General features: G+C 69.5%; 55 protein-coding genes (2 of these 55 cut by a window edge). 20 read left to right on the top strand and 35 right to left on the bottom strand.

All coding sequences use genetic code 11. The features are described from left to right. Together LAJ19_RS11580 and LAJ19_RS11575 are read right to left on the bottom strand one after the other, a co-directional pair. A protein-coding gene (locus LAJ19_RS11580; protein ID WP_225475900.1) for a DinB family protein crosses the window boundary here: on the bottom strand, positions 1-549 show its 5' portion. Its footprint begins 84 nt before the window's first position; the window shows 549 of its 633 coding nt (coding positions 1-549); its start codon is at positions 547-549; its stop codon lies beyond the left edge, outside the window. A 17-nt stretch (positions 550-566) separates the two neighbouring features. Then, positions 567-1,148: a 5-formyltetrahydrofolate cyclo-ligase gene (locus tag LAJ19_RS11575; RefSeq protein ID WP_225475899.1), complete on the bottom strand. Its 582-nt coding sequence runs from the start codon at positions 1,146-1,148 to the stop codon at positions 567-569. Between the two features lie 83 nt (positions 1,149-1,231). On the opposite strand from LAJ19_RS11575, the gene LAJ19_RS11570 reads away from it, so the two are divergent. The 6 genes from LAJ19_RS11570 to LAJ19_RS11545 are packed head-to-tail and all read left to right on the top strand — an operon-like array spanning position 1,232 to position 6,151. Continuing rightward, on the top strand, positions 1,232-2,176 hold the full coding sequence (locus LAJ19_RS11570) for a carbon-nitrogen hydrolase family protein (RefSeq protein WP_225475898.1): 945 nt from the start codon (positions 1,232-1,234) through the stop codon (positions 2,174-2,176). Next, positions 2,176-2,688, top strand: coding sequence for a GNAT family N-acetyltransferase (locus tag LAJ19_RS11565; RefSeq protein ID WP_225475897.1), 513 nt, complete (start codon positions 2,176-2,178; stop codon positions 2,686-2,688). The genes LAJ19_RS11570 and LAJ19_RS11565 overlap by 1 nt, the downstream gene beginning before the upstream one ends. Further along, the gene (locus tag LAJ19_RS11560; RefSeq protein ID WP_225475896.1) at positions 2,682-3,719 is read left to right on the top strand and encodes a S66 family peptidase; all 1,038 of its coding nucleotides are present in this window, start codon (positions 2,682-2,684) and stop codon (positions 3,717-3,719) included. Before LAJ19_RS11565 ends, LAJ19_RS11560 begins: the two co-directional genes overlap by 7 nt. A 60-nt stretch (positions 3,720-3,779) precedes the next feature. Then, complete coding sequence (locus LAJ19_RS11555) at positions 3,780-4,532, top strand: metallophosphoesterase family protein (protein ID WP_432804211.1); 753 nt, start codon at positions 3,780-3,782, stop codon at positions 4,530-4,532. A gap of 8 nt (positions 4,533-4,540) precedes the next feature. After that, positions 4,541-5,476, top strand: coding sequence for a DNA polymerase III subunit delta' (locus tag LAJ19_RS11550; RefSeq protein WP_225475895.1), 936 nt, complete (start codon positions 4,541-4,543; stop codon positions 5,474-5,476). A 30-nt stretch (positions 5,477-5,506) separates the two neighbouring features. After that, positions 5,507-6,151 (top strand): MBL fold metallo-hydrolase, encoded by a 645-nt coding sequence (locus tag LAJ19_RS11545; RefSeq protein WP_225475894.1) that lies wholly within the window; start codon positions 5,507-5,509, stop codon positions 6,149-6,151. A 54-nt stretch (positions 6,152-6,205) separates the two neighbouring features. Here LAJ19_RS11545 and LAJ19_RS11540 read toward each other — a convergent pair whose 3' ends face one another. Next, complete coding sequence (locus LAJ19_RS11540) at positions 6,206-7,558, bottom strand: S8 family peptidase (protein WP_225475893.1); 1,353 nt, start codon at positions 7,556-7,558, stop codon at positions 6,206-6,208. A 217-nt stretch (positions 7,559-7,775) separates the two neighbouring features. Here LAJ19_RS11540 and LAJ19_RS11535 point away from each other — a divergent pair, with 217 nt between their 5' ends. Further along, positions 7,776-8,447, top strand: coding sequence for a DUF2270 domain-containing protein (locus LAJ19_RS11535; RefSeq protein WP_225475892.1), 672 nt, complete (start codon positions 7,776-7,778; stop codon positions 8,445-8,447). Between the two features lie 34 nt (positions 8,448-8,481). Here the strand turns inward: LAJ19_RS11535 and LAJ19_RS11530 are convergent, their stop codons facing one another. Genes LAJ19_RS11530 through LAJ19_RS11515 form a run of 4 tightly spaced genes read right to left on the bottom strand, consistent with a single transcriptional unit; the run spans position 8,482 to position 11,262 of the window. Further along, positions 8,482-9,222, bottom strand: coding sequence for a CDP-alcohol phosphatidyltransferase family protein (locus tag LAJ19_RS11530; RefSeq protein ID WP_225475891.1), 741 nt, complete (start codon positions 9,220-9,222; stop codon positions 8,482-8,484). 59 nt (positions 9,223-9,281) lie between these two features. Then, positions 9,282-9,647 (bottom strand): hypothetical protein, encoded by a 366-nt coding sequence (locus LAJ19_RS11525; protein ID WP_225475890.1) that lies wholly within the window; start codon positions 9,645-9,647, stop codon positions 9,282-9,284. After that, the gene (locus tag LAJ19_RS11520) at positions 9,644-10,516 is read right to left on the bottom strand and encodes a hypothetical protein (RefSeq protein ID WP_225475889.1); all 873 of its coding nucleotides are present in this window, start codon (positions 10,514-10,516) and stop codon (positions 9,644-9,646) included. Before LAJ19_RS11520 ends, LAJ19_RS11525 begins: the two co-directional genes overlap by 4 nt. Positions 10,517-10,569: 53 nt before the next feature. Then, positions 10,570-11,262 carry a YqhA family protein gene (locus LAJ19_RS11515; protein WP_225475888.1) on the bottom strand — a complete coding sequence of 231 codons (693 nt, stop codon included), beginning with the start codon at positions 11,260-11,262 and terminating at the stop codon, positions 10,570-10,572. Between the two features lie 91 nt (positions 11,263-11,353). On the opposite strand from LAJ19_RS11515, the gene LAJ19_RS11510 reads away from it, so the two are divergent. Continuing rightward, positions 11,354-12,154 (top strand): APH(3') family aminoglycoside O-phosphotransferase, encoded by an 801-nt coding sequence (locus tag LAJ19_RS11510; RefSeq protein ID WP_225475887.1) that lies wholly within the window; start codon positions 11,354-11,356, stop codon positions 12,152-12,154. Between the two features lie 67 nt (positions 12,155-12,221). Here the strand turns inward: LAJ19_RS11510 and LAJ19_RS11505 are convergent, their stop codons facing one another. Beyond that, a complete protein-coding gene (locus LAJ19_RS11505; protein WP_225475886.1) occupies positions 12,222-12,602 on the bottom strand; it encodes a helix-turn-helix domain-containing protein in 381 nt (126 codons plus the stop codon). Between the two features lie 152 nt (positions 12,603-12,754). Here LAJ19_RS11505 and LAJ19_RS11500 point away from each other — a divergent pair, with 152 nt between their 5' ends. Beyond that, positions 12,755-14,977: an MMPL family transporter gene (locus LAJ19_RS11500; protein ID WP_225475885.1), complete on the top strand. Its 2,223-nt coding sequence runs from the start codon at positions 12,755-12,757 to the stop codon at positions 14,975-14,977. A 56-nt stretch (positions 14,978-15,033) separates the two neighbouring features. Here LAJ19_RS11500 and LAJ19_RS11495 read toward each other — a convergent pair whose 3' ends face one another. Next, positions 15,034-15,648 carry a DedA family protein gene (locus LAJ19_RS11495; RefSeq protein WP_225475884.1) on the bottom strand — a complete coding sequence of 205 codons (615 nt, stop codon included), beginning with the start codon at positions 15,646-15,648 and terminating at the stop codon, positions 15,034-15,036. An 84-nt stretch (positions 15,649-15,732) separates the two neighbouring features. Between LAJ19_RS11495 and LAJ19_RS11490 the strand changes: the two genes are divergently transcribed. Continuing rightward, a complete protein-coding gene (locus tag LAJ19_RS11490) occupies positions 15,733-16,380 on the top strand; it encodes an HAD family hydrolase (RefSeq protein ID WP_225475883.1) in 648 nt (215 codons plus the stop codon). A 310-nt stretch (positions 16,381-16,690) separates the two neighbouring features. Here the strand turns inward: LAJ19_RS11490 and LAJ19_RS11485 are convergent, their stop codons facing one another. The 10 genes from LAJ19_RS11485 to LAJ19_RS11440 form a co-directional block, all read right to left on the bottom strand. Continuing rightward, positions 16,691-18,094, bottom strand: coding sequence for an RtcB family protein (locus tag LAJ19_RS11485; protein ID WP_225475882.1), 1,404 nt, complete (start codon positions 18,092-18,094; stop codon positions 16,691-16,693). 227 nt (positions 18,095-18,321) lie between these two features. Further along, positions 18,322-18,930 carry a hypothetical protein gene (locus tag LAJ19_RS11480; RefSeq protein ID WP_225475881.1) on the bottom strand — a complete coding sequence of 203 codons (609 nt, stop codon included), beginning with the start codon at positions 18,928-18,930 and terminating at the stop codon, positions 18,322-18,324. Further along, the gene (locus tag LAJ19_RS11475; protein WP_225475880.1) at positions 18,927-19,802 is read right to left on the bottom strand and encodes a CapA family protein; all 876 of its coding nucleotides are present in this window, start codon (positions 19,800-19,802) and stop codon (positions 18,927-18,929) included. Before LAJ19_RS11475 ends, LAJ19_RS11480 begins: the two co-directional genes overlap by 4 nt. Continuing rightward, positions 19,799-21,808, bottom strand: coding sequence for a DUF3160 domain-containing protein (locus tag LAJ19_RS11470; RefSeq protein WP_225475879.1), 2,010 nt, complete (start codon positions 21,806-21,808; stop codon positions 19,799-19,801). The genes LAJ19_RS11475 and LAJ19_RS11470 overlap by 4 nt, the downstream gene beginning before the upstream one ends. A 56-nt stretch (positions 21,809-21,864) precedes the next feature. Continuing rightward, entirely contained in the window at positions 21,865-23,322 is a 1,458-nt protein-coding gene (locus tag LAJ19_RS11465) for a UDP-N-acetylmuramoyl-L-alanyl-D-glutamate--2,6-diaminopimelate ligase (protein ID WP_225475878.1), read from the bottom strand. A 30-nt stretch (positions 23,323-23,352) separates the two neighbouring features. Further along, positions 23,353-23,955 (bottom strand): hypothetical protein, encoded by a 603-nt coding sequence (locus LAJ19_RS11460; RefSeq protein ID WP_225475877.1) that lies wholly within the window; start codon positions 23,953-23,955, stop codon positions 23,353-23,355. Positions 23,956-24,019: 64 nt separating this feature from the next. Further along, a complete protein-coding gene (locus tag LAJ19_RS11455) occupies positions 24,020-24,643 on the bottom strand; it encodes a deoxynucleoside kinase (protein ID WP_225475876.1) in 624 nt (207 codons plus the stop codon). Further along, positions 24,643-25,254, bottom strand: coding sequence for a deoxynucleoside kinase (locus LAJ19_RS11450; protein ID WP_225523263.1), 612 nt, complete (start codon positions 25,252-25,254; stop codon positions 24,643-24,645). The genes LAJ19_RS11455 and LAJ19_RS11450 overlap by 1 nt, the downstream gene beginning before the upstream one ends. A 230-nt stretch (positions 25,255-25,484) precedes the next feature. After that, positions 25,485-26,585, bottom strand: coding sequence for a S1C family serine protease (locus LAJ19_RS11445; RefSeq protein ID WP_225475875.1), 1,101 nt, complete (start codon positions 26,583-26,585; stop codon positions 25,485-25,487). Then, positions 26,582-26,779 (bottom strand): FmdB family zinc ribbon protein, encoded by a 198-nt coding sequence (locus LAJ19_RS11440; protein ID WP_225475874.1) that lies wholly within the window; start codon positions 26,777-26,779, stop codon positions 26,582-26,584. Before LAJ19_RS11440 ends, LAJ19_RS11445 begins: the two co-directional genes overlap by 4 nt. A gap of 512 nt (positions 26,780-27,291) precedes the next feature. On the opposite strand from LAJ19_RS11440, the gene glmS reads away from it, so the two are divergent. Further along, the gene (glmS, locus tag LAJ19_RS11435; protein WP_225475873.1) at positions 27,292-29,112 is read left to right on the top strand and encodes a glutamine--fructose-6-phosphate transaminase (isomerizing); all 1,821 of its coding nucleotides are present in this window, start codon (positions 27,292-27,294) and stop codon (positions 29,110-29,112) included. A 59-nt stretch (positions 29,113-29,171) separates the two neighbouring features. Here glmS and LAJ19_RS11430 read toward each other — a convergent pair whose 3' ends face one another. The 4 genes from LAJ19_RS11430 to LAJ19_RS11415 all read right to left on the bottom strand — a co-directional run bounded on the left by LAJ19_RS11430 (position 29,172) and on the right by LAJ19_RS11415 (position 35,973). Beyond that, positions 29,172-30,785 (bottom strand): C1 family peptidase, encoded by a 1,614-nt coding sequence (locus LAJ19_RS11430; protein WP_225475872.1) that lies wholly within the window; start codon positions 30,783-30,785, stop codon positions 29,172-29,174. A 267-nt stretch (positions 30,786-31,052) separates the two neighbouring features. Continuing rightward, entirely contained in the window at positions 31,053-31,556 is a 504-nt protein-coding gene (locus tag LAJ19_RS11425) for a hypothetical protein (RefSeq protein ID WP_225475871.1), read from the bottom strand. A 109-nt stretch (positions 31,557-31,665) separates the two neighbouring features. Further along, positions 31,666-32,949, bottom strand: coding sequence for a 2-oxoglutarate dehydrogenase complex dihydrolipoyllysine-residue succinyltransferase (gene odhB / locus LAJ19_RS11420; RefSeq protein WP_225475870.1), 1,284 nt, complete (start codon positions 32,947-32,949; stop codon positions 31,666-31,668). A gap of 177 nt (positions 32,950-33,126) precedes the next feature. Next, a complete protein-coding gene (locus LAJ19_RS11415) occupies positions 33,127-35,973 on the bottom strand; it encodes a 2-oxoglutarate dehydrogenase E1 component (RefSeq protein ID WP_225475869.1) in 2,847 nt (948 codons plus the stop codon). Between the two features lie 132 nt (positions 35,974-36,105). Between LAJ19_RS11415 and LAJ19_RS11410 the strand changes: the two genes are divergently transcribed. Both LAJ19_RS11410 and LAJ19_RS11405 read left to right on the top strand, forming a co-directional pair. Next, complete coding sequence (locus tag LAJ19_RS11410) at positions 36,106-36,996, top strand: SMP-30/gluconolactonase/LRE family protein (RefSeq protein WP_225475868.1); 891 nt, start codon at positions 36,106-36,108, stop codon at positions 36,994-36,996. A 65-nt stretch (positions 36,997-37,061) separates the two neighbouring features. Continuing rightward, on the top strand, positions 37,062-37,307 hold the full coding sequence (locus tag LAJ19_RS11405) for a hypothetical protein (protein ID WP_225475867.1): 246 nt from the start codon (positions 37,062-37,064) through the stop codon (positions 37,305-37,307). A 64-nt stretch (positions 37,308-37,371) separates the two neighbouring features. On the opposite strand, the gene LAJ19_RS11400 is transcribed toward LAJ19_RS11405, so the two are convergent. From LAJ19_RS11400 to LAJ19_RS11385, 4 genes are all read right to left on the bottom strand, one after another. Further along, positions 37,372-37,677 (bottom strand): addiction module toxin RelE, encoded by a 306-nt coding sequence (locus LAJ19_RS11400; RefSeq protein WP_225475866.1) that lies wholly within the window; start codon positions 37,675-37,677, stop codon positions 37,372-37,374. A gap of 145 nt (positions 37,678-37,822) precedes the next feature. After that, positions 37,823-38,014, bottom strand: a complete 192-nt coding sequence (locus LAJ19_RS11395; RefSeq protein ID WP_225475865.1) for a hypothetical protein — start codon at positions 38,012-38,014, stop codon at positions 37,823-37,825. 772 nt (positions 38,015-38,786) lie between these two features. After that, a complete protein-coding gene (locus tag LAJ19_RS11390; protein WP_225475864.1) occupies positions 38,787-38,999 on the bottom strand; it encodes a YwbE family protein in 213 nt (70 codons plus the stop codon). A gap of 123 nt (positions 39,000-39,122) precedes the next feature. Beyond that, complete coding sequence (locus LAJ19_RS11385; protein WP_225475863.1) at positions 39,123-39,899, bottom strand: hypothetical protein; 777 nt, start codon at positions 39,897-39,899, stop codon at positions 39,123-39,125. 255 nt (positions 39,900-40,154) lie between these two features. Between LAJ19_RS11385 and LAJ19_RS11380 the strand changes: the two genes are divergently transcribed. Both LAJ19_RS11380 and LAJ19_RS21680 read left to right on the top strand, forming a co-directional pair. Then, a complete protein-coding gene (locus LAJ19_RS11380; RefSeq protein WP_225475862.1) occupies positions 40,155-40,937 on the top strand; it encodes an SDR family oxidoreductase in 783 nt (260 codons plus the stop codon). A 656-nt stretch (positions 40,938-41,593) separates the two neighbouring features. Next, positions 41,594-41,719 carry a hypothetical protein gene (locus LAJ19_RS21680; protein WP_255639831.1) on the top strand — a complete coding sequence of 42 codons (126 nt, stop codon included), beginning with the start codon at positions 41,594-41,596 and terminating at the stop codon, positions 41,717-41,719. A gap of 156 nt (positions 41,720-41,875) precedes the next feature. On the opposite strand, the gene purF is transcribed toward LAJ19_RS21680, so the two are convergent. The 7 genes from purF to LAJ19_RS11345 all read right to left on the bottom strand — a co-directional run bounded on the left by purF (position 41,876) and on the right by LAJ19_RS11345 (position 49,600). After that, a complete protein-coding gene (purF, locus tag LAJ19_RS11375; protein WP_225475861.1) occupies positions 41,876-43,294 on the bottom strand; it encodes an amidophosphoribosyltransferase in 1,419 nt (472 codons plus the stop codon). Then, on the bottom strand, positions 43,291-45,519 hold the full coding sequence (gene purL, locus LAJ19_RS11370; protein WP_225475860.1) for a phosphoribosylformylglycinamidine synthase subunit PurL: 2,229 nt from the start codon (positions 45,517-45,519) through the stop codon (positions 43,291-43,293). The genes purF and purL overlap by 4 nt, the downstream gene beginning before the upstream one ends. 109 nt (positions 45,520-45,628) lie before the next feature. Further along, positions 45,629-46,105, bottom strand: a complete 477-nt coding sequence (locus LAJ19_RS11365) for a DinB family protein (protein ID WP_225475859.1) — start codon at positions 46,103-46,105, stop codon at positions 45,629-45,631. Next, complete coding sequence (gene purQ, locus LAJ19_RS11360) at positions 46,102-46,773, bottom strand: phosphoribosylformylglycinamidine synthase subunit PurQ (RefSeq protein WP_225475858.1); 672 nt, start codon at positions 46,771-46,773, stop codon at positions 46,102-46,104. The genes LAJ19_RS11365 and purQ overlap by 4 nt, the downstream gene beginning before the upstream one ends. Next, on the bottom strand, positions 46,770-47,021 hold the full coding sequence (purS, locus tag LAJ19_RS11355) for a phosphoribosylformylglycinamidine synthase subunit PurS (protein ID WP_225475857.1): 252 nt from the start codon (positions 47,019-47,021) through the stop codon (positions 46,770-46,772). Before purS ends, purQ begins: the two co-directional genes overlap by 4 nt. A gap of 84 nt (positions 47,022-47,105) precedes the next feature. Then, positions 47,106-47,837 carry a phosphoribosylaminoimidazolesuccinocarboxamide synthase gene (gene purC / locus LAJ19_RS11350; RefSeq protein ID WP_285892298.1) on the bottom strand — a complete coding sequence of 244 codons (732 nt, stop codon included), beginning with the start codon at positions 47,835-47,837 and terminating at the stop codon, positions 47,106-47,108. Positions 47,838-48,187: 350 nt separating this feature from the next. Beyond that, positions 48,188-49,600: a CbiX/SirB N-terminal domain-containing protein gene (locus LAJ19_RS11345; protein ID WP_225475856.1), complete on the bottom strand. Its 1,413-nt coding sequence runs from the start codon at positions 49,598-49,600 to the stop codon at positions 48,188-48,190. A 205-nt stretch (positions 49,601-49,805) separates the two neighbouring features. On the opposite strand from LAJ19_RS11345, the gene LAJ19_RS11340 reads away from it, so the two are divergent. The 3 genes from LAJ19_RS11340 to LAJ19_RS11330 all read left to right on the top strand — a co-directional run bounded on the left by LAJ19_RS11340 (position 49,806) and on the right by LAJ19_RS11330 (position 52,898). Continuing rightward, positions 49,806-50,231, top strand: coding sequence for a hypothetical protein (locus tag LAJ19_RS11340; RefSeq protein WP_225475855.1), 426 nt, complete (start codon positions 49,806-49,808; stop codon positions 50,229-50,231). A gap of 120 nt (positions 50,232-50,351) precedes the next feature. Next, positions 50,352-51,437 carry a M20/M25/M40 family metallo-hydrolase gene (locus LAJ19_RS11335; protein ID WP_225475854.1) on the top strand — a complete coding sequence of 362 codons (1,086 nt, stop codon included), beginning with the start codon at positions 50,352-50,354 and terminating at the stop codon, positions 51,435-51,437. 111 nt (positions 51,438-51,548) lie between these two features. Then, complete coding sequence (locus LAJ19_RS11330) at positions 51,549-52,898, top strand: S41 family peptidase (protein ID WP_225475853.1); 1,350 nt, start codon at positions 51,549-51,551, stop codon at positions 52,896-52,898. A 74-nt stretch (positions 52,899-52,972) separates the two neighbouring features. Here the strand turns inward: LAJ19_RS11330 and LAJ19_RS11325 are convergent, their stop codons facing one another. Next, positions 52,973-54,223 (bottom strand): MFS transporter, encoded by a 1,251-nt coding sequence (locus LAJ19_RS11325; protein ID WP_349774809.1) that lies wholly within the window; start codon positions 54,221-54,223, stop codon positions 52,973-52,975. Between the two features lie 50 nt (positions 54,224-54,273). Between LAJ19_RS11325 and LAJ19_RS22090 the strand changes: the two genes are divergently transcribed. Then, the gene (locus LAJ19_RS22090) at positions 54,274-54,672 is read left to right on the top strand and encodes an MBL fold metallo-hydrolase (RefSeq protein ID WP_432804210.1); all 399 of its coding nucleotides are present in this window, start codon (positions 54,274-54,276) and stop codon (positions 54,670-54,672) included. Between the two features lie 14 nt (positions 54,673-54,686). Then, positions 54,687-54,735, top strand: partial view of an MBL fold metallo-hydrolase gene (locus LAJ19_RS22085; protein WP_432804209.1) — the beginning only. 440 nt of this gene lie beyond the right edge of the window; 49 of the gene's 489 nt are visible here — the first part of the coding sequence; it begins with the start codon at positions 54,687-54,689; the stop codon falls past the right edge of the window.

The following is a 54,735-nucleotide window of genomic DNA, read 5'->3' as shown; positions in this document are numbered from 1 at the left end:
CCGGCTCTCGAGGTCCGCGTGCTGCGTCAGGTACCGCAGCCACGCCTTGGCACTCAGGGGACCCAGGCTGTTGTGCAGGATTGTCAGCGCGTCATCCGGCGCGGACCGGTGCAGCCGCCGCGCCAGGTCCACGGTGTGGGCGCGGGTGCTGGTCACCAGGGCGCGCAGTTCATCCAGCGTGGCGTCCTGCGCGGGGCGGTAACCGTGGTATGAGTCGGTCTGGTCGGCGTGCGACCCGAGGGCCGCGCGCAGCCGCTGCTGCCCCCAGCGTTCAATGCCGATGATGTGGGCCAGCAGTTCACGGTTGGCGTGCGTGTCGGCGGCGCGCGCGGCGCGGCCCGTCAGGAACGTTCCGGACCGTTCAAGGCTCTGCGCGAGGTCCGTGTACGAACTGCGGCTGGCGGGCCGTTCCAGCACGCGGTTCACCACGAGTCCCTTGACCTCCTGCCGGCGGACCCGGGCCACGTACGCGGCGCCGGCGGCCACGCCGACCGTGGCGACCGTCACGAGGGCAGGCACGAGGGGGTGGGGGCTGTTGCGGTTGCTCATGCCGCATGGTACGCGCTTCACGGGGCCGGGGTTGCGGGCGCGCCGGGGCACTCGATCACCCCGCCGGAGGTTCCGATCAGGGTCACGGTTGAGTCGGCCGGGCAGGGCAGCACGTCCCGCAGCATCAGGGGGTGGGCCAGCGTGAACGACGGCAGGGCCTCAGGCAGGCCCCGGGCGCCCCAGCCGAACCCCTTGCCCAGCCGCTGCCCGCGGCGGTCCACGACCACGCAGGCCAGCACCGCCGCCTGCGCGCCCACAGGCCTCAGGACCGCTTCGCCGTGGTCCGGCAGGGCGCTGAGCCTGGCGCCGGCCGGCGCCGTGACCCGCCAGTACCAGCCGGCCTTCTTCTGATGCGGAACGTACAGCACCTTCCCGGCTTTCAGCGCCTGCTGCCGCAGGGGCAGCAGCGCCCGCTCCGGGCCCACGATCAGGGTGTGCAGCGCCGCCACCGCCGGGTGAGCGAGCAGGTGCGTGGCGGCGCGGCGCGCGTGCGTGAAATTCGGGCAGTGCCCGTGCGGCGGCGTGGGGTACGCGCAGGCGCGGCGGGCCAGCAGGTCGTTCCACACCTGTTCACGCAGCGCGCCGGGGGTGAGCGTCATGCGCGCAGCGTAGCGCCCCGCGGCGCCCGGATAGGTCATTCGGCAGCGGCGCGCCGGGCACGCGCGCGGCTACACTCGGGCGCATGACGGCACAGACTGACGTGGCAGGGCCGGTGCGGGTGGCGGCCGGAGCGTACCCGGTGGATTTCCTGGCGTCCTGGGCGGACTTCGAGACGAAACTGACCCGCTGGGTGGCAGATGCAGCTGCCCGCGGCGCCGAGCTGCTGGCCTTCCCGGAGTACGCGCCACTGGAACTGATCAGCCTGCTGCCTCCTGAACTGCGCCACGACGTGCGGGGCATGCGGGCGCCCTTGCAGGCGTTCCTGCCGGACTTCCTGGCCCTGCACGAGCGGCTGGCGCGGCAGTTCGCGGTGGCGATCGTGGCGGGCAGCTACCCGGTCGCGCACGGCGGCACGTTCGTGAACCGGGCGTTCGTGTTCGGACCGGACGGCACGGTCAGCCACCAGGACAAACTCCTGATGACCCGTTTCGAGGCGGAGGAATGGGACATCGCACCCGGCGAGGGCGTCCGCGTGTTCGACCTGCCGCTGCGCGCCGGTGGAACCCTGCGCTTCGGCATTGCCATCTGCTACGACAGTGAATTCCCCAGCCTGGCCCGGCACCTCGCTGAAGGGGGCGCGGAACTGCTGGTGGTGCCGTCCTTTACCGGCAGCCGCGCCGGGTACACCCGCGTGCGCGTGGGCAGCATGGCCCGCGCCCTGGAAAACCAGCTGTACGCCCTGCACGCTCCGCTCATCGCGGACGCCCCCTGGACCTACGCCGTGGAGGACGCGCACGGAGCAAGCGGCATCTACGCCCCGGCCGACCACGGTCTGCCGGAGGACGGTGTGGTCGCGCAGGGCGCCTGGAATGAACCCGGCTGGCTGATCACCGACCTCGACGTCACGCTCACCCGGAACGTGCGCCGGAATGGGCACGTGCTGAACTGGCGTGACCGGCACGTGGGCGGGACGCGCCCTGCGGCCGCGCAGCTCGTGACGCTTGGCAGCGCGCCGGAACCCGCCTGATGCACGCGGCGGTCACCGTCCGCCGACTGACTCCGGCGGACGCCCCCGGGTACCGCGCCGCCCGGCTGGCCGCGCTGGAAGCCGACCCGGAGGCGTTTCTGACCAGTGCCGCCGAGTTCGCGGCGCTGCCCGCCGGGCAGCTGGCCGGGCGTCTCGCGCCGGACGCGCCGGGCGTAACCCTCGGCGCCCTGGTGAGCGGCAACCTGTGCGGCCTGCTCACCCTGGTGCGTGAGGTCGCGCCCGTTCTTGCGCACCGCGTGAACGTCTACGGCGTGTCCGTCGCGCTCGACGCGCGCGGCCAGGGCATCGGGGAGGCGCTGGTGCGCGCCGGAATCACCCTGGCGTGTTCGTGGGACGGCGTGACGTCCCTGCACCTCGCGGTGATGAGTTCGCAGGAGCCCGCGCGGCGCCTGTACGAACGCTGCGGGTTCCGGGTGTGGGGCACCCGGCCGGACGCCGTTCACCGGGACGGGCAGGTGCTGAGCGAGCATCACATGCTGCTGGAATGCTGAGCGGCCCGGTGTTCCTGCGTCCGCCTCGCCTCGTCCCAGGGTCGCGCGTGGCCGCGCTGAGTCTGTCGAGTGGCCTCGTGACGGACGTGATGAACCGCTACCCCGCCGGCGTGACGCAGGTGGCGCAGGCCCTGGAGTGGAAGGTGGTGCCCGCCCCGAACGCGTTGCGAGGCCCGGCGTTCCTGGCGGATCACCCGGAGGCCCGCGCGGATGACCTGCACTGGGCCCTGACGTCAGCGGATATTCACGGCATGGTGAGCATCATCGGGGGTGATGACAGCGTGCGCCTCCTGCCCTTTCTGCGCCCGGACCTGATCCGCGCTCACCCGAAGGCGCTCCTGGGATTCAGCGACACCACGGTCACCCTCACGCAGTTTGTGCGGGCCGGCGTGATGGCCTACCACGGCCCGGCGCTGCTCACGGACCTGGCCGAGAACGCCGGCCTGCACCCGTTCACCCTGCAGGGCGTCCGGCGGGCCCTGGTGGACCCACCCGCACCGTTCGACCTGACGGCCGCGCCTGAATGGAGCGAGGCGGTCGTGCCCTGGACAGATGAGGCGGCGCAGATGGTCCGCCGGCCCTTCCAGCCTGGTGACGGATGGGTGTGGCTGCAGGGAGACGCGCCTGCCCAGGGGCACCTGCTCGGCGGCTGCGCGGAGGTGCTGGCCATGCTGTGCGGCACCCCCGGCTGGCCGGACCGGACCCTGTGGCGGGGCGCGGTGCTGGCCCTGGAAACCAGTGAGGACGTCCCCCCGCCGCGTCAGGTGGGGTACTGGCTGCGCAACTACGCCGCGCAGGGCATCCTGGGTGAACTGGCAGGCCTGCTGCTGGCCCGCCCGCGTGGGTACACGCCGGGCATGGTGCAGGACCTGTACGGCTGGGTCCGGCAGGTGCTGCTGGAGGCCGCCCGGCCGGACCTGCCGGTGGTGGCGAACATGGATTTCGGGCACACCAGCCCGCAGCTCACCCTGCTGCTGGGCGGCCAGGTGCGGCTGGACCCGCGGGCGGGCCGGGTGACGGTCTTTCCCTGAGGGCAGGTGGTGTGGCGGGTGCACATGCGCCCGGGGTGGCAGCGCGCTATCATCCGGCCTGTGCGGCTGCTGCTGCTGTCTGATACTCACGCGAACCACACCGCTCTCCAGGCGGTCCTGAGCGACGCGGCCCAGCGCCGGTACGATCAGGTGATTCACCTGGGGGACGCCCTGGGCTACGGTCCTCACCCGCGGGAGGTGCTTGAGACCCTGCGCGAGCTGGACGCCACATGCGTGCTCGGCAACCACGACCAGATGCTGCTGCAGTACGCCGACGGCCTGCGCGACAAGAAGGACTCGGTCGTGTCCATGGCGTTGATATGGCAGCTCTCACGCCTCTCCGACCGGGACCTGGCGGGGGTGCGCCTGTGGCGTGACGGCATTGACGACCCGGACATCGGCGCGCGCTACCGGCACGGCACGCCCGTGAGCCTGGATCACTACACGGACTCCGTGCCGGCGGCGCGTGACGCGTTCACGCAGTGGCAGGGCCGGCTGGCGTTTGTGGGGCACACGCACGTCCCGGCGGTGTACGCCACGCTGAACTCCCCGGTGGGTGACTGGGTGAAGGTGCAGCAGTTCCAGGACGGCGGCAGCTACATGATCGCGCCCAGCACCCGCGTGATCCTGAACCCCGGCAGTGTGGGCCAGCCGCGCGACGGGAACCCGCAGGCCAGTTACGCCATCTACGACTCGGCGCGCGGGTATTTTGAGGTGTTCCGCGTGACCTACGACATCGCGCGGGCGCAGGCGGCGGCGCTGGAGGCCGGTCTGCCGCAGGTGCTGGCCGCGCGGCTCGCCATCGGGAAGTAGGTGCGCCCGTGAGTGCCGCTGCCGATCTGCACGGTCCGCTGCTGGAGCAGACGGGCACCTTTGCAGGCAACGCGCTGCTGCTGACCGGTCCGGCCCGCGTGGGCAAGCAGGACCTGGCGCGCGCCGTGGCGGCGCAGCACAACTGCGCCGGCGTGCGGGGCATGTACGGCGAGGCGTGCGGCGCGTGCCCGTCGTGCCGGGCCCTGGCCGCTGGCGCGCACCCGGACCTGCTGTTCGTCGAGCCGCGCGCCACCACCAGCACCGGGAAGGCCGCGCGGCGCAGGCTCATCCCGATCGGCGCGGTGCTGAGGGGCCGGGACAAGACCCGCGAGTACGAAACGCACGTCTTCGAGTTCCTGGAGGTGCGCCCCACCTTCCGGCGCCGCGTGGTGATTGTGAACGGCGCGGAGTACCTGGGGCAGGAAGCCGCCAATGCCCTGCTGAAACTGGTGGAGGAACCCCCGCACGGCGCACTGTTCGTGTTTCTGGCTGAGGACCTCCGGTCGGTGCTGCCCACCATCGTGAGCCGCAGCGCCCGCCTGAATGTCACGCCGGTCAGCGACCGAACGCTGGAACGCGCCCTGCAGCGTGCCGGACACGAGCCCGACGCAGAACTCGTGGCGTTCGCCGCCGGGCGGACAGGCGTGCTGAATGACCCAGCCCCGGTGCGCGCGGCGCTGCAGGACGCCCGGGACCTCACAGGCGCGCTGGGGGAGAGCCTGCTGCGCGCCCTGGAGGCCGCCGAGGCCCTCGAGAAACGATTCGATCCGGCGTGGCACCCGGAGGTGCTGCGTTTCGTGTGGCGTGCCGAGCCCCCACACGTACGGGCCCGGGCGGACTCGGCCCTGAGTGCGCTTCAGGCGGCGCTGGAAGCGTACGCCAGCCCCAGCCTGAGTTTCCAGGTGTTTGCGCTGGCGCTGCGCGACGCGTTCGGGCACGCCTGACGCTCCGGGCGCAGGCGTACACTGCCGGGCATGAGTGCTCCCTTCACGCACGGCCCGCTGCGCCTCTGGTCGGTGACGACCGGCCCCATCCAGGAGAACGCCCTGCTGATTGCCGGGACGGACGGCCAGGGCTTCCTGATCGACCCGGGTGATGACGCCGGGCGTCTCCTGACGCTGGTGCGCGGCACCGGCGTGGCCGTGCAGGGCATCCTGCTCACGCACGCGCACTTCGACCATATCGGCGCGGTGCAGCCCCTGCGCGAGGCGCTGCGCGTCCCGGTGTGGCTGCACCCCGCTGACCTTGAGCTCTACCGCGCAGGCGCCCAGAGCGCCGCGCGCTGGAACCTGCCGTTCACGCAGCCCGCCGACCCTGAGCATGAGATTACGGCGGGGCAGACGTTCACTGCCGGGGACCTGACCCTGACGGCCCGCGCCCTGCCCGGGCACGCTCCGGGGCACGTGGTGTTCACCGCGCCGGGTCTCGTGATTGCCGGGGATACCCTCTTCCGCGGCGGGATCGGCCGCACGGACCTTCCCGGCGGGAATCACGCGCAACTGCTGCGCGGCATCCGCGAGGAGCTGCTGACCCTGCCGGGCGATACAGCCGTGTACCCCGGGCACGGGCCACGCACCACCGTTGACTTTGAGGCGAGAACCAACCCTTACCTCCAGTAATCACAGAGGTAGGCGCCTCCGGAGTGGTTCCGGAGGCGCCTCGCCCGCCGGGGCCTAGAAGCCGCTGACGTTCAGGCGGCCACCCGTGACCGTCTTGCCGCTCAGGCTGGTGGTGGGCACCGCGGCGGCCAGGACTGCCTGCCTGATCGCTGCGGCCGTTGCTCCTGGATGGGTGCTGGCATAGAGCGCCACGCCGCCTGTCACGTGCGGGGTGGCCATGCTCGTGCCGTTGTAGCTGCTGTACTTGTTGTACGGCACGCTGCTCATGATCGCCACGCCGGGCGCGCCCAGGTCTACGGTGGTGGCCCCGTACTGGCTGAACGAAGCCAGGGCGCCGGTCTTATCGATGGCGGCCACGGCGATCACGCTGTCGTACCCGGCGCCGGCGGTGGTGTCGTAGTTGCTGGGGTAGCTGGCAGTGGAATCATTGTCGGTGCCGCTGTTCCCGGCGGCGGCCACGAACAGGATGTTCTGCTTCGCGGCGCTCACAATGGCGTCAAGCAGGGCCTGGGAGAACCCGCCGCCGCCCCAGGAGTTGTTCAGCGCCACGATGTTCAGCCCGTGGCGCGTCTTCAGGTCCGTGAAGTAGTTGACGGCCTTGATGGCGTTGGCGCTCGTGCCGCCGTTGCGGCCCAGGAACTTGCCGCTGATGAACGTCACGTTGTGGTTCACCCCGACCACGCCGCCGTCGTTGGCCGTGCCGCCAATGGTGCCGGCCACGTGCGTGCCGTGCGCGTCCAGGCTGCCGCGGGTGCCGCCGTCGTAGACAGTGTTGTCGTTGTTCGCGAAATCCCAGCCGCGCGTGTCATCCACGAAGCCGTTGCCGTCGTTGTCCAGGCCATCCAGGGCGTCATAGGGGTTCAGCCACGCGTTGCCTTTCAGGTCCGGGTGGTCAAACTGGTACCCCTCATCAATGATGCCCACGTACACGCTGTCACTGCCCACGTGCCCCGCGGCCCACGCTTCGGCCGCCTGGCTGCCGTAGGCGTTGGCGGGCGTGCTCCCGTCGCCGTACATGCCCCACAGCGTGCCGTCCTGGAAGTAGGTGTCGGTGGCGGTCGCCTGATGCTGGTACACCCAGTTGGGTTCCGCGAAACGCACCAGGGCGCTGCTCGCCAGGTGCCGCGCCTTGGTCAGCACGTCCTGACCGTCCGTGATCCGGGCGCGCAGCAGGGCGCCGCCGTTCACGGTGGACAGGGTTTCCAGCGACTGCACGCCCAGGCTGCTCAGGGCCGTGACAGACTGGCTGCTCAGGCCGCCATTGAGCTGCACCAGCAGTTCCCCAGGAACGAAGGCCGGCGCGCTGGCGGGCGCCGCGTCGGCCGAAAGCTGCGCCGAAGGACTCTGACCGCAGGCCGCGAGAACAGCAGTGAGGGTAACAAGACCAAGAAGACGGGTGCAGTTCATGGGACCTCCGGCGTGCTGCGGGCACCTGAAGGCCACCCGGCACGCGAGTAAACGGTGAATTTGAGGACTGGGCGAACTCTAAGGGAGGGTCAGAGGCCCAATCTGTGAACCGCCTCTCAATACACCCGGTCAGATGAGGCCGGCCCTGAGGGCTTTCTTCACCTTCGTACTGGGGTCCTGCGCGGTACCCTGAACGCATGAAGGCGAGGGGCAACTGATGCCGGGCACCGGGCTGGGCAGCGGCGCGCAGGTTGGCGGCCTGACCGACGTGAGTTACAGCACGAACACCGCCAACGCCCTCATTCACCTCTACCGCGCCGAGGTGGGCAAGATGACCGCCTACCGCCAGCGGCTCGACATGACCACCAACTGGTCGGTGGTGACCACCGCGGGCCTGGCGTCCTTCGCGCTGGGGGACGTGAACAACAGCCACGCCACATTCCTGTTCGCCATGTTCATGAACTACTTCTTTCTGCGGCTGGAAGCGCGGCGGTTCCGCACCTTCGAAATCGCCCACCACCGCGTGCGGATCATGGAACGCTTCTTCTACCCGGCGATGCTCGGCGATCGCGTGGACCCCGGCTGGCACCAGCTGCTGCTGGCCGAGCTGGGCAAACCGCGCAGCCCCATGACCCGCGCCGACGCCCTGGGCTGGCGCCTGAACCGCAACTACCTGTGGATCTACGCTGCCGTGCTGGCCGCGTGGTTCGCCAAGCTGGACCTCAGCCAGCCCAAAGGCTGGGCCCTCAGCTTCCCGGAAGCGTTCGCGCTGGCCGACATCGGCAATTTTCCCGGCGGGATGGTTTTCGCCATCGTGGGTGTCTTCTACGCGTACCTGATTGCGCTGGCCGCCCGCGCCGCGCGCACCTACCCGCTGGAGGAAGGCTGACGCCGGCGCCCGGAATGCAGAGCGCGGGGCTTTTTCAGCGCCGCGCGGCGTGCGCGGCCCGGACCTGCTGCTCGCGCCACACCTGCGCCCCCAAAAGCGCAGCCGCCTGCACCAGCAGGCTGCGGTGGTACAGCTGCGGGCGTCCCAGCAGCACGCACGCGCCCAGCAGCGCCAGCTGCGTGGACAGCCCCAGGTTCGCGCTGAGCGCATTGACGGCCGCGCTCGTGTACGCCACGCGGTCTGCGGGCGTCACGCCCCCCCCGGCAACGCGGCGCAGCCGCTGCTCGAACACCCGGTGCAGCAGGCGTTCCTGCGGCACGAAGTACGCCGCGTACACCGCTTTGAGGGCGCCCAGCACCACCGGATGATCACCCGCCTGCGCAGGAGATTCGCGGAACACCTCGCCGCGTGCCTCGCGGTACTCCCGCTCCCACAGGAAATCCACCGTCAGGATCAGGCTCTGCAGGACCGTCCAGGGCAGCCCTGAGCGGCCACTGATGGCCACGTTCAACGCCAGATTCACCAGCAGGTCCATCTCGGTGTCCAGATAGCGGCCCGTTTCGGTGGTGCGGCCTGTGGCGCGCGCCAGCTGCCCGTCGAGGTTGTCGAGCAGCGTTTTGAGCTGTAGCAGCAGGGCCGGGGTGAGCCGGTCGCCGCGGCCGATCAGGTGGGCGGCGTGGAGGCCCAGCGCCGTATGAAACAGCACCACGTGCTGCGGGTCCACGTTCAGCCGGGCCAGCGGGTCCACGAGCAGCTGCGCGGCGGGGCGGAACACGCGCTCGGCGGCCCACTCGGTCGCGGGCCGCTTTTTCCGGGTTCGGGCGAGGCCGGAATCTATCGGCGCCCCCCGTATTTGGGAGCGCTTTTGCGCACTCCGGCGTAGCGGTTGCGGTCCTTGCGGCGCTGCGTGCTGCTGGCGGTGCGGCTGCCGGTGCGCGCGGCGACCCGGCCCTGCAGCTGGCGCGGCACGAAGGTGTCCACAGTCAGGAAACGCGCGGCGGGAATGTACAGCAGCAGCACGAACAGCAGGCTGCCCCACCACGTGTTCAGCGGCTCACGCAGAGGCGTGAGCTGCAGCAGCCCGCTGATCAGTGTGGCCACCAGTGCGAACAGCATGACCCGCACGGTCAGTTTGACGAGTTTGGCGGTTGTAAAGCCCGGCTCCGGGTCCGGGGTCGTCAGCCAGCGCCACAATTTCATGCGTCGGCCTCCAGAGGAGCGCCGCCGGTCACGCGGTCCCGGAACGGCCGCAGGTCCGGGAAGTCCGTCTGGCCGTCCACGCTGAGCAGCAGCGTGGGCTTGTGCTGCCGCGCCGCGAGCTTGGCCGCGGCGCCCGCCGTCGAGCCGTCCCGGGCGCCCGACACGAAGATCAGGCCCTTCACGGCGCCCTTGCCGCTCAGCAGGGACACGGCGCCAAACAGTTCCCGGTCGCCGTCCGTGGCGCGCTCAGCGTTCTCCATGCGCTCGGCGCGGCGCAGCACCTCGGGCACCGGCAGTTCATCACTGAACACCGGGTGCAGGCCCAGTTCGTCCAGCGCGGCGCGCAGTGGCTCGCGCACCGCACCCTCACCCAGCAGGGGGCGCGGGCCGATCACGGCGACGCTCGTGCGGGACGCGCGGGTCAGGGCGGGTTGCGCGGGGCGGGCGTCTGTACCCAGCGGACGGACCTTCTCAATGGCGAGGCGCACGCGCCCGGCGTTCTGCAGGACGCGCATGCCCACCTCGGCGGCGGCGCCTTCCATGGCCTCTGGATGGTCGGGGACGCTGATCAGTGTGGGCAGACCACTGATGCGCCGTGACAGCAGGTCCGGCAGCGCCTCACTCCAGGCGTCGCCCGTCACGGCGGGCCACTGAGGAATCAGGACGGCGTCCACGCGGCCCATGGACAGGATGCGGCCCAGGGCGAGCTGCACCGTCAGTGGTTCGCCCGGCAGGCTCTGGCGGCCGAGCGCGAGGGCCTCCATGTCGTCCAGGGCGGGCGTAACCGGGTCGGAGCCCAGTTCCTTCAGGTATGCCGCCCAGTAACCAGGAAGCCGCGCGGCGCGTGTTTCAAGCAGACCAACCCTCATTCTGAACAGTGTACGCGGCCCGGGCCAGGCAGATGCCCAGGCCGGGGTGGGGCCTAGCCGCTGCCTTCGCCGGCGTCCGCCTTGCCTTCCAGTTTGGCGTGCGTGGCCTGCTGCGCGAGTTTCACTTCCTGATCGTCAATGTGGCGCTGCTCGGTGTGATTCTCGAACAGTTCCTGCCGGGCCCGGAGTTTCGCCTGCGGCTGCTGCAGGTCCCCGCCGCTGCCGCGGTGGACCCGCTGGAAGAACACCAGCGCGCCGCCGGCCAGCGCCAGGGCCCCGGCGAAGTACAGGGTGTCCAGCGGCTTGTCCCAGCGCACGAAATGCTCCAGGAACGTGACGCCCAGAATCACGATGATCACCGACACCACCTTCTGCTCCAGGTCGGCGAGGCTCTCCACGCCCAGCGCAGACGTGAGGTTGAGCGGGGTGATGAACAGGGAATAGAGGCCCACCCCGATCAGGTAGAACACCACCGCCTTGAGCATGGTGCTCACAATTTCCAGGAACTCCACGGCGAGCTGGCCCTTCTGCGTGCTGACGCCCAGCGTGAGCGTGTCGCGCCAGGAGTCCCAGATGGTCTGCAGGGCCAGCAGGGTGCCCTGCAGGAACAGACTGAAGGACACCAGCAGCACGGCCACCACGGCGATCAGGACCACAAAGCGCGTGCGGCCGATCACCTCGCTGAACCACTCGCGTTTGGAGGGTTCGGCCTCCGGGGCCGGGGCACGGGAAGAGGGACGCGTCACGCTGCCCATGATGCGGAAAGCAGCCCCGGCAGTGGGTGCGGCCGGGCTTCACGCTTGCCTGAGGGTCAGCCTGCTGCCCATACTGCCGGATGTGCCCGACGCCCAGGAGCCCGCCCCACCTGACCGCCTGATCCTGCCGGACGCGCTGCGGCGCGCGCTGCCCGCAGCCCGCTGGGAGCGCGTCACGGACGGCATGAGCGGCGCGCAGGTGTGGCGCGGCACGCGGCACGTCGTGAAAGTGCAGCCCCGCACGCCGCACGCGGTCAGCACCCTGCAGCAGGAACGCGAGCGGCTGCGCTGGCTGGCGGGCCGCGTACCGGCGCCGCAGGTGGTGGCGTTCGAGGTGACGCCGGACGCCGAGTACCTCGCCATGACCCGCCTGAGCGGCATGCCCATGAGTCACCCGGACGCGCAACTGCACCCCGAACGCGTGGTGAACCTGCTCGCGCGTGCCCTGCGGGAACTGCACGCCCTGCCGCTGCGCGACTGCCCCTTCACAGCCACGCTGGCCGTCACGCTGCCCCTGGCGCGCGAGCGCGTGCAGGCGGGCGTGGTGGACGAGGCGGATTTCGATGAGGAACGCGCCGGGCGCAGCGCCGTGAGCGTATTCAACGAACTGGCGCGCACGCGTCCCGACGGGGAGGACCTGGTGGTCACGCACGGTGACCCGTGCCTGCCGAACGTGATCCTGAACGGTGAGTACGTGGAAGGCCTGATTGACGTGGGACGGCTGGGGATCGCCGACCGGCACGCGGACCTCGCCCTGGCGCACCGCAGCGCGCAGCACAACCTGGGGGAGCGGTACGCCGGCATGTTCCTGGACCTGTACGGCCGTGCCCTCGTGAACCCGGAGAAACTCGCTTACTACCGCCTGCTGGACGAGCTGTTCTGAGCGGAGCGCGCGGCAGCAGGCCCGGGGACCCGTCGCCCGTTCGTGCCGGTAAACAGGGCGGCTGCGCTCAGGCTCTGGCCCATTCGCGCAGGTAGCCGGCGACCAGTTCACTGACGCTTACCCCTTCACGCTCAGCCTTTTCGAGCTGCGCGGCCTTCTCCTCGCGGGTCATGGGCAACCACAGGGCCACGAACTCCTGACCGTTTTCCTGCTTGAACTCGCCGCCGTGTTCGTCCCGCTGTACCAGTCCTGTGCTGTTCATCTCGTCCTCCGTGCCGGCCTGCATGAGCCACTGTGTAACGCGCGCTTTCAGGAAGCGCCATTCCCGCCCGACCTTGCGGCCGGGCACCTCGCCGCTGCGCACCAGCGCGTACGCGGTGGTTTCACTCACCTTCAGGTAGGTGGCCAGTTCCTCCAGGGTCAGCACTTCACCGGGGGTGTCGGTCATGCCCTGATTGTGCCACCTTCTGACAGGTGAGACTATCTTGCGTTAAATAAGATCAAGAGTCAATAGATAACGGAAGATGGCGTCAGATGGTGGTGACCAGTGCGGCCCAGCAGCCCCTCGTGCAGCCACACGGCGCGTGATCTACTCAGGCGGTGAGGACACTGGGTCAACTCGTTTCCCGTCATCCCTGGGCCACCCTGCTCGTCTGGCTGATCGCTGCGCTGCTCAGCATTCCCTTCGCTGCGCGCGCCCCCGCCGCCCTGACCGCCGACCCCGCCGGAGGCCTCCAGAACTCCGAAGCCACCCGCGTCACCGGGCTGCTGCGCGAACGCTTCGGAGAAACCGACACCAACACGGTCGTCATCGTGACCCGCAGTCAGCCGCCTCTCGGCACGCCTCAGGGCGACGCCACCTACCGGCGCTTTCTCAGTGGCCTGGAGAAGGTCCCCGGCGTCACCCGCGTGACCGCCGCGCAAGGCAGCGGCCCCTACCGCACCCGCTCCGGGGACGGCCAGCTTGCCCTGACCCTCGCGCAGATTCCGCTCGAACAGGGCGCCACCCCCGCCCTGCAACGCATCCGCAGCTACGCCACCCGCACGGAGAGCGCCGCGCTCGACATCCGCGTCACCGGAGGGCAGGCCATCGCCGACGATTTCACCACCTTCGCCGAGGACGACACCAAACGCAGCGAATTCACCGCGCTGCCCCTCATCGGCGCGCTGCTTCTCGTTGTGTTCGGTGCGCTCGTCGCCACCGGCCTCCCCCTCGCCGTGGGCCTCCTGAGCATCAGCGTCGCCATGGCCGCCCTGTACGGCCTGACGCACGTCATGGACGTCAGCACCTTCGCGCAGAGCGTCATCACCATGCTCGGCCTGGGCGCCGGCATCGACTACGCCCTGCTGATGGTCAACCGCTTCCGTGAGGAACTCCGCCACACGCCCGACGCCCGGCGCGCCGCCGAGCGCACCGTCCAGACCGCCGGACGCAGCGTCGCGTTCAGCGGCCTGACCGTCGCCATCGCCATGGCCGGCCTGATCCTGCCGCCCATCGCGTTCGTCCGCTCTATCGGCATCGGCGGTGTCCTCGCCGTGCTCCTGACGGTGCTCGCCAGTCTCACGGCCCTCCCGGCCATGCTCGCCCTGCTCGGCGAACGCGTGAACAGCCCCCGCCTCCTGAAATTCACGTGGGCGCAGAGCGGCGCCGCCTCCGCCGCCTGGACCACCTTCGCCCGCCGCGTCACCGCCCGGCCCTGGGCAGCGGTGCTGGCCTCCACAGCCCTGCTGCTGCTCCTCGCGGCGCCCGCCCTGAAGATGCGCACCGGGTACGCCGGCGCCTGGGGACTCACGCCCGGCGTCGAAAGCCGCGACGCCCTCACGGACGTTCAGACGCTGGGCGCCGGCGGGCTGCTCAGTCAGTTCGAGGTGATTCTCGACCTGAACGGTCAGCGGTACACCCCGGCCGACCGCACCCGCTTTCAGGCAGTCGTTGCCGACCTGCGCGCCCTGCCCGGCGTGAAAGGCGTTCTCAGTCCCTTCCTGACCCCCCAGGACCTTCAGACGGCCGGTGGCAACAGCACCGACGCGCTCGCCGCCCTCAGCACGCTCACCCGCCGGTCTTTCAGCCAGGACCGGCGTCTGCTGCGCGTCACGGTCATTCCGGACCGCAACCTTCCTGCCCGCGAGATCCCCAGCTTCGAAACGCAGCTGCGGCGCACCCTGAACGCCAGCGGCTACACGTACCTGCTGGGCGGCGCCCCCATCGGCGGCGAGGAATTCAGCCGCGCCATCACCGGCGCCCTCCCGACCGTCATGCTTGCCGTGTTCGCCGGCACCTTCCTCCTGCTGATGATCGCCTTCCGCAGCCTCCTGATCCCCCTCAAAAGCATCCTCATGAACGCCCTGACCGTCGGTGCCGCCGCCGGCATCGTCACCCTGATCGTTCAGGAAGGCTTCCTCGCGGCGCCGCTCGGTATCCCAGGGGACGTTGGCGTGCTGGACGCCAGCCTGCCCGTCCTGCTGTTCGCCGTGATGTTCGGCCTCAGCATGGATTATGAAATCTTCCTGCTGTCCCGCGTGCAGGAAGAACACCTGCGCGGAGTACCGAACGACGAGGCGGTCGTTCTGGCCGTCGGTCACACCGCCCGCATCATCACGAGCGCCGCAATCATCATGTTTATTGTCTTCACCGCCTTCATCTTCGGGCGGGTCGTCGCCAGCAAAAGCATTGGCCTGGGTCTCGCTGTGGCCGTCGCCCTTGACGCCACCCTCGTGCGGCTTATCCTGGTGCCCGCCTTCCTGAAACTCGCCGGCCGCTGGAACTGGTGGTTGCCCCGCTGGCTTGACCGGCGCCTTCCCCACATCCGCCTTGAACACTGAGTAACGCGGAAGAAGAGGGAGGGGCGGCCCAGCCCGCCCCTCCCTCTGTAGGCCTCTTATGTCGCCTGATGCGCCTGCTCACGCTTCCGGCGAATGAACCACGCGACCGCCGCCACCACCACCACGCCCAGAATGATCTTGCTGGCTGGCCCCACGTACTGCTCCACGCGGTCGTAGTTTTCCCCCAGCGCGTACCCGGCCCCGGCCAGCACCGACGCCCACAGCGCCGACCCGATCGCGCTGTACAGCAGGAACTTCGGCATCGGCATTTCACACATACCGGCCGGCAGGCTCAGCAGACTCCGGAGGCCCGGCACCATCCGCCCGAACAGCACGGCCTTTGACCCGTGCCGGTCAAACCAGTCGTCGGCTTTCTTGATGTCCTTCCCGCTGAGCGTCAACCACTTGCCGTGCCTGTCAGCCCACGCCACCAGCCGGTCCTCACCGAACGCCCGGCCGATGTAGTACAGCGGCAACGTTCCCAGCACGCTGCCCAGGGTGCCCACCGCAATCACGAGCAGCAGGTTCAGGTCACCCTGCGACGCCGCGAACCCCGCCGACGGCATGATCAGCTCACTCGGAATCGGCGGGAAAACATTCTCCAGCACCATCAGCAGCAGGATGCCCAGGTACCCCATGCTGTCCATTAGATTCTGCACCCACTCGCCCATACGTCCGAGCCTACAGACGCGCCGCTCCCGCCTCGTCCACAGAAAGTGAACCCCACTTCACGCACGCCGCCCTACACTGCGTTCATGACCATCCGCGCCGTGATCTTCGACTTCGACGGCACCATCCTCGACACCGAGACCCCCGAATTCACCCACTGGCAGGCCCTGTACCGCCAGCACGGCCGTGAGCTGCACCTGCACGACTGGCAGCGCGGCGTCGGGACGTGGGACGCCTTCGACCCCTGGGCCGGCCTGCCCGACCACATCCAGCAGAGCCGTGACACCGTGCACGCACAGCTCCGCACGGACATCCACGCCACCATCGAACACAGCGATGTCCGCCCCGGAGTGCGCGCCGTTCTCGACGACGTCCGCCAGCGCGGCCTGCGCCTCGCGCTGGCCACCAGCAGTGACCGCGCCTGGGTGACCCGCTGGCTCCGGCACCATCGCCTGCTCGACCACTTCGAAACCCTCGCCACCCGTGACGACGTGGCCCGCGTGAAACCCGACCCCGAACTGTATACCCTCGCCGCCCACCAGCTCCGGCTGCCGCCTGAGCAGTGCCTTGCCGTGGAGGACAGCCTGAATGGCGCCACCGCCGCGGTCGCTGCGGGACTGCACGTGGTCGTCGTCCCGAACGACGTGACCCGCACCCAGCCGTTTCCCCCCGGGTGGGCCCGCGTGGACGGGTATGACGGCGGCCTGGACGCCCTGCTGAACACCGTCCGTTAAGCGGACCCCAGCTGGGCGGTGCGCCAGCCGCAGTGCTCCCAGAGGGGGGACAGCGCTGGCCGTGAAGCGCCCGTGCGGGTCCCCCTGATGCCCGCCCCGGGCAGCGCATAAGAGCGGCGCATAAGAGCTGTGCATGCGGAACCTGGGGAAGAACTGTAGCAGCAGCAGACAGGAACAGGCCCTGAGCATGCGAGCCCCCAGCGCCGGTCACAACGGGAGCCCGCCCCGCAATTCTGATTCTCCAGTCCACAGGCAGACGCCCCAGTTGCACAGCGGAACCGGGGCGGGCTTTCTGGGTGCGGTTACTTCCTTACACGTCCTCGTGCCCGGTGTCCATGCGCACAACGCGGGGCTGGAAGCTGGCGACGATCTCCACGAGATCGTTCTGGCGGGCAATGACGTCCTGAATGCGTTTGTACGCCTGGGGCGCCTCGTCAATCCCGCCGCCGATAAGGGTGATGTTGTGGTCGCGGAGGTACGCCTGAACGTCTTTCTTGGCGAGGGTGCGTTCCGCGGCCTTGCGGCCAAGCTGGCGTCCGGCGCCGTGACTGGCGCTGTGCAGGGCGCCGGCGTGGCCACGGCCGCGGACGACGTACCCCGGGTCTGCCATGCTGCCGGGAATGAGGCCGAGGCGGCCAGGTTCGGCGGGCGTGGCGCCTTTGCGGTGCACGATGAGTTCCTGCCCCTCGTGCTGTTGCTTCCAGGCGAGGTTGTGGCTGTTGCTCACCTGCGCGAGGGGTTTGACGTTCAGGGCCCGGGCGAGGCGGGCGTGGATGAGGTCGTGGTTGGCCAGCGCGTACCGGCCGGCGAGGTTCATGGCCTGCCAGTACGCCTGGCCGTCCTCATGGTCAAGGGGCAGCCACGCCAGTTTCTTCGCTTCGGGGCTGAGGTTCGGGTGGTGCCGTTCGGCCAGCTGGGTGTAGTGCCCGGCCACCTGCGCGCCAAAACCGCGGCTGCCGCTGTGAGACAGGACCGCGAGGTACTCGCCGGCGTCCAGGCCAAGGTCAGCGTGGGGAAGGCTGAGGGCGCCGAACTCCACGAAGTGGTTGCCGCTGCCACTGGTGCCGATCTGTGTGGCGGCCTTGTCGAACAGGCGGCGCAGGAGAGCCTGGTCCGTCCAGGTGCGTTCATGCAGAACGTCGTGGTCCTGCCGGTCGCGTTTGTCGAAGGCGACGCCAGCGCCGAAGCGGGTGTGTTTCATCAGCAGGCTTCTGGCCTCCTCGGTGGGAAGGTCGCGGGCCGGGAGGGGGAAGACGCTGAGCATCATGGAGCAGCCGATGTCCACGCCAACGCCGTAGGGAATCACGGCGTTTTCGGTGGCGAGCACGCCGCCGATGGGCAGGCCGTACCCGACGTGGGCGTCGGGCATCAGGGCGCCGGCGCGGCTGATGGGCAGCCGCATGGCGACGTCCATCTGGGTGCGGGCGGCCTGATCAATCAGGTCCTCACCCCAGACGGGGTAGGGGAGGGGCGTGGCGCGCAGTTCGGCGCCGCGCAGGGCCTCGCGGGCGGTTTCCTGGTTGGTGAGCTCCTCGGCGAGTTCGGCGTACACGCCGCCGCCCAGGTACGCGTGGGGATTGCGCTGCACGCCGCGCAGTTCGCTGAGGATGTCGTCACGTTCCAGACCGGCGCGTTCGCGGGCAGTGGCGGCCGTCTGGGCGAGGGCGATGGCTCGTTTCTCAAAGCCGAGTTTCGTGAGGTGTTTGCCGTTCATGGAGCTCCTGTACTGGGCCGGGGGGCCACGGATCAGTGTGGCGGGCGGGACGGGAGGGGGCATCCGGGTGCTGGCGTACGTACCCTGGCGTACGAACGCGGGGAAACTCATGGTAGGGCGTGCCAGGTGGGCAGGGCCATGCGGGGAGTGTGCTGGAATTCTCCCACTGGGCTGAGAAGCGCATGACCCCGGATTGTGCCTGGACCCACGAGCGGCTCACGTGAGGCTCAGCGGACCGCCGGGCGGCCCAGCGGGTCCAGGGTCAGGGCGCGCGCCGCGGTGGGCACGCGGCGCAGCAGGCGGAAGCCGAAGCCGGTCCAGCGCCATTCACTGAGGGCGTGGGCGGCGGCCGCGCGGCCCGCGCGGTACGTGGTCTCCAGGGTCACGAGGGTGCCGTCGGGCCGGACGGTAAGCGTGGTGACCGGCTGGTGCAGGGCGCTGCCCACCCACAGTTCCCGGTACCGGCCGCCCGGCAGGGGGCGCAGCACCGCCACGTGCGCGCTGTCCCCCCGGGCGTCGCGGTTCGGGGTGATGGGCGTGGGGTGCGCACTCCAGCGGGCCACCGGCCAGTTGCGCCAGGGGCGCCAGACGGCCAGCACGCATTCCGGGGTGCGGTCGCCGGTCACGTCGGCCAGGACGCTGGCCCGCACGTCCCAGGTGGCGGGCAGGTGCAGGGCGGGGCAGGCGCGGGGTGGCGCGGGCGTGGTGGGGGTCCAGGTGCCCTGTGGAGTCAGGGCGCGCCAGGGGGCAGGGCCCCCGAGGCCTCCGGCCGGCGCGTGGGGGGCGAGGAGGACGGTCAGAAGGGCCGTCAGGACCAGCCGCCGGGCGCGGCTCATGGGCTTCCCGGGCAGGCGGGGAGGTTCAGCCGGGTCAGGGCCACGCGGCGCGCTTCGCCGCGGGCCAGGGTGACGCGGGCGGCGCGGGTGAGGGTCGGCACGGCACACGCGCCGGGCGGGTTCAGGAGGGGAACGCGCACCACCGCGCCGAGCTGCGCGGCCGGGTACGGCTGGTCGAACAGCAGGTTACCCAGGCTGTACAGCACGAGCGCCGGGCCGCGTGGACCGGGCAGGACCTCATGGCCCTGAAGAACGTGCGGGCCACTGCCGGCAATCAGGGCCGCTCCGGCCGTCACCAGCGCGCGCGCCTGCTGACGCTGCCGGGCGGTCGTCAGGCCGTACTCCTCGCCCCAGTGGGCCAGGACCACCACGGTCGGCGCGCGGTGGGCCGCGGCGCGGACCGCCGGGAGGGGCAGGGGGCCGCCGTCGTCCAGGAACGCGATCCACGCGACCGTGCGGCCGGCGACGCGCGTGAAGGTGGCGCTCCGGGTCACGGGGGTGAGGCCCGCCGCCCTCAGGGCCTGCCGGGTCTGCCGCTGGCCCGCGGGGCCGGCGTCCCGGGCGTGGTTGTTCTCCACGCCCAGGTGCGTGAAGGGCCGCAGCGCGGCGGCGGCGCCGGGTGGAGCGCGCAGGTCCAGGCCGCCTGTAACGCGCGGCCGGTCGGTCAGCGGGGATTCCAGGTTCGCGGCGCGGGCGTCGGCGTTCAGGGCCGCCTGCACGGCGCGCAGTGTGCCGGTCCAGGCGCCGCGGTGGGCGCCGGCCACGCCCCGCGCGAGGCTGAGGTCGCCGGCCACGGCGATCACCGGGGGCGGCGAGGCCCGCCCGCCAGCGGCGAGCAGGGCCGCCAGCGGCAGCAGCAGCAGGCGTTTCACTTCACCAGCACGCCGTCCAGCCACGGGTGCGCGGGCGGAACCTGACCCTGGCGGAGCCGGGCACGCCACGCTTCGTCGGTCAGGCGTTCACTGGCAGCCACGGTGAACTCGTACTGGGAGTACACGCCGCCCCGCGCGACCTGCAGGCCGCCCCGGCCATCGGGCACCACGGCGTACAGCTCGTGAATGAACCCGGTGCCTTCCTCCAGCACCTGATCCTGAGCGGTGGCGACGTCCGCGACGACGGCAGCCATGTCGTTCTCGTCGAACTCGCTGGCGTTCTCGCCGTCCTGGGGGTCAGCACTGGCCATCTTCATCTGTTCCAGCCAGCCGCCGTAGTAGTGCAGGCGGTCGTACTCATCCCGGGTGAGTGGGGTGCCCGCGAGCTCCTTCGTGGTGGCGGCGTTCAGGAAGGTGAGCATGCTGCGCAGTTCGTCCAGGTTCTGCGCGGTGCGTTCGGACAGCACGCCCTGACCTTTCAGGACGCGGCGGGTCAGGGCTTCCAGGGTCAGCAGGCGCGTCCAGAGGGCCCCGTTGGGTTCCACGTACCCGCGGGGCGGTTCCGGGGGTTCCCCGGCGCCCATCTCGGCCATGGTCTGCTTGGCGTACAGGATGGTGTCGTGCCGCAGTTCCGTCCAGGACCCCAGAGCGGTCAGGAGTTCCTTGCGGGTCCAGGCAGGCGTGCGCATGAACGCCGGGGAGCGCGCGTCCCGGACGTCCGGGTCCGCCAGGGCCTGCAGGGCGTACAGCCAGCCGCTATACACGCTGGTGGTCCAGTCGGTGGGGCTCAGCGCGGCGAAGCTGGTGCGGAGCTTGGCCATGTTCGTCTCGTAGTTCAGGTACCGGGTCTGCCCGGCCCGGCGCAGTTCGTTCAGGGCGGCGTCGCTGCCCAGCGCGGCCATCAGGTCCAGGCCGCGGGGCAGTAGGCGCGGCTGATCCTGCGTGCCGACCTCACGGTACACGAGGCGCTGGAAGGCCGCGCCGTCCAGTGTGAATCGCTGCCCCATCAGGCGGAACCCGAGTGTTCCGGCGTCCCGCGCCGCGCGGCCCTCGCCAGGCCGGGCCGTCACGACTGCGCTGTTCACCTGTGGAGGCGGCAGGGTGCGCAGCCTCGCCTGAAAGACCTTCAGCGTGGCGGGGTCCGCGAGGCGGCGCACCTGCCCGTCCGCCGCGGCCTGCAGCGCCTCGGCGTACTGCCGGTGGTTCAGGTCGTCACTGCGCCCGACGAGCAGCGCGGTCGGATCGTACACGCGCGCCCAGAGGGTCCGGGCTTCGGGGTTGGTGCTGAGCAGAGAGGTGAGGAGGCCCGCCACGCGCGTTTCACTGTCACTCTGCACGCGCAGGTTCATGCGGCCCAGCCACATCATGCTGCGGAAGTAGCGCCTGAGCGCCTCGCTGCGGGTGTAATGGCCACGCGGCACGTACTGCGAGTAATCCTCGCGCAGCTCGCTCGCCTGGAAGATCGGGGAGACGGCCACGCCGGAGTGCGCGTCAATCAGTTTCAGTTCGGCCTGCACGAGCGCCGCCACCTCGGCTGGCGGGGCCGCGGTAGGCTCTGCGAGGCGCTGCGCCACGGCGAGGTAGGCCAGCGCCCGCCGGGCGTCGGCTTCCAGGGGCGTGCCCCGGAGGGCCGCGAGCTGACGCTGGGAGTCGCGGACGAGCAGCGCGGTCAGACGCCGCACGGCCGGCGCGAGCGAATCGCGTTCCAGGTCGCGCAGGAGCTTGTCGAACACCAGGTGGTACACGTGCAGCATGGAGTCGGTGGTCACGAACGCCGGCTGGTTCGCGTACCGGGTCGCCTCGTACGCCGCGTCGAAATGCAGCCAGCGCGCGGGGGTGATCACGAACCCGTTGCGTGACAGGGCGGCGCGCTGCGCGGCGTTCAGGCCCGGCAGCCCGAGGTCCCGGCTGCCGGTCACCAGGGGGGCCTTCATGCGGGCCAGATCAACCGGAAGGGTGTACGCGGTGGGGGCGGCCAGGGCGGTTCCGGGCAGACCCAGTGTCACGGTGAGAAGCAGACAGAGGCGCATGGAGCCGTCATACCACGCCGCTGCGCGGACAGTCAGTTCAGTTGCAGGGCGTCCAGGGCCTCCTGAACCTCGTTCCAGGGCACGACCTCGTGCGCACGTTCCAGGGTGTCCTCGGGACCTTTCCCGGCCAGCAGGACCGTGTCACCCGGCCGGGCGAGGCCGATGGCGCGGCGGATCGCGTCCCGGCGGTCAGGCACGCGCGTGAAGTTGTCGCGTCCGGCCCCCCGCGCGCCGTGTTCCATCGCGTCCAGAATGTCTGCCAGCGGCGTGTCGCGGCAGTCCTCCTCAGTGAAGATGGCGTGGTCGGCGAGGCGCGTGGCCACCTCACCCAGCGGCGCGCGTTTGCCGGGGTCACGGGGCCCGCCCGCCGAGCCGAGCAGCACGATCAGCCGGCCGGACGTGGTGGTACGCAGCGTTGCCAGGGCCTTTTCGAGGCTGGGCGGGGTGTGCGCGAAATCCACCACCACGCGCCGGCCCAGCGGGTCAGGCACGAGTTCCATGCGGCCAGGAACACCGCGGAAACTGGCGAGACCTGCGACGAGCTGCGGCCAGCTGGCGCCCAGGTGTGCGGCGGCGGCCATGGCGGCCAGGGCGTTCGCCACGTTGAAGCGGCCGATCATGGGCAGGTGCGCGTCGAATTCCCCCAGCGGGCTCACCACGTGAAAGTGCAGCCCGGTGCTGCGCTCCTCAATGCTCCCGGCGCGCCAGTCGGCGTGCTGTCCCTCGGCGGAGTACGTGGTTTCGGCGGGCGCCACGCCGCGCAGCTGCGCAGTCCAGGGGTCATCCACGTTCAGCACGGCGAACGGAGCGCGTTCCACGAGGCGGCGTTTGTCCGCGAAGTAGTTCTCCAGCGTGCCGTGAAAATCCAGGTGTTCGCTGGTCAGGTGCGTCCAGACGGCCACGTCCCAGGCCACGCCGCGCACCCGGTCAAGCGCCAGGGCGTGACTGCTCGCTTCCAGCACGGCTGCGTCGGCGCCCGCGGCGACCATGTCGGCCAGGGTGGCCTGCACCTGCGGCGCCTCCGGGGTCGTGAAATGCGCCGGGAAGTGCCGGAGCGCGCCGTCCGGCAGTTCGTACCCGGCGGTGCTGAGCAGCCCGGTGCGGAAGTTCGCGGCGCGCAGCAGGTGCCGCGTGAGCCAGCTGGTGGTGGTTTTGCCGTCGGTGCCGGTGACGCCCACCATGCGCAACTGCCGGCTGGGGTGCCCGGCCAGGGCGGCGGCCGCGTCGGCGAGCGCGCCGCGCGCCGAGGCAACCCGCAGGTACGGCAGGGCACTGACGGTCCCCTCAGGCAGGCCCTCACCAATCACGGCCACGGCGCCCGCCCCGGCCACCTGTTCCAGGAAGCTGTGCCCGTCGAAGCGCGCTCCGCGGATCGCCACGAACGCGAACCCCGGCTGCACCCAGGCGGCGTTGTGCGTCACGCCCTGCACCTCCAGGTCGGGGGTGGGCGCAGGGGCGTTCAGGTGGGCGGCCAGCTCGGACAGACGCATGCGGGGATCATAGCGGCCCCCCGGCGGCTCTCAGCGCTCGCGGCGGTACAGGCCGCTGAAATTCAGGGTCGTGGCGCAGCGGCCGCTGTCCTGCACAAGCAGCCACGCCCCCACCGGCCAGACGTTCAGGCGGCAATCGCCCCCGGCGTAGCTGAGCCAGCCGTCCGGCTGGCGAGAGAGCAGGCCCTGCAGACCGCCGTTCACGGCCGTAAAGTCCACCGCCTCGTTCGAGCGGCGCTGCAGGGTGAGGACGGAGTCGGCGCCGCTTGTCCAGCGGCCGCTGAGGGTCGCGGCGGTCGCCACGGGCCTCACCTGAAAGTTCGTGAGGAAGCCGCCGACGCCAGTCACCTCGCCCTCCCGGACGAGGTAGGTGCAGCGCCGCCCGTTGACGCTGGGGCCCTGCAGGACCAGGTCGTCGCGGTTCAGGGCCACGCGGCTGATCTGGCCGGCCGCGTTGGTGAACAGCGCGCGGGCCGCGCTCACCTGGGCCGCGCGCACGTCGGCGGGGTTCAGAACGGTCCAGGCGGGGCAGCCCAGGTTCAGGGCCGGGGTCTGCGCGGCGGCGCGCGGAGAGGTCAGGAGCAGGCCGAGCAGGACGGTGGGCAGGAGGGCCAGCGGGACGGGAAGACGCATGGGGGTTACCCTAGCGGCGGGTTCCGCGCCGCGCTGCCTCACCTGACCAGGCGTACCGGGCGGCTCAGCGCAGCAGCGGCAACCCGAACCCGTAGGACTGCACGCGCTGGCACACCCATTCGAACGCCTGCGGGTCTGCCACGAAGTCCAGCTGGTCTCCGGGCACCCGCACGACCGGGCAGGCGTCGAAGCCCTCGACCCAGGTGTCGTACAGGCGGTTCAGGCCGCCCAGGTACGCTTCGGGGATGTCCTGCTCGTAGGCGCGGCCACGCTGCGCGATGCGTTTTTTCAGGGTGGGCAGGCTCGCGTCAATGTGGATCAGCAGGTCCGGGACGCGCAGGGCCGGCAGGACCCCCTCGTACAGGCCGCAGTACGTCGCCCAGTCCCGCTGCTCCATGTGCCCGCTCTCGAACAGGTTGCGCGCGAAGATGTTCGCGTCCTCGAACACCGTGCGGTCCTGAATGACGTAGCGGGCGCCGGTCACGAGGTTCAGGTGCTGCTCCAGCCGCCGGGACAGGAAGTACACCTGCGAGTGAAAGGAGTAGCGGCGCATGTCGCGGTAGAAGTCTTCCAGGTACGGATTGTCGGCGTACGGTTCATACACGGGCCGCAAACCGTACCGGCTGGCGAGCATGCGCGTCAGGGTGCTTTTGCCACTGCCGATGTTGCCGGAAACGGCGAGGTACATCAGTCGGCCGCCTGACCGGCGCGCAGGGCCTGGTCCACGCGGGTCAGGAGCATCTGCTCGTCGTCGGGGTTGCCCACGAAGTCAATGCCGGCCGCGTCGACAATCAGGTGCGGGTGAGGGTACGTGCGGAAGTACTCGTCGTACCGGGCGGTCAGCTCAGCGAGGTACGCGGCCTGCATGTCCTGCTCGAAGGGCCGGCCGCGTTTGGCGATGCGGCGCAGCAGTTCATCCGTGTCGGCGCGCAGGTACACCACGAGGTCCGGGGTCGGCAGGCGCGGCGAGAGATGCGCGTAGAGGTCCTGGTACAGCTCGAATTCCGCGTCGCGCAGGTTCATGGCCGCGAAGATGAAGTCCTTGTCGAACAGGTAGTCGCTCACCACCGAGTCGCGGTACAGACCGGGCTGCCACAGCGCCGAGAGCTGCTTGAACCGTGACAGCAGGAAAAAGGCCTGCACCTGGAAGGCGTACGCGTCGGGCTGCCGGTAGAACTTGGCCAGGAAGGGGTTCTCCTCGACGATCTCCAGGTTCAGCTCGGCGCTGTAGTGGGCGGCGAGGCGCCCGGCGAGGCTTGTTTTTCCGACCCCGATGGGCCCTTCGACGACGACGTACATGACAGGCCAGAGCATAGCGTCCCTCACGAGACTCAAGGGTGGATGAAGACCTTGACATGCGGGGGGCCCCTGGGGATCAGGTGACCCGCCGGGCTCGGGCGGTTCAGGGCGCGGCGGTCCCGCCCGGACCCGGTTGCCTTTCTGAGCCTGCCCAGCGCCTTTTTCTGCTGCGCCCAGCCGCGGGGTGACGCCGGCCAGGCCGCGCGCCACCCCGGCCCTCCTCAGGCCGCCTACTGCAGGGTGCGTTTCAGCAGCGTGACCTTGACCGCCACGCGTTTCTTGTTGCGCCACACGTCCAGCGTCACCGTCTGCCCGGGCCGCTTGGCGGCCACCAGCCGGATCACGTCGAACGAATCCCGCACCCGCTGCCCGTCCACCGCCACGATGATGTCACCCAGCGGCGCAAGCAGCTGGTCTTTGCTGTTGCGCAGGCTGCCGCGCAGCCCGGCGCGGGCCGCGGCCGTGCCGGCCGGCACCTGATCCACCAGCGCGCCTTCGGAACTGCTCAGGCCTGCCAGCTGCCGCAGGGCCGGGTCCAGGCTGTCCAGATCCACCAGCGTCACGCCCAGCGTGCCGCGCTGCGGAACCCCGATCTTCTCCAGGTCATCCAGGCTCTGCTTGACCAGGTCGCCCGGCACCGCAATGCCAATGATGCCCGGAACCAGGCCGTTCGGCGCGGCGCTGGCGTCGGCGACCCCCACCACCAGGCCCCGCGAGTCCAGGAGTGGTCCGCCGCTGTTGCCCTGCTGGATGTTTGCGGTGGTGGCAATGTACTGCCCGACCTCGTTGGCAAAACCGTCCGAGCGGGGAATGTCGCGTGCACTGACCGCCACGCTGAACACCCCGGTCCCCACGAAGTTCGGAATGCGCAGGGGGGTGCCGATGGTCAGCAGTTTCTGTCCGGGAATCAGGCGGGCACTGGACCCGAAACTCAGCGTGGCGGGCGCTGTGACCCCCGTGACCCGCAGAATCGCAATGTCAATTCCAGGGTCCACGCCTTCCAGGCGGGCCGGAATGCGCCGGCCGTTGTACAGCGTGACGGTCAGGGATTCCTGGAACTGCACCACGTGGTAGTTCGTGACAATCAGGTCCTTTTTGTAGAAGAACCCGGTGCCCGTTTCGATGGGGTCATCCCCAGGCTGAAGCCGCTCGCGCTGCAGGCGGTTGTCGACACGGACCACCGCCTGCAAGGCCTTCTGGGTGACCTCGACCGTATTGATTTCGTCCGGGGTGACCAGGGTTCGCTGCGCGGTCACGCGCCCCGTGACGTACGCACCGGTGACCGCGCCGCTGAGAAGCGCCGCGGCCACCAGGGCGCGCGCCGCGTTCACTCGGTGCCGCCGCTTTTGGGCCTCGAATCGGTGACGTAGAAGCCACTTCCCTTGAAAGCAATGCCGGGCCGCGCCAGGACGCGCTTGATGGGGACGCCGGTCTCAGGGTGGGCCGTGTAGGGGTCGTCGCGCATGCTCTGCTGCAGTTCGTAGACTTCGCCGGTTTCCAGGTTCTTGTACAGGTACGTGGGCATGGTGATCTCAACCTCGTGTGCGCCGCTCCCGCCGCCCGGTGGGGCGTGGGGGAGAGTCGCGGTTCATCCTAGCAAGTGCGGCGAGGCGCGGATGAACGGCAGGTGACTGTCCCTTCGGGGGTGATGGCCCCCAGGAGTGTATGGCGTTCATGGAGACATGCACTCACGGGAGGCTCGGGGGGCAATGCTATGCTGCCCGCGTGAACCGTTGGTGTCCGGTTCACGCTAACAGGGCAGCGCAAGGCCCCGGCAGCCGCCGGGGAGACGAGGTGGAGGTCAGCGAGCAATCTGCGGATGCCTCCAGGCGCGCGTCGAGCGCCTACCCGCCGTCCCACGGGACGGGAAGTCCGGCGATAACCCTCACGGCAACGTGAGCATAAGGCCGGACCCGACGCACCAAATCCCCCAGGCACCCTGCCGCCCCAACGCCGGCAGGCCCCCCGTCACGCAGCCGCGTGGCGGCCCGGGCCTCACGCCGGCGTTGCCCAGGCGCGGCACCTTCTGGAGTTCTCATGTGCGGAATCGTTGGTTATATCGGCCCCCGGCAGGCGCAGGACGTCCTGATTTCCGGCCTCGCGAAACTCGAGTACCGCGGCTATGACAGCGCCGGCATCGCCGTGTGCGGCGAGGGCCTGATCGAGGTCAAGAAAAAGGCCGGCAAGCTCGCCAACCTCAACACCCTTCTTGACGGCGCGCCCCTGACCGGCACGCTGGGCATCGGTCACACCCGCTGGGCCACGCACGGCCTGCCGAACGACACCAACGCCCACCCTCACGCCACCGAGGACGGCCGGATCGTCATCATTCACAACGGCATCATCGAGAATTACCTCGCGCTGAAAGAAGGCCTGATGAGCCGCGGTCACACCTTCAAGAGCGAAACGGACAGCGAGGTCCTCGCGCACCTGATCGAGGAAGCCTACAGCGGCAACCTGGAAGAAGCGGTGCGCGCCGCCCTGGCGCAGGTGCGCGGCGCCTACGGCATCGTGGTCACGCATGTGGACCACCGGGAAATCGTGGCCGCCCGCACCGTCAGCCCGCTGGTCATGGGCGTCGGCGAAGGGGAAATGTTCCTCGCAAGTGACGTTCCGGCCCTGCTGGCCTACACCCGCAACATGGTGTTCCTGCACGACGGCGATATGGTCGTCCTGAACGACGACGGCTACCGCGTCATGAACCTGCAGGGCGAAACGCAGACCCGTCCCGTGGAGCACATCGAGTGGGACGCCGAGGCCGCTGAGAAAGGCGGGTACGACACGTACATGCTCAAGGAGATCTACGAGCAGCCGCAGGCCCTCACGAACACCCTGATCGGCCGCCTGCACGACGAAACCGGCGAGGTCAACCTCGACATCAACCTTGATCCCGGCTCCTTCAAACGCATCTCGATCATTGCGTGCGGCACCGCCTTCTACGCCGGGCTGGTCGGCGAGTACCTGATCGAGCAGCTGGCCCGCATTCCCGTCGAGGTGGATGTCGCCAGCGAGTACCGCTACCGCGACCCCCTGGTCAGCGAGCAGACCCTGGCGATCGTGGTCTCCCAGAGCGGCGAGACCATCGACACGCTCGAAGCGCTGCGCGAGGCGAAGAAGTTCGGCGCGCGGACCCTGGGGGTCATCAACGCCAAGGGCAGCTCCATGACCCGCGAACTGGACGACACCCTCTACATTCACGCCGGGCCTGAAATCGGGGTGGCCAGCACCAAGGCGTACACCAGCATGGTGAGCGCGTTCCTGATGCTGGCCCTGTGGCTGGGCCGCGCGCGCGGCACCCTCAGCGAGGAGCAGGGCGCTGAACTGCTGCGCGCCGCGCGGGAACTGCCCCGCCTGGTCGAGGAGGCCCTGAACCCCGAACGTGTGCAGCGCATCAGGGAAGTGGCCGAGAAGTACGCGCACGCCCGCGATTACCTGTTCCTGGGCCGCGGCGTGAACAGCCCCACCGCGTACGAGGGCGCCCTGAAACTCAAGGAGATCAGCTACATCCACGCCGAGGCGTACGCCGCCGGCGAGATGAAGCACGGCCCGATCGCCCTGATCGACGAGAAGATGCCCGTCGCGGTTATCGCCACCGAAAGCCGCCTGCTGGAAAAGACCATCAGCAACGTGCAGGAAGTCCGCGCCCGCGCCGGGAAGGTCATCCTGTTCCTCAGTGACGGCGACACCGAGAACGCCCGCCACGGTGACGACGTGATCTACGTTCCCCGCGCGCACGAGATGGTCAGCCCCGTCGTGAACGCCATCGCCATGCAGCTCCTGGCGTACTTCACCGCCACCGCGCTCGGCAAGGACGTGGACAAACCCCGCAACCTGGCCAAGAGCGTCACCGTCGAGTAACGCCACACCCAGAGCGCGGGCCCCGGACGTACTTGCCGGGGCCCGCGCTCACTGCAGGTTCAGAAGCCCGCGAGGTCCGACGCGACCGCGTTCGCCCGCAGGTTGTACACGCCCCACGTTTCCGTATCCATGAAGTTGTCTGGCAGGTAGGCGTACCCGCCGTCCCCGAACCCGCAGCTCCAGGAGTTCTTGATCACGAAATACCCGGTGGGCAGCGTCATCTTGGCGTTCACCAGCCCGCCGATGTTCACGTTGTACGTCTGCGTGCCGGTGTTCACGTACCCCACAAGGTGCACGCCGTGCCCCCCGCGGTAATCCTGCCCCATGCGGGCCAGGTTCGGCAGACCATTGGCGCCGATCGCGTCGAAGGCGCCGTCCACGGCGAACATCAGCAGCAGCTGGTCTCCTCGGTCAAGCATCTGGCGCATCATGGCGCGGCGGTAGGCGCGCGTGGCCTCGGCGTTGCCCAGGTTCAGTTTGCCCAGCGACACCCACACCTCGCTGCCCAGCGTGGGCCGGAAGTTGAACGCCGCGTTCTGCGCGATCTCCCACTCGGGCTTCCAGGCGCAGTTGCTCGTGCCGCTCTGGCACACCAGCTGCGCCTGCGCGGTCGTATCACTGCACGCCTGGTTCAGGTAATTCACGCAGGAGTTCCTGAAAGCCGTGATGGCCTGCTTGGGATCGGCCGGCACGCGCACGCGGCTGCGTGACGGGTTGTACTTCCAACGGACCTCGGTGGGAATCATGCGGTTCTTCCCGATCAGGTCATCGTAATCTCCGAAACCCGCACCGTCCCCCAGCACGCCGTCATCGCCACGCATCCAGTAGTACGCGTACTGTTCGGACAGGTTGTAGCGCGTGGTGGTGCGCCGCGCGATCAGGCTCTCCAGACCGGACACGAACGCGAACGCCATGCAGGTGCCGCGGCTCCCCTGGTCCTTGATCGTGGTGATCAGGCCGACGTTCGTGCCGCGCATCTGCCCGAACAGCGCACTCGTGGGCGTGAAGCGGCACGCGCCGTCGGACGGGTTGTTCACGAAGCCGTCGCCGAGCTCCTGACCAGGCTGAGACGGCGCGGGCGGCCGGGCCTGCACGATCACGTTCAGCAGCGGCGAGCGGATCAGCGTGTTCAACTTCAGGGTGGTCGGCGCGTCGCCGGACAGGAACTCGCGCGGCACCGGGCTCTGCTCGCTCAGCCCGAAGGACTGCAGAATCTCCGCGCGGTTCCGGGGTGCAGCCGCTTCAGCCTGCGCGACGTTCAACGCCACGGTCTCCTGCCCAAACAGCTGCACGTCCTTGAGCTCCCCGCTGCGCAGCCGGACCTGCGTGGGCACCGTCAGGCCGCGCGGCAGTTGCAGGGTCACGCGCGCCACGTCCGCCCGCAGGTCCGCGGCGCCGTTCAGGGCCCGCACCACAGTCAGGCTGCTGCTGATCTCCGCATTCCGCGCCTGCACGCGCGCCGGAAGATCCTGCAGGTTCAGCTGCAGCACATTCGGCGCCTGCAGCGTCTGCTGAAACACGCTGGGCGTCACGCGCAGCACATTCAGGTTCAGGTTCGCGACCTGAACGGGCTGCACCTGCAGGCTCTGGAGGTTCACGGTGTTCTGAGCGTGGGCAGTGGCGGTCAGCGCGGCGCACAGGGCAAGCAGGCGGGCAGTGCGAATGGTGGTCATGACGGTCCTCCGGGGGGTGGCTGAGGCCTGAAGTGGGGGGCGGCGCGGCAGGAGCAGCCCTGCCTGAACCCACTTCACCAGACCCCCCATGATCAGGCCGTGATCGGCCGTTCCCGGTGCCGTCCCTGCCCGGCGCGCCGCGGTGCCAGGAAACGGCGCGCAGGGCAGGGACCTCCCCGTTGTGCCCGCTTTTGAGCGTCATTGACCATTCTTCTGGCCGCAGCTGTGCGTGCCGCGGCCAGAACGACTCTCCAGACCCGCCGCGCCCTACCGGGCCGGTCTGAGGGGCCGCCCGGCATCCAGCCAGAGTTTCAGCGTGCAGGTCAGCAGCAACGCGCCCAGCGGGAACGGGACCGGCCCCAGGTCCAGCTGCGCGTCCACACCGCGGGTGAACGACCCAAGCCGGCCACGCACCTCGCCCGCATAGTGCCGGAGGTGAACGTCCAGCCCGTCGGTGAACGTTCCGTGACGCCCGGTGACGGTCTCCGGCGTGAAGTTCAACGCCACGTCTGTGCCCTGCGTGAAGCTGCCCAGCCGCACGGTCATGACGCCCGCCGCGATGCTGGCGCGGACGTCAAAGCCCTGCGTAACGCCGCCCACCCGCCCGACCAGGGCGCCCTCGTCGATCCACACGGCGACGGCCATGCCGTCGGTGAAGCCGCCCACGTGTCCCTGCAGGCGCGTGCCATCCCAGGTGGCCTGTAGCGCCCAGCCGTCCGACACGCCCCCAATGCGCCCCGTCAGGGCGTCCTGAACCTGAAACCCGGTCATGCGACCAGCGTACGGCACGCGTGCTGGCAGAACTCTCACGGAACCCAGGAGGCTGACAGAAGAGGAGCGACGGCTAAGCCGTCGCCCCTGTGAGTGTGGAGGCCGGGTTTCAGAGTTCCAGCAGCATCCGCGCCGGGTCTTCCAGCAGGTTCTTGATCATCACGAGGAACTGCACGGCTTCCTTCCCGTCAATGATGCGGTGGTCGTAGGACAGCGCGATGTACATCATCGGGGCGATCACCACCTGCCCGTTCTGCGCAATGGGCCGCTCGATGATGTTGTGCATCCCCAGAATCGCGCTCTGCGGCGCGTTGATGATCGGGGTGCTCATCATGCTGCCGAACGTACCGCCGTTCGTGATGCTGAACGTGCCGCCGCTCATGTCCTCCAAGGTCAGCTTGCCGCTCTTGGCCTTCTGGGAGAACACCCCAATCTGCTTCTCGATGCCCGCGAGGCTCATCTGGTCGGTGTCACGCAGAATCGGCACGACCAGTCCGCGCTCACTCGCCACGGCAATGCCAATGTCATAGAAGCCGTGGTAGATGATGTCCTTGCCCTCTACGCTGGCATTCACGACCGGGAAGGCCTTGAGGGCCTCGGTCGCGGCACGCACGAACAGGCTCATGAAGCCGAGTTTCACGCCGTGCTTCGCCACAAACGGATCCTGGTACTTCTTGCGCAGGTCCATGGCGGGCTTCATGTTCACCTCGTTGAAGGTGGTCAGGATGGCCGCCGTGTTCTGCACCTCCTTCAGGCGCTCACTGATGCGCTGACGGATGCGGGTCATGGGCACCCGCTGCTCCGGGCGCTCGCCGGCCGGCACACTCACGGCGGCCGGCTGCGCCTGCGCTGCGGGCTGCGCCGCACCCTGCATGGGGGGCTGAGCGGCGTCCTGCGGACCCTGGTACGTCAGGCCGCCCTGGGCCGCCACCACGGCGTCCGCCTTCGTGATGTTCCCTTTCGGGCCGGTAGCCGGAATCTGCGCCGGATCCAGGCCCTGCTCGGCCACGATCTTGCGAACCGCCGGGGACAGGTCGTCGCGGCGGGTCGCTTCATTACCGAGGGGCGCGCTGTCGGGCTGCGCGGCAGTTCCGCCAGCCGTGGCTTCGTTCGCCACCGGGCCGCTCACCCGGTCGGCCACCGGCGCGGTCCCGCTCCCCGCCTCACCGACGACGCCCAGCACTTCCTCACTGAGCACGGTGTCCCCCTCATTTTTTGCCACGCTGACCAGAACGCCATCCTGCAGCGCCGTGACCTCCAGCACCACCTTGTCCGTTTCGATCTCGGCCAGCACCTCGCCGCGCTTTACAGGATCGCCGGGTTTCTTGTGCCACGCCAGCAGCGTGCCTTCGCTCACCGACTCGGAAAAAACAGGAACCTTGATGTCCGCCATAACGCCCTCAGTTATACCCCCCGGGCGCTGTGACTGCGCCGGGGACGCCCGAACACAAGGCACGAAATGCCGCCCGCCTCGCCAGCCCGGCGGCTGCTGTGCCGCTGCCCGCCCGCGGCCGTCAGGCACAGGAGGAGGCCCCCGGACCTGGTCCGGGGGCCTCCTCCTGGGGAACGCTCAGGCGTCCTGTTGCGCGGTGTGTGCCAGTTCCTTCTGCTCCTGCACGACCTGCGGGTCGATCTTCTCGCCCAGGGCGTCGGCGATGACCTTCGCCTGCTCCTTGGCGTGCACGCTGGCGTACCCGGCAGCGGTGCTGGCGCTGCGCGGACGGGTGGAGCTCTGCAGCGTCTGCCCGGGGGCCAGAGCCTGCTCCAGGTCCTCCCAGATCATCAGCCACGCGCCCTGGTTCTCCGGCTCCTCCTGCGCCCAGACGACCTGGGCGCCCGGATGCTTCGCGAGTTCTGCGCTCAGGGCGTCGGCGGGGAAAGGGTACAGCTGCTCCAGGCGGATCAGGGCGGTGCCGGCGTACCCGTCGCGGTCCGCGGCGCGGGCGTCCACGAGTTCCCAGTGCAGCTTGCCGCTGCTGATCACCACGCGCCGCGCGCCCTGCACCTCGGCGTCCCCGATCACCTCACAGAAGCGGCCCTCGGCGAGGTCCGTCAGGGGGCTCATGGCGGCCTTGTTGCGCAGCAGGCTCTTGGGCGTCATGACAATCAGGGGCTTGCGGTAGGGGCGCAGCACCTGACGGCGCAGCAGGTGGAAGATCTGCGCGGCGCTGCTGGGCACCACAACCTGCATGTTCTTCTGCGCGCACAGCTGCAGGTAGCGTTCCAGCCGGGCACTGGAGTGCTCCGGGCCTGCGCCTTCGTACCCGTGCGGGAGCAGCAGCGTCAGGCCGCTCAGGCGCTGCCATTTGCTCTCGCCGGCACTCAGGAACTGGTCGATCACAGCCTGCGCGCCGTTCGCAAAGTCCCCGAACTGCGCTTCCCAGGCGATCAGGGCCTTGGGTTCACTCGTGGAGTACCCGTACTCGAAGGCCATCACGGCCTCCTCGGACAGGGTGGAGTCAATGACCTCCACGCGGCCCTGCCCGTCACGCAGGTGCGCCAGCGCCATGTACTCCTCGTTCATGGGGTCCAGGGCGTTCTGGTCGTGCAGCACCGCGTGACGGTGCACGAACGTGCCGCGCCCGGAGTCCTGACCCACCAGCCGCACACCGTACCCCTCGTCAAGCAGCGAGGCGTAGGCCAGCATTTCCCCCATGCCCCAGTCCAGCAGCTGCTCCCCGCGCGCCATCGCCTGACGCGGCTTGATGACCGTGCGCTCGATGGTGCGGTGCACCTTGAAGCCCTCCGGCACCTCCGCGAGTTTCAGCCCCAGGTCCGTCAGTCTGGCCTGCGGCACCGCGGTGGTCACCTCGTCGCGCCAGTGCGTGCCGGTGTACTCGCTCCAGTCGACCGCCAGGCGGCTCTGCGCGGCGTTCTCCATCTCCTCCACGACGGCCTCGCCCGCGTCCAGCTGATCCCGGAACCGCTCGACGAGCCGGTCTCCCTCTCCGGGCTGCAGCACGCCCTCGGCCTCGAGGGTCTTCGCGTACAGTGCCCGCGTGCCGGGGTGCTGGTCAATTTCGCGGTACATGATCGGCTGCGTCATGCGCGGCTCGTCACCCTCGTTGTGCCCGTTGCGGCGGAAGCAGATCAGGTCAATGAACACGTCCTTGCCGAACTCCTGCCGGTACGCCAGCGCCAGATCCCCGCAGAACGCCACCGCTTCAGGATCGTCACCGTTCACGTGCAGCACCGGCGCGTTGGCGATCTTCGCCACGTCCGTGCAGTACCGGCTGGAGCGCGTGTCGCGCGGGTCACTGATCGTGAAGCCCACCTGGTTGTTGATGACGATCCGCACCGCGCCGCCCGTCGCGAAACCACGCAGGCGCGACAGGTTCAGGGTCTCCATCACCACGCCCTGGCCACTGACGGCGGCGTCCCCGTGCACCGTGATCGGCAGGACGCTGCGGCGGTCCGTGTCCCCGCGGCGGTCCTGGCGGGCGCGCACGCTGCCGTGCACGACCGGCGAGACGATCTCCAGGTGACTCGGGTTGAAGGCCAGCGCCAGGTGCATCGCGCCGCCCGGGGTGCGCACGTCACTGGAGTACCCCATGTGGTACTTCACGTCACCGGCCACATCCGGGTTGTCGCTGAGTTTCTTCTTCCCGTCGAACTCGTCGAACAGGACGCTGCTGGGCTTCCCGAAGATGTTCACCAGGGTGTTCAGGCGGCCGCGGTGCGCCATGCCCAGCACCACTTCCTTCACGCCGGCCCGACCGGCCTGCTGAATGATGCGGTCCAGCAGCGGAATGAACGACTCGCCGCCCTCCAGGCCGAAGCGCTTCACGCCCGGGTACTTGTTCTTCAGGTACAGCTCCAGGCCTTCAGCGGCGTTCAGCTTCAGCATGAAGCGCCGCCGCTCCTCCACGCTGAACGCGCCGCGGCCGCGGTTGCGTTCCACACGTTCCTGGAACCACGCCCGCTCGTTGGCAGGCAGGTAGCTGAACTCGAACCCGATCGGGCCGCAGTACGTGTCGTGCAGCTGCGCGATCACGTCCTGCAGCGGTCCGCTGAACGGTCCGTCCTGCACGCGCTCACTGAGATCCGCGGCCGACAGCCCGTAGTACTCCGGCGTGAGTTCAGGGACGACCGGCAGCCCCCGCATCTTCAACGGGTTCGTCTTGGCACTGATGTGCCCGTACACCCGGAACGCCGTGATCAGGGCGCCCGCCGCCTGCTGCGCCCCGCTCACGCCGTGCGGCACCGGCACCACGGTCCCGCCGCGGCGCTGCGTGCCGAGCTGATAGAACGCCTGCTGCACGGCGGAGTGCGGCGTTTCCCGCGCGCCCCCACGCAACTCATCGAAGTAGACCCGCCACTGCGGATCAACACTCTGGGGGTCCGCCAGGTACGCCTCGTACAGGCCCTCGATAAAGGCCGCGTTCCCGCCGGACATGATCGTCTGCGACTGCGTCATAACGCCTCAGCATACCGCCCGCCGCGCAGCCCAATGGAACCTGCATGCACCAAAAGCCGTTCCTCAGTGCGTAACCCTGCTCACCTGATCCGGCCCCGCACGCCCCCCCACCGCAGGCCTCACCATGAAGGCATGACGCACCCCGCCTTCCAAGCCGCCCACCCGGACTTCCTGACCCTGTTCCCCGACGGCGCCGCGCCGGAACAGCTGGGCCGCGAACACACCTGGACGGAAGGACCCACCTACGTGCCCTCCCGGCAGCGGGTCATCTACAGTGACGTCCGGCAGAACCACACCTGGGCGTACACCGACGCCGGCCAGCTGGTCGAGGAACAGCGCCCCAGCGGGTACCAGAACGGCCACTGCCTGGACGCCCAGGGCCGCCTGATCGCCTGCTCCCACGGCGCGCGCGCCCTGCTCCGCCAGGAACCGGACGGCAGCTGGACCACCCTCGCTGACCAGTTCGAAGGCCAGCGCCTGAACTCCCCGAACGACGTGGCCCTGCACCCCGACGGCAGCCTCTGGTTCACTGACCCCACCTACGGCCTGGACAAACCCGAAGAGGGTGGCCGCGGCGAGCCCATGGAACTCCCCGGACGCTGGGTTTTCCGCCTGACTCCCGACGGGCAGCTCAGCGCGCCCATCCGCGACCGCCACAAACCCAACGGCCTCGCCTTCGCGAGCGCCAGCACCCTGCTGCTGGCCGACACCGGCGACCAGGCCGGCACGTACCGCTATGACATCACCCCCGACGGGCAGGCCACCCTGGCCGGGCTGCACTTCCGCGTCACCCCCGGCAAAACAGACGGCCTGCGCCTCGACCACGCCGGGCGCATCTGGAGCAGCGCCGCAGACGGCGTGCACGTCCTCACCCCGGACGGCCACGAACTCGGCCGTATTCTCTTCCCGGAAACGGTCAGCAACGTCTGCTTCGGCGGTGCGGACGGCAGTACCCTGTTCGTCACTGCTTCCACCGGCTTCTGGCGCGTCCCCACCACCGTCACCGCTCTGACGTTCCGCTGAACCGGCGGCCAGACCCGCAAGAACACCTCAAGGACCGCGGCACCCCCCGCGCCTACACTGAACGCATGAGGATCCTGTCGCGCGTGCTCGTCACCTTTGGGGTGATCGTCCTGATTGCCGCCGCCATCCTGCTCGGCAAGGACGTCATTGACATCAACCAGCTACACGCCGTGGCCAACGCCAACCGCAGCACCAACTTTCCCAGCCCCCTGAACAACGTGCTGCTCACCACCGGGCTCACCGCTGTGGGCGGCTTCCTCACCGGCCTGGGTCTCAGCATGCCCAAACGCCTCCCCCGCACCCCCCACTGACCTGAACTCACGAACGCCACCCCGGGAGCTGGCCCCCGGGGTGGCGTTCGTGGCTTCAGGCTGCTCAGGCGCGCGCCGGGTTACCCAGCGCCGAGACCAGCTCGGCTTTGCTCATGCTGCTGCGGCCTTTCAGGCCCGCCTCCCGCGCGCGGTTGTACAGTTCGTCCCGCGTCAGGTCCGCCAGCGCCGCATTCGGGTTCCCCGTGCCCTGCGTCCGCCGGTTCGGCGTGCGCCCCTCCTCACGGCGGTGCCTGTTCACCGTTCGCGCCGCGATTTCCTCCGCACGCTCCGCTGACTCACCGCGCGCCAGCTCACTTTCCCTGACATGCTCATACTGCCGCTCGTCCCTGCTGTTCCACGCTCTGGGCATCACGCACCTCCTGTGCCCGCACCGTAGCCCCCGCCCCATGAACACAAGTGATGGGTACCTTCAGTGCCCTCCAGACACCAGAGGGTTCTTCACCACAGCAAAGGGGCAGCCCCCAGGACAGGAGGCCACCCCATCGAGGACCGCCTTATTCGGTCAGTCCACGCTGCAGCCGGGCTTTGTCCTCCATGATCTTGCCCAGGATGAAGAACGTCGGCGCCCAGTGCCCGACGAACAGACCGTCCCGCTCCTTGTCGGAGTTCTCACTCTGAAAGTACTGCGAAGCGCTGGCCAGGATCGAAACGAAGCCCATCAGGTACAGAACGTTATGCAGTTTCATAGGCACCTCTCCTGCTGTCTGGGAAACGACCCCGCTGCCTCAGCAGGCGCGCAGAGCACACGCCAGGGCGCACTGCCCCGGTCACGGACCTCTCCACTTCACTGCACCTCAGCCCGCCAGAACGTACGCGTTCGGACCCTCTGAGCTGACCCTTAAGTCCAGCTGAAGCCGGGCCGGACCGCAGCCACAGGAGCAGACCCCGCTGAAAAAGGCCGGTAAAGCGGCGCGGACCAGAGCCGTGGGGGCCACACAGTGCGTCCTCAGGGAACCGAGGCCCCGGCTTCCGTCCGGGTTCACGGTCTCCCCAGGAGCGGCGCAACGGCAGATGCCCGGCCAACAGGTCCGGAACGCTGAGCAGCACGCCTCCACGCTCTGTGCAGCCAGCGCCCACCGCCCCCTGCTCACCTGCGCCTCGTGCAGAACGCCGGGCGCAAGCCCTCACCGACGCCAGCGTGACCTGGGCAGCACAAGGTGACGTTGGGGGGAGGCCTATCAGGGTCTGTGCATGACCCCGGCTGGGGTTGCGTTCACTCCTGGGCGGGTCGCCTTCCCCGGGAGCCGCACTCCGGGCGGCCTCCACCCCGGGCGGACACGCAGGAGCACCGGGCCTGCCTGGACTCCTAGTGGAGTCCAGGCAGATCGTGACTTCAGGCCGCCTCACGGCCAGCCACGCGCTGCTATGTGCACTGCAGAGGCCCCGGCGCTCCGCGTGGGTTCGTCACCCCACAGGCAGACGCGACGGCGCGTGGCCGTGCAGGCAGACGTCCTGGTCCTACTCCCCGGTGGGGGAGAGCACGGCCTTGACCCGCCCGACCTGCCCGGACGTGAGGCGCACCTTGATGCCGTGCGGATGGGACGGCGAGCGGGTGAGAAGCGCGGCCACCACCCCCCGCGTGAGTTGGCCGCTGGCCTGATCCTGCTTCTGCACGATGTCCACCGTCAGGCCGGGGCGGATGCCTGCCCGGAGTCGTCCGTCTGCGCTCATGCCCTCACGGTACGCCAATAGTCCCCTGTCCAGCTCACTCTGACGAATCATCCGGCTCAGCAGCATGTGCATAACGTGGTGGCCCATCCGACAGAAAGCACTGGACAGCGGACTATTGGACCGTCAACTTTGGTCTGTCACGTGGTGCCTGGGTTGATCCTGATTGAGATCGATCAGTTCCTGAAGGTCTGCACCTTGGACGACAAACAGGCGGCCTTGTCGTGCGATCAAGAGGCGGCCGTGCTGATCGAAGTCGGCCCACGACGCCTGCTCCACCCTGGGGCGAGCATCGGTACCGAGCCAGATGTACGTCGCCTCCCACCGGTATTCGGGAGACCTGGTGAACCGCAGTTCTAACTTCTTTTTTCGTAGGATGAGCGCTCCCACTTCACCACTTCCGTACCACCGCTCAGGCCGCTGGATGATCTGCCAGCCGGTGCGTTCGAGTGAGGTGCAGAGCACATGGATCTGCTCGGTTCCCTCCAGCCCTCGGACGGTGAAGCCAGCCGGCTTGATACGTGTCTGTTGCGCCAGAAGACTTGCCGGATGATTGAGCACGAGGGTGTGATTGTCCGTAAAAATGCCTCCGCCATCTGGACCAGCGGACCACAGGGCCAGGGCCTTGACCCAGGGAGGTTTGCACAGAGCAGTCCAAGACCACATCGTTTGATCACCAAAGGCTTCAGCGGCGGCGTCAAGACGACGCTTGGATTCATTGCGGGCGAGATACACCAGGTGACGGCCGTCAGGCGAAAGATCGCTGGTCCACTCATATAACCGACCCGCAAACCAGGACCCAGGGGTAATCGCGTCTGTTCGAGTGTTCCAGAGGTAGAGCCGTGTCCAGCGGCTTGGGCCGCGGCGAAAGATAACAGCTGTACTGGCGGTGCTGGCCATCAAAACCCAGATTCGAGCCGGGGCAGGTGGGGTTCCTGTGGGGCTGCTCATAGAACCATCCTCGCAGGACTGCCAGGGAAGGAGCGATGCGCATGCCACTGCTCATCATTTGACAGACCCTTCCTGACAGCCCACTAGCTGCGCGGCGCACGTTACCGGAAGGTCAAGGGCGTCATCACCTTGCGCGCGGCGCACGTCCTACTGTGCACGCAGCTGCCGGCCGCCGGGCCGGGCACACCGTCAAGGGAGGAGCAACACATGGGCATGCTGGAAGGCAAAGTGGCATTTATTACCGGCGCAGCCAGCGGCATCGGGGCGGGCACCGCGCGGCGCTTCGCGAAGGAAGGCGCGCGGGTCGCTCTGGCAGACGTGCAACCCGAGGAAGGCGAAAAGGTCCTCAACGAGATCACGCAGGGCGGCGGGGAGGCCCTGTACGTGCAGTGCGACGTGAGCGACGCCGGGTCCGTCCGCGAGGCCATCGAGGCGACCGTCGCGGCCTTTGGGCGGCTGGACATCGTGTTCGCGAATGCCGGAATCAACGGCGTGTGGGCGCCCATCGAGGAACTGCAGCCCGACGAGTGGGACAGGACGCTGAACATCAACCTGCGCGGCACGTACCTCACGGTTCATTACGCCGTGCCGCACCTGAAACGCGCCGGGGGCGGCAGCATCCTGATTACCAGCAGCGTCAACGGCAACCGCACCTTCTCCAGCCCGGGCGCCAGTGCGTACAGTTCCTCCAAGGCGGGGCAGGTGGCGTTCGCGAAGATGATCGCGCTGGAGCTCGGGCGGCACAACATCCGCTGTAACGCCGTGTGCCCCGGCCTGATTCACACGAACATCCAGGCCCGCACCGACCAGCGCCACACCGACAGGATCGGCATTGAGGTGGAACTGCCCGAAGGGAGCCCCGCGCTGCACGGCGGGGAGGGCGAACCGGTGGACGTGGCGGACGCCTGCCTGTTTCTCGCGTCGGACCTCGGCCAGCACGTGTCGGGCATTGAGCTGTACGTGGACGGCGGGGCGTCACTGCTGCGCTAGCGGAACCCGGAGGATGAAGGGGGTGCCTGAACTCCAGCAACCCGGGGTGGAGGCGGCGCTGTCCCGGCTGGCTCTGCCGCCAGGGTGGGAGGTCATGGCGGGCAAGAGGGGGCGCGGCTTCCAACCGGTCGGGCACGGCAAGGGCCGCGCGGCGGCGCGGCTCGCCGCCTGGTTTCCCGCGCCTCATCCCGTGTTCCTGGGCGATGACGTGACGGATGAGGAGGCGCCCGTGACGCTGCGCGCCCAGGGGAGCGTGAGCGTCAAGGTGGGAGAAGGAGACACTGCCGCGAGGTACCGTGTGGCCGGCCCGGCAGATGTGGTCGCGTTGCTGCGCGCCTGGGGTGGTGCCAGCAGCGCCGCCGCTGAGCACCGGGTCCCGGCCGGGCTACAGGCCGGTCGGGGCCGCTTGCTTCAAGCGTGCACCGCGTACCCAGGTCAAAGAAACGGGCTTCCTCTGCGAAGTGCAGTTCAGCCCTCTTGACGGTCACCCCAGCCGCCGCTGAGCAGCCTGCGGCTGGTGGCCCGGCAATCAGCACAGGAGGCTCCACCTGTGCCCGAAGCATTTGTGTGACCGGCGCCGCTCGCTTCCGCCTCGTCCCAGACCGCTCCAGGTCTCACGGCGCCGCCCCTCGTGCGCCCGGCGGCCGGACAAGGCCATGGTGAACGTCACCGGGCGTGCGCTCAGCAGCGTGCTGTCCACCGGGGCGACCACCCTCACCGAGGCTCAGGGCACGTTCTCCGGTCGGCTGTTCGCCGGCCCGCGCACCCAGGGTGACCCGTGAGGCGGCAGCCGGCTCGTCGTGTGCGCCGGGCAGAGCGTGACGCGCCCGCTCCCTCTTCCTCTCAGTGGGCCACCGGCCACCCTGTCAGGCGGGCCGCCCAAGAAAACCTCCGCCAAACGGCGGAGGTCTCGCACGGTGTGGTGTCCTGTCTGGGGGTCAGACTTCCAGAGCGTGTTTATCCACGTCGTTCAGGAGGGGCGTGCCGGCCGGGTACTCGCCGTTGAAGCACGCGAGGCACAGGCCGGGGCTGTCCACTGCCTCGCGGATGCCCTGTTCGCTGATGAACGTCAGGGTGTCCGCGCCGATCAGGTCGCGGATCTCCTCGATGCTATGCGTACTCGCCACGAGTTCCTTGCGGGCGGCCGTGTCGATGCCATAGAAGCAGGGGTGCTTGATGGGCGGGCTGCTGACCCGGAAGTGGACTTCGAGCGCGCCCGCCTCGCGCAGCAGGTTCACAATCTGGCGGCTGGTGGTGCCGCGCACGATGCTGTCGTCAACCAGCACGACGCGTTTGCCGCGCACGGCGCTGGTGGGGGAGAGCTTCATCTTGACCTTCAGTTCCCGCGCCTCCTGGGTGGGGGCGATGAAGGTTCGGCCTGCGTAGGGGTTCTTGTACAGGCCGTAGTCGAAGGGAATGCCGCTTTCGCGGGCGTACCCGATGGCGGCGCCGATGCCGCTGTCAGGGACGGGCACGACGATATCCGCGTCGACGGGGTGTTCACGGGCCAGCTGGTGGCCCATGCGGATGCGGCTTTCGTGGGCGTCGGCGCCGTCAAGCTGGCTGTCGCTGCGGGCGAAGTAGATCCACTCGAACGCGCAGGGGGTGGGCTGCCGGGGAGCGACCATCAGGGAGTGCAGGCCGCTGCGGTCGACCCATACGAGTTCGCCGGGCTGCACGTCGCGCAGCAGGCGGGCGCCGACGGCGTACAGCGCGCAGGGTTCGGAGGCGATGACGTGCGCGCCGTCGTCGCGCTGTCCGATCACGAGGGGCCGCACGCCGTTCGGGTCGCGGAAACCGAGCAGCTGGGTGCGGCTCATCAGCACGCACGCGAAACCGCCCTTGAGCTGCTTCATGGCGGCGGCCGTCGCCTCAATGAGATCCAGATCCGCTTCGCGCGCGATGAGGTTCAGCATGACCTCGCTGTCGTTGGTGGTCTGGAACAGGGCGCCCTGCATGAGCATGTCGGTGCGGACCTCGCGGGCGTTCACGAAGTTGCCGTTGTGCGCCAGGCCCAGAATGCCCTTGTTGGTGCGGGTGGTGAGCGGCTGGGCGTTGAAGCGCAGATTGCTGCCGGTGGTGCTGTAGCGCACGTGGCCGATGCTGACGCGGGCGTTGGCCAGGCGGACACTGTCGAGGCGGCGCTCGTCGAACACCTGCGTGACCAGACCCAGGTCTTTTTCCACGTGGAACTTGTCGCCGTCACTGACGCACATGCCGGCAGCTTCCTGCCCGCGGTGCTGCAGGGCGAACAGCCCCAGGTACGTGAACCACGCCAGGTCCTCGGCCTGCGGGGAGTACATGCCGAACACCCCACATTCGTCCTGGGGTTTGTCAGTGGCGGGGTCGAAGATCATCCCAGGATCTCCGCAAGGGGGGTGGTGTGGGCGTGGGTGAGGGTCTGGAGGTTCACGCTCAAGTGTACGTGCTGGGTGGGCAGGGCAATCGTAACGCTATCGCCACCGCTGACACCCAGGCGGCTGAAGGGCACGCCGCGCCCGGTGAGGGCCGCCTCGGTGTCCTGCGGGTCGGCCGTGGCGATCACGATGCGGGCGTGGGCTTCGCCGTACAGCACGGCGTCCGGACGGGCGCCGTCGGGCGCGTCGAGGGTGACGTTCAGACCGACCTGCCCGGCGATCGCCATTTCGGCCAGCGTGACGGCCAGGCCCCCTTCGGCGCAGTCGTGCGCGGTGTCTGTCAGGCCGGCGCGAATGAGGTGCAGGGCCGCGTCGATCACAGCCTGCTCGCGGGCCAGGTCCAGCGGGGGCACCTGCCCGGCTTCAAGGCCGTGCACGGTTTCCAGGTACTGGCTCGCGCCGATGGTGCCGGCATGCTCACCGATGAGGTACAGGGTCTGCCCGTCGCCCTTGAGGTTCAGGGTGGCGCGCCTGGTGACGTCGGGCAGCACGCCGACCATGCCGATGGTGGGCGTGGGGTGAATGGCGACGCGCTCGCCGCCCTCCACGTACTGGTTGTACAGGCTGACGTTTCCGCCGGTCACGGGGGTGTTCAGGGCGCGGCAGGCGTCGGCGATGCCGTGCACGGCGCGTTCCAGCTGGTAGTACACCTCGGGGCGGTGGGGGTTGCCGAAGTTCAGGTTGTCCGTGATGGCCAGCGGCGTGGCGCCCACGCACGCGAGGTTCCGGGCGGCTTCGGCCACGGCGGCGGCCGCGCCGGTGTACGGGTCGAGGTACACGAAGCGGGGGTTGCAGTCGCTGGTGGCGGCCACGCCCATGGCGCTGCCCTTCACGCGCATCACGGCGGCGTCGGCGGCGCCGGGCACCACGACGGTGTTCGTCATGACCTGATGATCGAAACGCTGGTAGATGGGCCGCTTGCTGGCAATCGTCGGGTGGGCCAGCAGCTCGCTCAGGACGGCGCCCAGGTCGCCGGGAACGGGCACATCACTCAGGTCCCGTTCGCGTTTGGCCCGGATCTCGTCGGACTCGACGCCCTCACGGGTGTACTTGGGCGCCTCGTTGAGCAGGTCCACCGGGAGGTCACACACCACCTCGCCGCGCCACGTGAGGCGGTAATTGTGGTGGGCTTCAACCTGCCCGATGGTCACGACGTCCAGTTCCCACTTGGCGAGCAGGTCCAGCAGCTCCTGCTCCCGGCCGGGCACAGGCACGAGGATCATGCGTTCCTGCGACTCACTCAGGCACAGCTCCATGGGCACCATGCCGTCCTCGCGGGTGGGCACCAGGTCCAGGTCCATGGTGATGCCCAGGTTCGCGCGGTACGCCATCTCGCAGGTGCTGCTCACCAGCCCGGCGGCGCCCATGTCCTGCACGCCCGCCACGACGCCCGCCTGAATGGCTTCCAGGGTCGCTTCCAGCAGCAGCTTCTCCATGAACGGGTCGCCCACCTGCACGGCCGGCCGGTCCGCCTGCGAGGCGTTGCTGAGGTCCGCGGAGGCAAACACTGCGCCGCCCAGCCCGTCACGGCCGGTCTTGGACCCGACGTACACGATGGTGTTCCCGACCTCACCCATCGTGCCTTTGGCGAGGTCCTCGTGGCGCAGCAGGCCCAGCGCCATCACGTTCACCAGCGGGTTCTCCTGGTAACTGGGGTGGAACGTCACCTCGCCGCCCACGGTGGGCACGCCAATCGCGTTGCCGTAGTGCGCGATGCCCTCCACCACGCCGTTCAGCAGGAAACGGGTGCGGGGGCTGTCGGGATTCCCGAAACGCAGGGAATCCAGCACGGCGAACGGCCGGGCGCCCATCGCGAAGATGTCACGCAGGATGCCGCCCACGCCGGTCGCCGCGCCCTGCACCGGCTCGACGGCGCTGGGGTGGTTGTGGCTTTCCATCTTGAACGCCACGCCCCACCCGTCCCCGATGTCCACCACGCCGGCGTTCTCGCCGGGGCCCTGCAACACCTGCGGGCCGGTGGTGGGAAAGTGCCGGAACAGCGGACGGGAGTTCTTGTACCCGCAGTGCTCGCTCCACATGGCGCCCACGATGGCGGCCTCCAGCGCGTTCGGCTCGCGACCAATGCGTTCCACGAGCAGGTCGAATTCTTCGGTCGAAAGGCCAAACGTGCCGGCGCGGTCGCGCAGGGAAGCGGCTTGCGTCATTGAAGCTCCTTGAAACCCGGGGCGGTGGGCCGCCGGGGTGTGCAGTGGGGTGAAGGGGAAAGGGCGCGCTGCCCGGACGGAACAGTTCCGCGCCGGGCGCCGGGCAGCCTCAGGCTGGTTTCAGGGCCAGTTTCAGCTGGCCGCGGTGGTACGCCACGTGCCGCAGGTGCAGACTCAGGCCGTCCAGGCGTTCGCGTTGCCCGCCCGGGGCGGGCGGGGAGCGCAGCAGGTCACTCAGCTGATCATCCCGCAGGGCCCGCAGGTGCGCGTCGAGCAGGGTGCCCATCCGGTCGAGTTCTGCCAGCACGGCCGTTTTTCCGGCGTGTTCGTTCACGGGGGGCGTGCCGCGCGTGGCGGCCATGCGGTCGTCGTCTTCCCAGCCCAGGTGCGCGTAGGTGGCGCTGAAGTCCTGGAACACGAAGAAACGCAGCCACTCGGCAATGTGCAGCGCGTGCCACGCGGGGCTGTGCCCCAGGCGCGGCACACCGAACGTCTCGTCTGGCACCCCGTCCAGAACCGCGCGGAACAGCCCGAGTTCCGTCTCAAAGCTGCGCGCCAGGAACGTCTGGACGCCCGGTCCCGTCACCCGTTCACCAGCGCGGCCTTCAGGCTGTGAAAGAGGCCGGCGCCGTCCTCGCTGCCCAGCAGGGCCTCCACGGCCCGCTCGGGGTGCGGCATCATGCCCAGCACGTTTCCGCGCTCGTTCACGATGCCGGCAATGTCGTTCAGAGAGCCGTTGGGGTTGTCCACGTACCGGAACACGACCTGCCCGTTGCCTTCAAGGCGGGCGATGGTTCCGGCGTCCGCGTAGTAGTTCCCCTCGCCGTGCGCGATGGGCACCTCAATCACCTGTCCCGCCTGGTACGCGCCGGTGAAGGCCGTCGCGGCGTTCTCCACGCGCAGGTGCACGGGCCGGCACATGAAGTGCAGTTCGCGGTTGCGCGACAGTGCGCCGGGCAGCAGGCCCGACTCGGTCAGCACCTGAAAGCCGTTGCACACGCCCAGCACGAACCCACCCCGGTCGGCGTGCGCCTTGACGGCCTGCATGATCGGGCTGCGCGCCGCGATCGCGCCGCTGCGCAGGTGGTCGCCGTAGCTGAAGCCGCCCGGCAGGAACACCAGGTCCGTCCCTTCTGGCAGGCCCGCCTCGGTGTGCCACACGAACTGCGCGCGCTCGTCGAGCAGCAGGCGCGCGGCGTGCAGGGCGTCCGTGTCGCAGTTGCTGCCGGGAAACTGGATGACGGCCGTGTTCATGCCTCGCTCAGCTCCCAGCGGGCGTCCTCCATCACGGGATTCGAGAGGACGTTCTCCGTGATGTCCCTGAGCTGCGTTTCTACAGCCTCGCGCGTGCCGGACAGCGTCAGTTCAATGTACTTGCCGACGCGCACGCCGCCCACGTTCCCGTGATCAAGGTGCGACAGGGCGCGCTCGACGGTGCGGCCCTGCGGGTCGAGGATGCTGGGTTTCAGGGTCACGAACACTTTGGCTTTAAAGGTGGACATGGGCGGGGCTCCTTGCGGGGGTGGGGTCGGGAAGGGGGCGCAGACCAGCGGGCCCGGCCTCGGGCGGGTCCGCTGAGGGTGAACTCAGCCCTGGGCGGGCGCAGTCACGCGGCGCAGCATCTCGGCGTAGGCGTCCTCCACGCCGCCCAGATCGCGGCGGAAGCGGTCCTTGTCCATTTTCTCGTTCGTTTCGGCGTCCCAGAAGCGGCAGGTGTCGGGGCTGATCTCGTCGGCCAGCACGACCGTGCCGTCCTGAAGTGTGCCGAACTCCAGCTTGAAGTCGATCAGGCGCACGCCGCGCTCCAGGAAGTACGGCACCAGGAACGCCTGCACGTTCAGCGCCAGTTCCCGGATGCGGGAGAGCTGTTCCGGCGTGGCCCAGCCCAGCGCGACGGCGGTGTCGGTGTTGATGAGCGGGTCGCCCAGCGCGTCACTCTTGTAGCAGTACTCCACAACCGGCCGGGACAGCGGCGTGCCCTCCTCGATGCCCAGGCGTTTGCTGAAACTGCCGGCGGCCACGTTGCGCACGATGACCTCCACGGGAATGATCGTCACGGCCCGCACGCGCTGCTCGGTGTCACTGAGCCGCTCGATGAAATGCGTGGGCACCCCGGCCTGCTCCAGCTGCGGGAACAGGTGGGCGGTGATGGCGTTGTTGATGGCACCCTTCCCGCCAATCTGGGCTTTCTTGACGCCGTTGAACGCCGTGGCGTCATCCTTGTATTCCACGATGTACTCGGTGGGGGTGGAGGTCGCGTACACGCGTTTGGCTTTGCCTTCGTACTTCAGTTCGCCCCTGCTGATGTTCGTGCTCATACGCCCTCCGTTCGGGTGGGGGCGGCCTGAACGGGCGTGGCCCCGGAATGTAGGAAAAGCGTCCCCCGGACTGGTGCGGGGCGACGCTGGAATGTCGCGGTGCTGAACATGCGTGGGCCTCCATCGCCGTCTCTCGGACGGGCTTACCGCGCACGGGCGCGGGGCATCTCACGGGATGCGGGTGGAAGAAAAGATGTATGCCCGCCCCTGCGGGCGGTCACCACCTCCAAGCGTAACACCCCCGCGCCGGGACAACGCGGAGGTGTTCAGAGGACTTGGACGAACGCAGGGGGCTTTATGCGGGTGAAAGTGCGTGCAGGTGCAGGATCAGCGGGCCGGGCACCGGCCGCCTAGTGGCTGTGGCCGCCGCCCGCGCCGCGTTTTCCGCTGACTTCCTCCCGCACCTCGGCCACCACGAACGTGCAGGCCTCCGCGCACGGCAGCCCGCCGGGGACGCCGTCGAGGAACGAGTGCGTGAGTTTGTGCCCCGCCCACAGGCGGGTGCGCAGGCAGGCGCTGCACACGTCGCGGGCCACGTGCTCCACCTGATCCGGCGTGGCCTTCTGCACCTTCGCGTAGATGCCGGTCTGCCGCCGGGCGGTGGTCGCCCACGGCGTGGGGCGCAGGGCGTGGCAGGCGTGCGCGTACGTTTCCTCCACCACGGCCGGGTACGTGTAGTGCACGGCGCGGCGCAGGTCGGCCTCGCTGAGCACGGCGCGCCAGCCGCGCGGCAGGTTGCGCAGGGTGTGCACCGGGCGGTGCTCGCCGCCGTCCGTGAAGCGCACCCGGTCACGCAGGCCCTCGGGCGTGACCAGCGTTGCCAGTTCCCCGCCGGGCACGCCCTCGTCCAGCATGTGCCGCAGTTCGAACACGCCGCGTTCCGGCATGATCATCATCTCGCCCACGCGCAGGCCCCGGCGGGCGCGCTCCAGGAACGCCTGCCACGCGGCCTCATGCCCGCGTTCCGCGTCCCCGCCCGGGCCGCCGGCGCCGCGCGCCTCCTCCGCCAGGTGCAGGATCACGTCCGCCACCGCGGCGTGCGTCCCCACAGGGCGGGCGTAATGCACCTGCTGAGCGCCGTGGGGATTCTCGGCGAAGGTGGTCACGGTGCCGGTCAGGCCCATGTCTTCCGGGATGGTCTCCAGCGTGTGCCACCCTTCCGAGGCGAAGAACGGCACGACCACCACGCGCGGCGCGCGCACCACGTCCGGCCAGGTGCCCACTTTGGGCTCCTCATCGAGAAACAGGGCGTGCACCTCCGCGAACAGGCCGCTCTCACGCAGCCGGTCGGCGTTCTGGTAGATCACGCGGTTGCTGTTCTCGTTGCGGGTGGTGCCGTGACCCAGCACGATCAGCGCGGTGTCCTGCGCGTTGAAATCCGGCAGGGCCTCGCGGGCGCGGGCCAGGATCACGTCCCCCATGCTGGGGTGCACGCCGTACGGCAGGGTGTAGCGTACGGTGCGCCCCCCGATCACGCGGGCGATTCCTTCGGGCGGCACGGGGCCCTGGTGGCCCAGGCCCATCTCGCGTGGAATCACGGTTTCGGTGAAGTACCCCTCGCTGATGAACATCGGAATGACGGTCACGTCGGTGCTGGCGGTGGTTTTAAGCACCTGCCGCAGCGACGGCTCCTCCTTCCAGTACCCCTCGATCACCTCGTCGAACAGGCCGCGTTCGCGGATCAGTTCCGCGTAGCGGTACACCGCGACGGCCGAATCCCCATTCAGGTGAGAGCCGTGACCTATCAGCACCAGTGAACGCATACGCTCTGGACTGTAGCGTTCCTGCCGGGCCGGAATTGTCCCAGGGCATGCCAATCACTGCACGCGGCATGAATGACACTGAAGGCGCACCTCACGCGAACAGGACAAGCGCTCCGTAGCGTGAAACACGTTCACTGACGTTCCGGCGCGCCGGTCCCGGACACCGGGTTCAGGACCCCGCGCCGCCCCACCACGGAGGTACCGCATGTTCCTGCAACAGAAAGACCGCCATGAACAGATGGCCCGCCTTGATCCCCGCGACACGGACGGAGACGGGCAGGTCAGCCCCCAGGAAGCTGCCGCGTACATTCAGGAGTATCTGTCGCAGGCCTCCCCGGAGGAACGCCACGAGATCCTGCGCGACTACGTGGGCGGCATGAGCGCTGACCAGCGCCGCGAGGTGGGGGACGCCATTGTGCGCAGTCCCGCCAATCCCGTGCAGCAGGTCCGGCATGACGACCCGGACGACCTGGCGAACGCGTACGCGCAGGCCGCGCAGGCTCCGGCGCAGGATGGCCGCAGCCCCCTGGAAGCCGTATTCGCCCCCGGCGGGGCCCTCAGCAGCCCGCTTGTCAAGGCCGGCCTGGTGGGGCTGGCCGGCATGATCGGCAGCCGCATGCTGCGCCACTGACCGCCACGCACCCCATCGGGCCGGCCCCACATCCGGGGCCGGCCCGCGCTGGTGTGGCGCAGCTTCACGCTTCACTGGGACGCGGACCCCCGGGGGCGCGGCGCCACTAGAATGACGCGAATGCCTCTGTCGTACCTCAAGCTCATCGCCCAGACGCCCGCCCCCACGTTCCGGGAGGAGCGGCGGGCGGCCCTGATCGCGGGCCTGTGGCAGGACCTGGGGTACGCGGTGGAACGCGACGCGGCCGGGAACGTCCTGACGCGCCTGACCCCGCCCGGCACCGAGGACCGCCCCGCGCTGCTGCTCGCCTCGCACCTGGACACCGTGTTCGACGAGGGCACCGACGTGACCGTGCGCGAGGACGCCGGCCGCCTCGTGGGGCCGGGCGTGGGGGACAACAGCGCCAGCCTCGCGGTCGTCACGGCCCTGCTGCGCGACCTGCGCGCCAGCCCGCTCCCCCTGCGCCGCCCGCTGTGGGTGGCGGCCAACGTGGGTGAGGAAGGCCTGGGGGACCTGCGCGGCGCCAAGCATCTGCTCGCCGAGCACCGCGCGCAGCTCGGCGCTTTCCTCGCCGTGGACGGGTACCTCGGCGTGGCCGTGACCCGCGGCGTGGGCGTACGCCGCTACCGCGCCTCCTTCACCGGCCCCGGCGGGCACTCCTGGGGCGACCAGGCGCCCAGCGCCCTGCACGCCATGGGCCGCGCCATCAGCGCCCTGTACGCCCTGCACCTGCCGGTCAGTCCCCGCACCACCCTGAACGTGGGGGTCGCCGGGGGGGGCACCAGCGTGAACTCCATTGCGGGAAGCGCCGAACTGCTGCTGGACCTGCGGTCCCTGGACGGCGACGTGCTGACCGACCTGGACCGCCGCGCCGTTGCCGCGCTGCACAGCGCGGCGCGCGACGCGGGCGTGCGGGTGCAGCTGGAACGCGTGGGCGACCGGCCCGGCGGGGACCTGCGCGGCGAAGCGCTGCTGGGCGTGGTGCGGGACGCGGCGCGCGACGGCCGCCTTGACCTGCGCCTGGCGTCGAGCAGCACCGACGCGAACGCCGCCGTGCCGCACGGCCTGCCGGCCCTGGCGGTCGGTGTGTACCGGGGCGGCAACGCACACCGGACCGACGAGTGGGTGCAGGTCAGCAGCCTCACACCCGGCCTGAAGTTCCTGCGCCGCACCGTGGAGTTCTACCAGCGCAACCCGGTCGCCTGAGCCTTCGTCCGAGGAACCCGAATTGCGCGTCCAGGCGCCCGAATCCTGTGATATTCGTTCCAATGTCAGCCCACGAAATTCCCATCTGACCGGCGCAGAATATGGGCACCGATGAAACGCCCCGCACGCCGCCCGTCGCTGCGACCTGCCCTGCAGGGACAGCCTGTCCTGCCGCTTCTTCGCGCCGCGCGCGCGGCAGGTCTCACGGCGCTGCTGCTGGGCGCGGGCGTGCCCCCGGCCCTCGCGCAGGGCGTGTCCCCCGCACAGGACGTGTTCAACCGCACCAACCAGCTGCTCCAGAACGAGTACGGCGGCCTGTCCGCCGTGGACCGCGCCGCCCTGACCCGCGAGTACCAGCTGCGGCTCGACAACGTCTGCGCGCCCACGCCCGACACCTGCGCCGAAGCGAAGGCATACCCGGTGCTGGAAGCTGAACTGACCGCGCTGGGCGACGAGCACTCCTTCTTCCAGACGCCGGAGGATTACCGCGACTTCCGTGCGAGCGTCACCGGCGGCAACCGCCTGCAGTTCGGCGTGAAACTCGCCGCCCTTGACGGCCAGAACCGCGTGGTGACCGAAGTGGTGCCCGGCAGTGCCGCGGAAGAAGCCGGCCTGCAGCGCGGCGACACGCTGCTCACCATCAACTCGAAGCCCTACACGTACGAAGCGTTGCGCGCCGCCCGCGAGAAAGGCGAGACCATCACGCTGGGCCTGGAGCGCCTCGGGCAGCCGCAGAGCATCACCATCGCGGCGCGGGAAAGCAGCACCGTGGACCTCCCGCGCCTGACCCTGGTGCCCAGCGGGACAGCCCAGGTGGCGGTGCTGCGCATCCCCACCTTCCTGTCCGGCGGCGGCGTGGCGCAGCGCGTGCATGACCTGGTGGGGCAGGCGCAGACGGCCCAGGCGGCCGGGCTGATCGTGGACCTGCGCGGCAACACCGGCGGCAGCCTCGCCGAGTGTGACAGCGCCGTGAGTGCCTTCGTGCCCAGCCTCACCCGGCTGGCCCGCACCGCCGACGGGAACGCCCGCACCGTCGTGAGCCGCGGCACCCGCCTGGAAGATGGTCGCCTGGCCGGCAGCGTACGCAACCCGAACCTCTGGACCGGCCCCATGACCGTCCTGGTCGACGAGGGCAGCGCCTCGTGCAGCGAGTTCTTCGCCTTCGAGATCCAGTACGCGCGCCGCGGGCCGGTGATCGGGGAACAGACCGCCGGGGTGGGCAACACCGCCACCCGCGTGTTCCCTGTGGGGGAGGGCGCCCTGCAGCTCACGATCCTGAACTACGCCAAACCGGACGGCACCTCCTACCCCGTGAGCGTCACGCCGAACATCGTGCGTGACCAGGGCGAGGCGGCCGTGCGGCAGCTCACGCGCGGCGTGGACGCCCTGCTGCAGGACGGTCTGCAGGCGCTGCGGAGCGCGCCGACCCTGAGCATGGACCCGTTCCGCAACCCCCGCTGACCCCCCCGCCCACCCTCGAAGAAGGAGGAGGGCGGCTCCCTGGGGCGTGGCCCTCCTCCTGACCTGCCTTCCCGTCAGGCCTGGGCGGCCTCGCCCGGCGCGTCCATTCCCTGCAGCGCCCAGTGCAGGCCCAGCGCCGTGAACAGCCCGATCACGGCCAGCGTGACCCACGGCAGGGCCGGCACACCCGCCCGGGCGCCGGCGTCCACGAGGGCGCCGCCCAGCACGCTGCCCACCGCGCCGCCCACGCCCAGGCTGATCGCGGAGAACCCGAAGTAACTGCCCACCCGCTCCGGCGGCGCGAACCGCGACGTGAGGGTCTGCTGGGTGGGATACACCGTCATGGTGCCCAGCGAGTACAGCGCCACGCACGCCAGCAGCGCCGGAAACGACGTAGCGAGGCTCATCAGACCCAGGCTCAGGCCCACCAGCGCCACCGCCGCCACCAGCGCCGCCCGGGTCGGCAGGAACCGTTCCACGGCCCGCAGCAGTGGGTACTGCAGCGCCACCGCCAGGCCGGCGGACAGCCCGTACAGCGGGCCGGTGGCGCTTTCGCCCGCCAGCGCGATGGCTTTCAGGGTGACCGCCACGTTGATCTGCGTGCTGAGGATGAAGTACCCGATCAGCACCAGCGTGAACCGCCGGAAGCGGGTGTTCTGCGCCGCCACCCGCAGGCCGTCCAGGCTGCGGCCCGCGCCACGTTCAGGCCGCAGGTGCGGCAGCGTGACGGCCAGCACCACGGCGGCCAGCAGGTACACGCTGGCCGCCGCGAGGGCCGCCGTACGGAAACTCAGTCCCAGCAGCGCCGCGCCGATCAGCGGGCCTGTCACCATGCCGGCGTTTCCGGACAGGCTGGTCAGGCTGAACATCCGGGTGCGGTGCCCGGCTGGAGTCACCTGGGTGATCGCTGCGCTTTTGGGCGCGTCGAACAGACCGCCGCCCACGCCGGCCAGGGTCGCGGCGGCCAGCAGCACCGGCAGGGTGTCGGTAAAGCCCATCCACGCGAACCCGAGCGTGCGCAGCAGGCACCCGGCCAGAATGAGCGGTTTGGGACCCAGCCGGTCGGACCACGCTCCGCCGAACACCGTCAGGCCCTGCTGCGTCACCTGCCGCAGGCCCAGCACCAGACCCACGCTCGCGGCGCTCCACCCCAGCCCCCCGTGCGCCGTGGGCCCGCTGAAGTGCACGGTCACTAGCGGAATCACGGCGAAGAACCCGCCCCACATCAGGAAGTTCGATGCGATCAGTCCCTGCTGCGCCGCGGACAGCCGGAACGGCGCCGGGTCCGGCGCGGGCGGAACGGTCACAGGGGCAGGCGCACTCACGCCGGGCAGGCTACACCCGCCCCGCGCCGCGCGGGGGTACGCTGTCCCGCATGAGCAGCCTGACCCTCCTGGCGCCCGGCGTGCACTACCTGCCGGGCGCCGTGAACAGCCTGGTGATCGAGGACGGGCGCGGCGCAGCGCTGCTGGTGGACACCGGTCTGGACGACGGGCACGCCCGCAAGCTGCTGCGCGCGCTGGAGACCCTGGGCCTGAACCCCAGCGGGATCCTGAACACGCACAGCCACGCGGACCATCATGGCGGCAACGCCTTCATCCTGAAGCGCTTCCCGGAGCTGAAGGTGTTCGCGCCGCCGCTGGAGGACGCCCTCATCACGTACCCGATCCTCGAACCCGTGGGGCTCTTCGGGGCGAGGCCCCCCGGGCGCTGCAGAACAAGTTCCTGCTCGCGCCGCCCAGCCCGGCCCGGCTCGCGCCGGAGCCCGGCCTGACCCGCATTGGCGGGGTGAACCTGGAACTGATTGAGGTGGCCGGGCACGCCAGCATGATGTACG

It is taken from the genome of Deinococcus taeanensis (assembly GCF_020229735.1).
In the GTDB taxonomy this organism is placed as follows: Bacteria; Deinococcota; Deinococci; order Deinococcales; family Deinococcaceae; genus Deinococcus; species Deinococcus taeanensis.
Note: the sequence above shows the minus strand (reverse complement) of the source record. Positions and strands in the feature narration are given on the sequence as shown.

What these genes read in the sequence shown, in the direction of transcription:
- LAJ19_RS11390 (WP_225475864.1), bottom strand. Translation starts at nt 38,999, where the DNA reads ATGAGCGCAGACGGACGACTCCGGGCAGGCATCCGCCCCGGCCTGACG.
- LAJ19_RS22090 (WP_432804210.1), top strand. Translation starts at nt 54,274, where the DNA reads ATGAGCAGCCTGACCCTCCTGGCGCCCGGCGTGCACTACCTGCCGGGC.
- LAJ19_RS11400 (WP_225475866.1), bottom strand. Translation starts at nt 37,677, where the DNA reads ATGCCCAGAGCGTGGAACAGCAGGGACGAGCGGCAGTATGAGCATGTC.
- LAJ19_RS11415 (WP_225475869.1), bottom strand. Translation starts at nt 35,973, where the DNA reads ATGACGCAGTCGCAGACGATCATGTCCGGCGGGAACGCGGCCTTTATC.
- LAJ19_RS11460 (WP_225475877.1), bottom strand. Translation starts at nt 23,955, where the DNA reads ATGCGTCTTCCCGTCCCGCTGGCCCTCCTGCCCACCGTCCTGCTCGGC.
- LAJ19_RS11440 (WP_225475874.1), bottom strand. Translation starts at nt 26,779, where the DNA reads ATGCCCACGTACCTGTACAAGAACCTGGAAACCGGCGAAGTCTACGAA.
- LAJ19_RS11380 (WP_225475862.1), top strand. Translation starts at nt 40,155, where the DNA reads ATGGGCATGCTGGAAGGCAAAGTGGCATTTATTACCGGCGCAGCCAGC.
- LAJ19_RS11330 (WP_225475853.1), top strand. Translation starts at nt 51,549, where the DNA reads ATGAAACGCCCCGCACGCCGCCCGTCGCTGCGACCTGCCCTGCAGGGA.
- LAJ19_RS11495 (WP_225475884.1), bottom strand. Translation starts at nt 15,648, where the DNA reads ATGGGCGAGTGGGTGCAGAATCTAATGGACAGCATGGGGTACCTGGGC.
- LAJ19_RS11520 (WP_225475889.1), bottom strand. Translation starts at nt 10,516, where the DNA reads ATGAGGGTTGGTCTGCTTGAAACACGCGCCGCGCGGCTTCCTGGTTAC.
- LAJ19_RS11480 (WP_225475881.1), bottom strand. Translation starts at nt 18,930, where the DNA reads ATGAGCCGCGCCCGGCGGCTGGTCCTGACGGCCCTTCTGACCGTCCTC.
- LAJ19_RS11505 (WP_225475886.1), bottom strand. Translation starts at nt 12,602, where the DNA reads ATGACCGACACCCCCGGTGAAGTGCTGACCCTGGAGGAACTGGCCACC.
- LAJ19_RS11565 (WP_225475897.1), top strand. Translation starts at nt 2,176, where the DNA reads ATGCACGCGGCGGTCACCGTCCGCCGACTGACTCCGGCGGACGCCCCC.
- LAJ19_RS11345 (WP_225475856.1), bottom strand. Translation starts at nt 49,600, where the DNA reads ATGCGTTCACTGGTGCTGATAGGTCACGGCTCTCACCTGAATGGGGAT.
- LAJ19_RS11575 (WP_225475899.1), bottom strand. Translation starts at nt 1,148, where the DNA reads ATGACGCTCACCCCCGGCGCGCTGCGTGAACAGGTGTGGAACGACCTG.
- LAJ19_RS11395 (WP_225475865.1), bottom strand. Translation starts at nt 38,014, where the DNA reads ATGAAACTGCATAACGTTCTGTACCTGATGGGCTTCGTTTCGATCCTG.
- LAJ19_RS21680 (WP_255639831.1), top strand. Translation starts at nt 41,594, where the DNA reads ATGGTGAACGTCACCGGGCGTGCGCTCAGCAGCGTGCTGTCCACCGGG.
- LAJ19_RS11485 (WP_225475882.1), bottom strand. Translation starts at nt 18,094, where the DNA reads ATGAACGGCAAACACCTCACGAAACTCGGCTTTGAGAAACGAGCCATC.
- LAJ19_RS11560 (WP_225475896.1), top strand. Translation starts at nt 2,682, where the DNA reads ATGCTGAGCGGCCCGGTGTTCCTGCGTCCGCCTCGCCTCGTCCCAGGG.
- LAJ19_RS11490 (WP_225475883.1), top strand. Translation starts at nt 15,733, where the DNA reads ATGACCATCCGCGCCGTGATCTTCGACTTCGACGGCACCATCCTCGAC.
- LAJ19_RS11405 (WP_225475867.1), top strand. Translation starts at nt 37,062, where the DNA reads ATGAGGATCCTGTCGCGCGTGCTCGTCACCTTTGGGGTGATCGTCCTG.
- LAJ19_RS11545 (WP_225475894.1), top strand. Translation starts at nt 5,507, where the DNA reads ATGAGTGCTCCCTTCACGCACGGCCCGCTGCGCCTCTGGTCGGTGACG.
- odhB (WP_225475870.1), bottom strand. Translation starts at nt 32,949, where the DNA reads ATGGCGGACATCAAGGTTCCTGTTTTTTCCGAGTCGGTGAGCGAAGGC.
- LAJ19_RS11540 (WP_225475893.1), bottom strand. Translation starts at nt 7,558, where the DNA reads ATGAACTGCACCCGTCTTCTTGGTCTTGTTACCCTCACTGCTGTTCTC.
- LAJ19_RS11430 (WP_225475872.1), bottom strand. Translation starts at nt 30,785, where the DNA reads ATGACCACCATTCGCACTGCCCGCCTGCTTGCCCTGTGCGCCGCGCTG.
- LAJ19_RS11335 (WP_225475854.1), top strand. Translation starts at nt 50,352, where the DNA reads ATGCCTCTGTCGTACCTCAAGCTCATCGCCCAGACGCCCGCCCCCACG.
- LAJ19_RS11535 (WP_225475892.1), top strand. Translation starts at nt 7,776, where the DNA reads ATGCCGGGCACCGGGCTGGGCAGCGGCGCGCAGGTTGGCGGCCTGACC.
- LAJ19_RS11410 (WP_225475868.1), top strand. Translation starts at nt 36,106, where the DNA reads ATGACGCACCCCGCCTTCCAAGCCGCCCACCCGGACTTCCTGACCCTG.
- purL (WP_225475860.1), bottom strand. Translation starts at nt 45,519, where the DNA reads ATGACGCAAGCCGCTTCCCTGCGCGACCGCGCCGGCACGTTTGGCCTT.
- purC (WP_285892298.1), bottom strand. Translation starts at nt 47,837, where the DNA reads ATGAGCACGAACATCAGCAGGGGCGAACTGAAGTACGAAGGCAAAGCC.
- purS (WP_225475857.1), bottom strand. Translation starts at nt 47,021, where the DNA reads ATGTCCACCTTTAAAGCCAAAGTGTTCGTGACCCTGAAACCCAGCATC.
- LAJ19_RS11570 (WP_225475898.1), top strand. Translation starts at nt 1,232, where the DNA reads ATGACGGCACAGACTGACGTGGCAGGGCCGGTGCGGGTGGCGGCCGGA.
- LAJ19_RS11455 (WP_225475876.1), bottom strand. Translation starts at nt 24,643, where the DNA reads ATGTACCTCGCCGTTTCCGGCAACATCGGCAGTGGCAAAAGCACCCTG.
- purQ (WP_225475858.1), bottom strand. Translation starts at nt 46,773, where the DNA reads ATGAACACGGCCGTCATCCAGTTTCCCGGCAGCAACTGCGACACGGAC.
- LAJ19_RS11425 (WP_225475871.1), bottom strand. Translation starts at nt 31,556, where the DNA reads ATGACCGGGTTTCAGGTTCAGGACGCCCTGACGGGGCGCATTGGGGGC.
- LAJ19_RS11340 (WP_225475855.1), top strand. Translation starts at nt 49,806, where the DNA reads ATGTTCCTGCAACAGAAAGACCGCCATGAACAGATGGCCCGCCTTGAT.
- LAJ19_RS11525 (WP_225475890.1), bottom strand. Translation starts at nt 9,647, where the DNA reads ATGAAATTGTGGCGCTGGCTGACGACCCCGGACCCGGAGCCGGGCTTT.
- purF (WP_225475861.1), bottom strand. Translation starts at nt 43,294, where the DNA reads ATGATCTTCGACCCCGCCACTGACAAACCCCAGGACGAATGTGGGGTG.
- LAJ19_RS11450 (WP_225523263.1), bottom strand. Translation starts at nt 25,254, where the DNA reads ATGTACGTCGTCGTCGAAGGGCCCATCGGGGTCGGAAAAACAAGCCTC.
- glmS (WP_225475873.1), top strand. Translation starts at nt 27,292, where the DNA reads ATGTGCGGAATCGTTGGTTATATCGGCCCCCGGCAGGCGCAGGACGTC.
- LAJ19_RS11465 (WP_225475878.1), bottom strand. Translation starts at nt 23,322, where the DNA reads ATGCGTCTGTCCGAGCTGGCCGCCCACCTGAACGCCCCTGCGCCCACC.